Origin of the sequence: Gluconobacter aidae (assembly GCF_009547075.1) — a bacterium.
Classification (GTDB): Bacteria; Pseudomonadota; Alphaproteobacteria; order Acetobacterales; family Acetobacteraceae; genus Gluconobacter; species Gluconobacter aidae.
The window spans coordinates 57,672-115,342 of sequence record NZ_WIPH01000005.1 but is presented as its reverse complement, the minus strand read 5'-3'; the positions used below and the strand labels follow the sequence as shown (position 1 = coordinate 115,342).

Annotated in this window: 46 protein-coding genes, 1 tRNA gene and 1 other RNA gene (2 of these 48 cut by a window edge); 35 read left to right on the top strand and 13 right to left on the bottom strand. The window is 62.4% G+C overall.

Going from position 1 to position 57,671, the window contains the following annotated elements; genetic code table 11:
* The 7 genes from GFJ39_RS04160 to GFJ39_RS04130 form a co-directional block, all read left to right on the top strand.
* Positions 1 to 471, top strand: partial view of an ABC transporter ATP-binding protein gene (locus GFJ39_RS04160; protein WP_153430074.1) — the end only. It extends 483 nt beyond the left edge of the window; the window shows 471 of its 954 coding nt (coding positions 484-954); its start codon lies beyond the left edge, outside the window; it ends in the stop codon at positions 469 to 471.
* Entirely contained in the window at positions 468 to 1,400 is a 933-nt protein-coding gene (locus GFJ39_RS04155) for an ABC transporter ATP-binding protein (RefSeq protein WP_153430072.1), read from the top strand. Before GFJ39_RS04160 ends, GFJ39_RS04155 begins: the two co-directional genes overlap by 4 nt.
* A gap of 104 nt (positions 1,401 to 1,504) precedes the next feature.
* The gene (gene xdhA, locus GFJ39_RS04150; RefSeq protein WP_153430070.1) at positions 1,505 to 2,965 is read left to right on the top strand and encodes a xanthine dehydrogenase small subunit; all 1,461 of its coding nucleotides are present in this window, start codon (positions 1,505 to 1,507) and stop codon (positions 2,963 to 2,965) included.
* Complete coding sequence (xdhB, locus tag GFJ39_RS04145) at positions 2,958 to 5,285, top strand: xanthine dehydrogenase molybdopterin binding subunit (RefSeq protein ID WP_153430068.1); 2,328 nt, start codon at positions 2,958 to 2,960, stop codon at positions 5,283 to 5,285. The genes xdhA and xdhB overlap by 8 nt, the downstream gene beginning before the upstream one ends.
* Positions 5,286 to 5,287: 2 nt before the next feature.
* Complete coding sequence (gene xdhC / locus GFJ39_RS04140) at positions 5,288 to 6,103, top strand: xanthine dehydrogenase accessory protein XdhC (RefSeq protein ID WP_153430066.1); 816 nt, start codon at positions 5,288 to 5,290, stop codon at positions 6,101 to 6,103.
* 287 nt (positions 6,104 to 6,390) lie between these two features.
* Complete coding sequence (locus GFJ39_RS04135; RefSeq protein ID WP_407645859.1) at positions 6,391 to 7,854, top strand: glucoamylase family protein; 1,464 nt, start codon at positions 6,391 to 6,393, stop codon at positions 7,852 to 7,854.
* 97 nt (positions 7,855 to 7,951) lie between these two features.
* Entirely contained in the window at positions 7,952 to 8,137 is a 186-nt protein-coding gene (locus GFJ39_RS04130) for a YqaE/Pmp3 family membrane protein (RefSeq protein WP_153430062.1), read from the top strand.
* A gap of 68 nt (positions 8,138 to 8,205) precedes the next feature.
* On the opposite strand, the gene GFJ39_RS04125 is transcribed toward GFJ39_RS04130, so the two are convergent.
* Both GFJ39_RS04125 and GFJ39_RS04120 read right to left on the bottom strand, forming a co-directional pair.
* Positions 8,206 to 9,642 (bottom strand): sugar porter family MFS transporter, encoded by a 1,437-nt coding sequence (locus tag GFJ39_RS04125; protein WP_153430060.1) that lies wholly within the window; start codon positions 9,640 to 9,642, stop codon positions 8,206 to 8,208.
* Between the two features lie 628 nt (positions 9,643 to 10,270).
* Positions 10,271 to 11,065, bottom strand: a complete 795-nt coding sequence (locus tag GFJ39_RS04120; protein ID WP_153430058.1) for an SDR family NAD(P)-dependent oxidoreductase — start codon at positions 11,063 to 11,065, stop codon at positions 10,271 to 10,273.
* Between the two features lie 172 nt (positions 11,066 to 11,237).
* On the opposite strand from GFJ39_RS04120, the gene GFJ39_RS04115 reads away from it, so the two are divergent.
* The 5 genes from GFJ39_RS04115 (at position 11,238) to GFJ39_RS04095 (ending at position 20,232) form a co-directional block, all read left to right on the top strand.
* Positions 11,238 to 14,882, top strand: coding sequence for a PAS domain-containing protein (locus tag GFJ39_RS04115; RefSeq protein ID WP_153430056.1), 3,645 nt, complete (start codon positions 11,238 to 11,240; stop codon positions 14,880 to 14,882).
* 76 nt (positions 14,883 to 14,958) lie between these two features.
* Positions 14,959 to 15,798, top strand: a complete 840-nt coding sequence (locus GFJ39_RS04110) for an aldo/keto reductase (protein ID WP_153430054.1) — start codon at positions 14,959 to 14,961, stop codon at positions 15,796 to 15,798.
* 81 nt (positions 15,799 to 15,879) lie between these two features.
* Entirely contained in the window at positions 15,880 to 17,145 is a 1,266-nt protein-coding gene (locus tag GFJ39_RS04105) for an outer membrane beta-barrel protein (protein ID WP_153430052.1), read from the top strand.
* A 43-nt stretch (positions 17,146 to 17,188) separates the two neighbouring features.
* Positions 17,189 to 17,665 (top strand): flavin reductase family protein, encoded by a 477-nt coding sequence (locus GFJ39_RS04100; protein WP_041112625.1) that lies wholly within the window; start codon positions 17,189 to 17,191, stop codon positions 17,663 to 17,665.
* 212 nt (positions 17,666 to 17,877) lie between these two features.
* Positions 17,878 to 20,232 (top strand): TonB-dependent receptor, encoded by a 2,355-nt coding sequence (locus tag GFJ39_RS04095; protein WP_228391788.1) that lies wholly within the window; start codon positions 17,878 to 17,880, stop codon positions 20,230 to 20,232.
* On the opposite strand, the gene GFJ39_RS04090 is transcribed toward GFJ39_RS04095, so the two are convergent.
* Complete coding sequence (locus GFJ39_RS04090; protein WP_153430119.1) at positions 20,226 to 21,065, bottom strand: aminoglycoside N(3)-acetyltransferase; 840 nt, start codon at positions 21,063 to 21,065, stop codon at positions 20,226 to 20,228. The genes GFJ39_RS04095 and GFJ39_RS04090 overlap by 7 nt on opposite strands.
* 8 nt (positions 21,066 to 21,073) lie before the next feature.
* Positions 21,074 to 21,562: a preQ(1) synthase gene (gene queF / locus GFJ39_RS04085; protein ID WP_153430050.1), complete on the bottom strand. Its 489-nt coding sequence runs from the start codon at positions 21,560 to 21,562 to the stop codon at positions 21,074 to 21,076.
* A 169-nt stretch (positions 21,563 to 21,731) separates the two neighbouring features.
* Between queF and typA the strand changes: the two genes are divergently transcribed.
* Positions 21,732 to 23,552 carry a translational GTPase TypA gene (gene typA, locus GFJ39_RS04080; RefSeq protein ID WP_153430048.1) on the top strand — a complete coding sequence of 607 codons (1,821 nt, stop codon included), beginning with the start codon at positions 21,732 to 21,734 and terminating at the stop codon, positions 23,550 to 23,552.
* A gap of 250 nt (positions 23,553 to 23,802) precedes the next feature.
* The gene (locus GFJ39_RS04075) at positions 23,803 to 24,102 is read left to right on the top strand and encodes a hypothetical protein (RefSeq protein WP_228391787.1); all 300 of its coding nucleotides are present in this window, start codon (positions 23,803 to 23,805) and stop codon (positions 24,100 to 24,102) included.
* Between the two features lie 121 nt (positions 24,103 to 24,223).
* Here GFJ39_RS04075 and GFJ39_RS04070 read toward each other — a convergent pair whose 3' ends face one another.
* On the bottom strand, positions 24,224 to 25,474 hold the full coding sequence (locus GFJ39_RS04070; RefSeq protein WP_153430044.1) for a D-amino acid dehydrogenase: 1,251 nt from the start codon (positions 25,472 to 25,474) through the stop codon (positions 24,224 to 24,226).
* Positions 25,475 to 25,564: 90 nt separating this feature from the next.
* A complete protein-coding gene (locus tag GFJ39_RS04065) occupies positions 25,565 to 26,587 on the bottom strand; it encodes an NAD(P)/FAD-dependent oxidoreductase (protein ID WP_062508074.1) in 1,023 nt (340 codons plus the stop codon).
* 41 nt (positions 26,588 to 26,628) lie between these two features.
* Between GFJ39_RS04065 and GFJ39_RS04060 the strand changes: the two genes are divergently transcribed.
* The 7 genes from GFJ39_RS04060 to GFJ39_RS04030 all read left to right on the top strand — a co-directional run bounded on the left by GFJ39_RS04060 (position 26,629) and on the right by GFJ39_RS04030 (position 37,356).
* A complete protein-coding gene (locus GFJ39_RS04060) occupies positions 26,629 to 27,708 on the top strand; it encodes a glycosyltransferase family 4 protein (protein ID WP_153430042.1) in 1,080 nt (359 codons plus the stop codon).
* A gap of 63 nt (positions 27,709 to 27,771) precedes the next feature.
* Positions 27,772 to 28,221, top strand: a complete 450-nt coding sequence (gene tsaE, locus GFJ39_RS04055) for a tRNA (adenosine(37)-N6)-threonylcarbamoyltransferase complex ATPase subunit type 1 TsaE (protein ID WP_153430040.1) — start codon at positions 27,772 to 27,774, stop codon at positions 28,219 to 28,221.
* Entirely contained in the window at positions 28,218 to 31,268 is a 3,051-nt protein-coding gene (gene addB, locus GFJ39_RS04050; protein WP_153430038.1) for a double-strand break repair protein AddB, read from the top strand. Before tsaE ends, addB begins: the two co-directional genes overlap by 4 nt.
* Positions 31,265 to 34,852, top strand: coding sequence for a double-strand break repair helicase AddA (addA, locus tag GFJ39_RS04045; protein WP_153430036.1), 3,588 nt, complete (start codon positions 31,265 to 31,267; stop codon positions 34,850 to 34,852). Before addB ends, addA begins: the two co-directional genes overlap by 4 nt.
* An 84-nt stretch (positions 34,853 to 34,936) precedes the next feature.
* Positions 34,937 to 35,263: a thioredoxin TrxA gene (gene trxA, locus GFJ39_RS04040; protein WP_011252202.1), complete on the top strand. Its 327-nt coding sequence runs from the start codon at positions 34,937 to 34,939 to the stop codon at positions 35,261 to 35,263.
* Between the two features lie 77 nt (positions 35,264 to 35,340).
* Positions 35,341 to 36,531, top strand: a complete 1,191-nt coding sequence (gene rnd, locus GFJ39_RS04035) for a ribonuclease D (RefSeq protein ID WP_153430034.1) — start codon at positions 35,341 to 35,343, stop codon at positions 36,529 to 36,531.
* A 135-nt stretch (positions 36,532 to 36,666) separates the two neighbouring features.
* Complete coding sequence (locus GFJ39_RS04030) at positions 36,667 to 37,356, top strand: GcrA family cell cycle regulator (RefSeq protein WP_153430032.1); 690 nt, start codon at positions 36,667 to 36,669, stop codon at positions 37,354 to 37,356.
* A gap of 184 nt (positions 37,357 to 37,540) precedes the next feature.
* Here the strand turns inward: GFJ39_RS04030 and GFJ39_RS04025 are convergent.
* Together GFJ39_RS04025 and dksA are read right to left on the bottom strand one after the other, a co-directional pair.
* A tRNA-Thr gene (locus tag GFJ39_RS04025) sits at positions 37,541 to 37,615 on the bottom strand.
* Between the two features lie 52 nt (positions 37,616 to 37,667).
* Positions 37,668 to 38,081, bottom strand: a complete 414-nt coding sequence (gene dksA, locus GFJ39_RS04020) for an RNA polymerase-binding protein DksA (protein WP_041112617.1) — start codon at positions 38,079 to 38,081, stop codon at positions 37,668 to 37,670.
* Between the two features lie 234 nt (positions 38,082 to 38,315).
* On the opposite strand from dksA, the gene GFJ39_RS04015 reads away from it, so the two are divergent.
* The 3 genes from GFJ39_RS04015 to GFJ39_RS04005 are packed head-to-tail and all read left to right on the top strand — an operon-like array spanning position 38,316 to position 40,191.
* Positions 38,316 to 39,458: a flagellar basal body P-ring protein FlgI gene (locus GFJ39_RS04015; protein WP_153430030.1), complete on the top strand. Its 1,143-nt coding sequence runs from the start codon at positions 38,316 to 38,318 to the stop codon at positions 39,456 to 39,458.
* Positions 39,458 to 39,760 (top strand): rod-binding protein, encoded by a 303-nt coding sequence (locus GFJ39_RS04010; RefSeq protein ID WP_194263861.1) that lies wholly within the window; start codon positions 39,458 to 39,460, stop codon positions 39,758 to 39,760. Before GFJ39_RS04015 ends, GFJ39_RS04010 begins: the two co-directional genes overlap by 1 nt.
* Complete coding sequence (locus tag GFJ39_RS04005) at positions 39,757 to 40,191, top strand: flagellar protein FlgN (protein WP_153430028.1); 435 nt, start codon at positions 39,757 to 39,759, stop codon at positions 40,189 to 40,191. Before GFJ39_RS04010 ends, GFJ39_RS04005 begins: the two co-directional genes overlap by 4 nt.
* Before the next feature lie 9 nt (positions 40,192 to 40,200).
* Here the strand turns inward: GFJ39_RS04005 and GFJ39_RS04000 are convergent, their stop codons facing one another.
* Positions 40,201 to 41,493, bottom strand: coding sequence for a hemolysin family protein (locus GFJ39_RS04000; RefSeq protein WP_153430026.1), 1,293 nt, complete (start codon positions 41,491 to 41,493; stop codon positions 40,201 to 40,203).
* A gap of 154 nt (positions 41,494 to 41,647) precedes the next feature.
* Positions 41,648 to 42,841, bottom strand: coding sequence for an adenosyl-hopene transferase HpnH (gene hpnH, locus GFJ39_RS03995; protein WP_011252194.1), 1,194 nt, complete (start codon positions 42,839 to 42,841; stop codon positions 41,648 to 41,650).
* A 322-nt stretch (positions 42,842 to 43,163) separates the two neighbouring features.
* Here hpnH and GFJ39_RS03990 point away from each other — a divergent pair, with 322 nt between their 5' ends.
* The 4 genes from GFJ39_RS03990 to hpnK all read left to right on the top strand — a co-directional run bounded on the left by GFJ39_RS03990 (position 43,164) and on the right by hpnK (position 47,433).
* The gene (locus GFJ39_RS03990; protein WP_153430024.1) at positions 43,164 to 43,832 is read left to right on the top strand and encodes an ABC transporter substrate-binding protein; all 669 of its coding nucleotides are present in this window, start codon (positions 43,164 to 43,166) and stop codon (positions 43,830 to 43,832) included.
* Between the two features lie 58 nt (positions 43,833 to 43,890).
* On the top strand, positions 43,891 to 45,102 hold the full coding sequence (gene hpnI, locus GFJ39_RS03985) for a bacteriohopanetetrol glucosamine biosynthesis glycosyltransferase HpnI (protein ID WP_325062824.1): 1,212 nt from the start codon (positions 43,891 to 43,893) through the stop codon (positions 45,100 to 45,102).
* Positions 45,099 to 46,523 (top strand): hopanoid biosynthesis associated radical SAM protein HpnJ, encoded by a 1,425-nt coding sequence (gene hpnJ, locus GFJ39_RS03980; RefSeq protein WP_153430022.1) that lies wholly within the window; start codon positions 45,099 to 45,101, stop codon positions 46,521 to 46,523. The genes hpnI and hpnJ overlap by 4 nt, the downstream gene beginning before the upstream one ends.
* 73 nt (positions 46,524 to 46,596) lie before the next feature.
* On the top strand, positions 46,597 to 47,433 hold the full coding sequence (hpnK, locus tag GFJ39_RS03975) for a hopanoid biosynthesis-associated protein HpnK (RefSeq protein ID WP_153430020.1): 837 nt from the start codon (positions 46,597 to 46,599) through the stop codon (positions 47,431 to 47,433).
* A gap of 32 nt (positions 47,434 to 47,465) precedes the next feature.
* On the opposite strand, the gene GFJ39_RS03970 is transcribed toward hpnK, so the two are convergent.
* Complete coding sequence (locus tag GFJ39_RS03970; protein ID WP_153430018.1) at positions 47,466 to 48,446, bottom strand: adenosine kinase; 981 nt, start codon at positions 48,444 to 48,446, stop codon at positions 47,466 to 47,468.
* Positions 48,447 to 48,744: 298 nt separating this feature from the next.
* On the opposite strand from GFJ39_RS03970, the gene GFJ39_RS03960 reads away from it, so the two are divergent.
* Positions 48,745 to 49,437, top strand: coding sequence for a bactofilin family protein (locus tag GFJ39_RS03960; protein WP_228391786.1), 693 nt, complete (start codon positions 48,745 to 48,747; stop codon positions 49,435 to 49,437).
* A gap of 117 nt (positions 49,438 to 49,554) precedes the next feature.
* Positions 49,555 to 50,049: a DUF3465 domain-containing protein gene (locus GFJ39_RS03955; protein WP_153430014.1), complete on the top strand. Its 495-nt coding sequence runs from the start codon at positions 49,555 to 49,557 to the stop codon at positions 50,047 to 50,049.
* 57 nt (positions 50,050 to 50,106) lie between these two features.
* On the opposite strand, the gene clpA is transcribed toward GFJ39_RS03955, so the two are convergent.
* A complete protein-coding gene (gene clpA / locus GFJ39_RS03950) occupies positions 50,107 to 52,422 on the bottom strand; it encodes an ATP-dependent Clp protease ATP-binding subunit ClpA (RefSeq protein WP_153430012.1) in 2,316 nt (771 codons plus the stop codon).
* A 129-nt stretch (positions 52,423 to 52,551) separates the two neighbouring features.
* Positions 52,552 to 52,983, bottom strand: a complete 432-nt coding sequence (gene clpS, locus GFJ39_RS03945) for an ATP-dependent Clp protease adapter ClpS (RefSeq protein WP_407645857.1) — start codon at positions 52,981 to 52,983, stop codon at positions 52,552 to 52,554.
* A gap of 243 nt (positions 52,984 to 53,226) precedes the next feature.
* On the opposite strand from clpS, the gene GFJ39_RS03940 reads away from it, so the two are divergent.
* From GFJ39_RS03940 to GFJ39_RS03920, 5 genes are all read left to right on the top strand, one after another.
* The gene (locus GFJ39_RS03940) at positions 53,227 to 54,273 is read left to right on the top strand and encodes a D-alanyl-D-alanine carboxypeptidase family protein (RefSeq protein ID WP_153430008.1); all 1,047 of its coding nucleotides are present in this window, start codon (positions 53,227 to 53,229) and stop codon (positions 54,271 to 54,273) included.
* Positions 54,274 to 54,364: 91 nt separating this feature from the next.
* Positions 54,365 to 55,165 carry a type I methionyl aminopeptidase gene (gene map / locus GFJ39_RS03935; protein WP_153430006.1) on the top strand — a complete coding sequence of 267 codons (801 nt, stop codon included), beginning with the start codon at positions 54,365 to 54,367 and terminating at the stop codon, positions 55,163 to 55,165.
* A complete protein-coding gene (ggt, locus tag GFJ39_RS03930) occupies positions 55,162 to 56,961 on the top strand; it encodes a gamma-glutamyltransferase (RefSeq protein ID WP_153430004.1) in 1,800 nt (599 codons plus the stop codon). Before map ends, ggt begins: the two co-directional genes overlap by 4 nt.
* Positions 56,962 to 57,035: 74 nt before the next feature.
* Positions 57,036 to 57,132: signal recognition particle sRNA small type (gene ffs, locus GFJ39_RS03925), an RNA gene on the top strand.
* 88 nt (positions 57,133 to 57,220) lie between these two features.
* Positions 57,221 to 57,671 carry the 5' portion of a DNA polymerase III subunit gamma/tau gene (locus tag GFJ39_RS03920; protein WP_153430002.1) on the top strand. It continues 1,508 nt past the right edge of the window, so the window shows 451 of its 1,959 coding nt (coding positions 1-451); it begins with the start codon at positions 57,221 to 57,223; the stop codon falls past the right edge of the window.

Genomic DNA, 57,671 nt, shown 5'->3' with positions numbered 1-57,671 from the left:
ATCGCGATGGCGCTGTCCTGTGGTCCCGCGCTTCTGATCGCGGATGAGCCGACCACGGCGCTCGATGTCACGGTGCAGGCGCAGATTCTGACGTTGCTGTGCGAAATCCGCGATAGCGGGGCGGGTGTGATGCTGATTACGCACGATATGGGCGTCGTGGCGCAGACCTGCACGCATGTGGCGGTTGTCTATTCAGGGCTTGTGGTGGAGCAGGGGCCGGTTGCGGCGGTGATGGCGCGGCCGCTGCATCCCTATACGCAGGCTTTACTGGAGGCGATTCCGCCGCTGGATGGTCCGAGGCCGGATGCGCTGCCGTCCATTCCGGGACGGCCGCCGGCTCCGGATGCGCGGCCGGAAGGGTGTGTTTTCGCGCCCCGCTGCCGGTTTGTGCGGCCGGACTGTGCTGTCCGTCCTGCGTTGCGTGAACCGGAAGAAGGGCGGCGCGTGGCCTGCGTGCTGTACGACGCATGACCATCCTGCTTGAAGCGAAAAACCTCAGCAAACAATACCGCCTGTCGCACGGGCAGACCCTGCGCGCCGTGAGCGATGTGTCGCTGGTCGTGCATCGGGGAGAGGCTCTGGCGCTGGTCGGGGAGTCCGGCTGTGGCAAGTCCACACTGGGCCGGACGCTGATCGGACTAGGAGCGCCGAGTTCGGGTGACGTGTTCTTTGAAGGGGAGCGGATTTCCGGCCTGTCGGACCGGGCGCTGCGCCGCTGGCGGCCGCGGATGCAGATGGTGTTTCAGGATTCGTCCTCGACGTTCAATCCGCGCCGCACCATCGGTGAGACGCTGGCGGAACCGATGCGGATTCATGGGCGGACCGGCATTGCCGAACGGATCGCGGCGCTGCTGGAGCAGGTTGGTCTGTCGTCGTCCGTTCTGTCCCGCTATCCGCATGAGTTTTCGGGCGGGCAGCGGCAGCGTCTGAACATTGCGCGGGCCCTGATGCTGGGGCCGGATCTTCTGGTGGCGGATGAGCCGACATCGGCGCTCGATGTATCCGTGCAGGCGCAGATCGTGAATCTGCTGCGGGAATTGCGTAATTCGCTGGGCGTGGCGTGCGTGTTCATCTCCCATGACCTGGCGGTCGTGCGGCAGATGGCGGACCGGATTGCCGTCATGTATCTGGGGCGGATCGTGGAGGAAGGGGACGTGCTGGCGGTTCTGCAAGCCCCGGCCCATCCCTATACGCGGGCCCTGCTGAACGCTGTGCCCCGTCCGGACCGGCCCTTGCCGCCGCCGCTCAAAGGCGACGTGCCAAGCCCGATCCATCCGCCGCAGGGCTGTGCGTTTCATACGCGCTGTCCGCTGGCCCAGCCGCGATGCGCGCAGGAACGGCCGGAACCGCACAGGATCGTGGAAGGGCGGACGGTCGCCTGTCATTATCCACTGCTCTAGAAAAGGCAACGCTTCGTTCCGATCTTGGATATAGACGGCAACGCCTGCCGTGGGGCACAGAAGTCTGCACGCCCCCTCGTATTTTTTGCCTGAGATTCCGCCCGATGCGCCAGACTGTCCGTTTTTATCTGGGGGAAGACCTCTGCACACTCAGGGATCTGTCCCCGACGCTGACCCTGCTGGACTGGCTGCGCGACCGTGGTCGGACTGGCACGAAGGAAGGCTGCAATGAAGGCGACTGTGGGGCGTGTACGGTGCTGGTTGTCCGGCTTGAGGACGGGCGGCTGAACTGGCGGGCGGTCAATGCCTGCATTCAGTTCGTCAGTATGCTGGACGGCGCACAGGTCTTTACGATCGAAGACCTGGGAACGGCCGATGCGCCGCATCCCGTGCAGAGTGCCATGGTTGAGCAGCATGGTTCGCAATGCGGATTCTGCACGCCGGGTTTCATCATGTCGATGGCCGCTTATCGCAAGGCCGAAGGGGCCTCGACGGACGATCAGGCCATTGATGATGCACTGGCCGGCAATCTGTGCCGCTGCACCGGCTATGCGCCGATCGTGCGGGCCATGAAACAGGCAATGGCGGCCGGGCCGGACCGTTTCGATACGCAGGTGGCGGCGATTTCTGAACGTCTGACGGCGTTGCAGGACGGGGAAAGCGTCCGGCTTGAAGGGTCTGAAGGCACGCTCAGTATTCCGGCGTCTGCGGATGATCTGGCGGAGATCCTTCTGGCCGATCCGGAGGCGACCATTGTCGCGGGCGCCACTGATGTGGGGCTGTGGGTGACGAAGGGGATGCGTCGTCTGAAGCATGTCGTGCCCATCGGGCGCGTTCCGGAACTGCGCGCTCTGACCAGAACGGCTGACGGACTGCGGATTGGCGCTGCGGTGACGTATCAGGACGCGCGCCCGGCCATTGCGGAGCTGCTTCCGGATGCGGGGGAAATGATCCGTCGTCTGGGCTCTACGCAGGTGCGGAACAGCGCCACGGTCTGTGGAAATATCGCCAATGGCTCCCCGATCGGGGACGGCCCGCCGATGTTCATCGCGGCCAACGCGACGCTGCATCTGCGGCGCGGGACGGAGCGTCGGTCCATTGCGCTGGAAGACTATTTCATCGCTTACGGAAAGCAGGACCGGCAGCCCGGCGAGTTCGTGGAGGCGCTGACCATTCCGATACCGGCACAGAACGCGCAGTTCCGGGCCTATAAGATTTCCAAGCGCTTCGATCAGGATATTTCCGCTGTCCTCGGCGCTTTCATGATCGAAACGGACGATCAGGGCCGGATTACTGCGGTCCGGCTGGCCTATGGCGGCATGGCGGCCACGCCGAAGCGGGCATCTGGTGCGGAAGCTGCATTGCTCGGACAGGTCTGGGATGAAAACGCGCTTGAGGCAGCGCGGTCGGCGATTCTGGAAGATTTCTCGCCGCTGACCGACATGCGCGCGAGTGCATGGTACCGGCAGACCGTCGCTGCCAACCTACTGACGCGGTTTTTTGAGGAAACGACGGGGGGCGGTCAGGCGCGCCTCGCCCGGACGGGAGGGCTGGCGCATGTCTGATTTCGTTCCGGGCGCTGCTTCGACCAGCATGAAGCATGAGAGCGCATTACTGCATGTGACGGGGCAGGCAGCATATATTGATGACTTGCCCGAGCCGCGCGGGACGCTGCATCTCGTGCCGGGGCTGAGCACGAAGGCCCATGCGCGGATCGTGTCGATGGATCTGGATGCTGTGCGTGCCGCGCCAGGCGTCGTGTGTGTACTGACGGCGGATGATGTGCCGGGTGAGAACCAGATCAGCCCGGTTCATCGGGAAGACGAGCCGCTTCTGGCGACGGATCATGTCCATTTCTGGGGGCAGGTGATGTTCGCCGTGGTGGCCACCTCGCGTCAGGCGGCGCGTCAGGCCGTACGTCTGGCGAAGATCGATTATGAGGAAAAGCCTGCGATCCTGAACATCGCGCAGGCGCGGGAGAATGGCAGCCCGATGGTCTGGCGCTCCCTGATCATGCAGCGCGGGGATGTGGAACGGGGTCTGAAGGCCGCGCCGCGCCGTCTGTCGGGGCAGATCGAGATTGGCGGGCAGGAGCATTTCTATCTGGAAGGGCAGGCCGCGCTCGCCCAGCCCGGAGAGGCCGGGGAGATGCGCGTCTGGTCCTCCACGCAGCATCCGTCCGAGACGCAGCATCTGGTCGCGGCCGTGCTTGGGCGGCCGCATCATCTGGTCACGACGGAAGTCCGGCGTATGGGTGGCGCGTTCGGCGGCAAGGAGACGCAGGCCAATGCCTGGGCCTGTCTGGCCGCCATAGCCGCTGACCGGACGGGGCAGGCCGTCAAGGCACGTCTGGATCGCGATGATGACATGATGGCGACCGGGAAGCGGCATGATTTCCTGATCGACTATGATGTCGGCTTCACCGATGAGGGCGATATTCTGGCCGTGGACATGGTGCTGGCCGCGCGTTGTGGCTGGGCGGCGGATCTGTCCGGACCGGTGACGGACCGGGCGCTGTTTCACGCCGATAATGCCTATTTCTATCCCGATGTACGGCTGAAATCCGAGCCTTTGCGGACCAATACCCAGTCCAACACCGCCTATCGCGGTTTTGGTGGACCGCAGGGGATTGTGGCGGCGGAACGGGTAATCGAGGAAGTCGCGTTTGCGACCGGTCTTGATCCTGTGATGGTCCGACTGCGCAATGTTTATGGGACCGGGACACGCAATCTCACGCCGTATCACATGACGGTGGAGGACTCGATTACGGCCGAGATCCTCACGAAGCTGGTCGAGCGCTGTGACTATCAGGCGCGAAAAGCCGAAATCCGGGCGTTCAACCGCACCAGCCGGATCATCCGTCGCGGCATTGCGCTGACGCCGGTGAAGTTCGGCATTTCGTTTACGGCCACGCATTACAATCAGGCCGGCGCGCTGGTGCATGTCTATACGGACGGCTCGGTTCAGGTGAACCACGGCGGGACGGAAATGGGGCAGGGGCTGCACACCAAGATGGTGCAGATTGTCCTGCGCGAATTCGGCCTGACGGCGGATCGCGTCCGAATCACGGCCACCACGACCGGGAAAGTGCCGAACACGTCCGCCACGGCGGCATCTTCGGGGGCGGATCTGAACGGCATGGCGGTGCTGGATGCGGTGCGCAAAATCAAGGATCGGATGATCGTTTTTGCCGTTGAGAAGTGGGGCGTTGCGGCTGAAGACGTCCATTTCCGGCCCGATGGCGTGCATGTCGGCGGGGAGGTCATGACCTTTCAGCAGCTTGCCTGGCAGGTCTATTTCGCGCGGGTCTCGCTGTCTTCGAACGGGTTTTACAAAACGCCGAAAATCTCCTGGAATCCCGCGACCGGGCGGGGGCGGCCATTTTTCTATTTCGCCTATGGTGCGGCCTGTGCGGAAGTGTCGGTCGATCTGCTGACGGGCGAGCACAGCATCGACCGCGTGGATATCCTGCATGATGCCGGGCAGTCCCTGAATCCGGACATCGATATCGGGCAGATCGAAGGCGGCTTCGTACAGGGGGCGGGCTGGCTGACGACGGAGGAACTGGTCTGGGACGGGGCCGGACGTCTGCGGACCCATGCGCCCAGCACCTACAAGATCCCGGCCTGTTCGGATCGGCCGCGGATTTTCAATGTGGAGCTGCTGGAGAACGCGCCGAACCGGGAGGAGACGATCTTTCGCTCCAAGGCCGTGGGGGAGCCGCCTTTCGTACATGGGGTTGCGGTTCTTCAGGCTATTTCAGACGCGATTGCCAGTCTGGACGACTATCGTGCCTGTCCGAAACTGGATGCGCCAGCCACGCCGGAGCGGGTTCTGAAAACCCTGATGGCGTTGCAGGAGCGCGCCGTCATGAAAACAGGCTGACCATGCTGGCCGATGTTCTGCGCTGGCGGTCGGAAGGGCAGGAGATGGTGCGTCTGACCGTCATTCGCGCGAAAGGATCGACCCCCCGTGAGGAGGGCGCGTTCATGCTCCTCACCTGCACCGAACAGAGCGGCACGATCGGCGGCGGCCGTCTGGAATGGGACTGCATGGCGGAGGGGCGCGCGCTTCTGGCATCGGGGGGAGAGGCGGTCGAGCGCCATATTCCGCTCGGCCCGGCCATCAATCAGTGCTGCGGCGGGGCTGTCACGATCCGCATGGAGCGGGTGGATGATCCTGCCGCTCTTGAGGCCGAACTCCGCGCTGACCGGGAAAAGTTGCCGCAACTGCTGCTGTTCGGAGCCGGGCATGTGGGCCGTGCGCTCGCCCGGTCTCTGGCGCTTCTGCCGCTGCGGCTGGTCTGGGTCGATGCGCGGGAGGACGAGTTCGGGACCGTGCCGCCGGGCGTGGAGGCAGTGGTTACGGAACAGTGGGAGGCGCTTGTGCAGGGGGCTCCTGCCGGATCGGGCGTTCTGGTGCTGACGCAGAGTCATGCGCTGGATGCGCTCATTACGGGGGCTGCGCTGGAGCGGGGCGACCTGAGCTATGTCGGCATGATCGGGTCGCGGACCAAGCGCAGACGGTTCGAGAGCGCGTTCCGCCAGATCGACATTCCGCAGGAGCGGATTGACCGTCTGGTCTGTCCGATCGGGGATTTCGGCGTGCGGGACAAGCGCCCGGAGGTGATCGCCACATTCGTGACGGCTGAAGTCGCGGCCCGGATGCTGTGCGAAACAGATAGCGCGCTGGAGACGCGATAGAAGACGCGATTCCGGAACGCGGCGTTTCAGATACCAGCAATGTTACATTCGCCCCAATCCTGTCACGAATGCGAAGCTGACAAGGGGTGGAGTTCCCTTGCTTTCCGAATATCACATAAAGTTGATGTAACGGCGGGTGCGTCCGGCTTCATCCTTCTGCTTATCCTCTGGGCATGAGCATGCAGCACCGGATTCAGCAGACTGTCGCAGTCCCGCCTTCCTCACATGAGAAGTTGAAGCGACGGAGACCCAGACCCCGGCTATCCCGTGTCCGCGAGAAGGGCCTGATGCTGGGCGTTCTGGTTCCGGTTTTTCTGGCTCCGGCTCTTCTTGCCCTGAACATCGGCTCTGCGAACGCGGCATCGATGGACGGCGCCAGTGCCGCGCCAGCCCTTCAGCCTGAAGGTCTGCCGGCTGCTGATACCGCTTTTGTGGATGATCTGGAAAAACGGACTTTCAACTGGTTCTGGGAAACGGGTAATCCGAAGAACGGCCTTGTGCCGGACCGTGCGCCGCTCCCCAATGGAGCGGCAAGCATCGCAAGTGTCGGTTTCGGGCTGACGGCTTATGGCATTGGTGTGGAACGTCATTATATCACGCGCCAGCAGGCTGTTGACCGGACGCTGACCACGCTTCGCTTTCTGGCCTCCCTGCCGCAGAACGACCATGTCTCCGGGGCCGCCGGTTATCATGGCTTCTTCTATCATTTCCTTGATCCCAACACCGGCCTGCGTGTTGCGGACTGGTCCGAACTCTCCAGCATCGATACGGCCCTCCTGATGGGGGGGGTGCTCTTCTCACAGTCCTATTTCGATCATGACACGCCGCGGGAGAAGGAAATCCGCGATATCGCGGACAGACTGTATCGCCGGATCGACTGGACCTGGATGAAGGCGCATGGCCCGTGGCTCAGCATGGGGTGGATGCCGCCGCATACGTTCCTGCCGAGTGACTGGAAGGGCTATAACGAGGGCCTGATCATTTATCTTCAGGCGCTCGGTTCGCCGACACATCCGCTGCCGGCCACGACCTGGAAGGCGTGGACCGCGACCTATGAAAACCAGTGGGGTGACTTCCAGGGCCACAAACTGCTGAATTTCGCGCCGATGTTCGGCCATCAGTATAGTGAATCCTGGATTGATTTCCGGGGTGTGCAGGATGCGTGGGACCGGGCTCATAACGTCGATTATTTCCAGAACGGGCGTGAAGCCGCCTATGCCCAGCGGGCCTATGCGCAGGCCAATCCGGGCGACTGGAAGGGTTACGGGCCCAATATCTGGGGTCTGACCGCCTGTGATGGTCCGGGCGATGCGCAGCAGGTCTATGACGGCAAGAAGCGTCATTACCTGGCCTACAGCGCGCGCGGTGCGGGGCGCGATTACATTCTGGATGACGGCACGATTGCGCCGACGGCCGTGGGTGGGTCCATCGCCTTTGCGCCGGAAATTGCCCTGCCGGCGCTCAAGGAAATGCGCGCCCGTTACGGGGACCGGATTTACAACAAATATGGGTTCCTCGACGCTTTCAATCCGTCCTTTGCGGACCAGAAAAGCTACTGGGTCGATGGGCAGCAGCTTGGCATCGATCAGGGGCCGATCCTGCTGATGCTGGAAAACTGGCGCAGCGGCCTCGTGTGGAACACGATGAAGAAGAACGCCTATCTGCGGGCCGGGCTGGAGCGCGCGGGCTTCGAGGGCGGATGGATGCGGACCAAGACGGCGACATCCAGGCCGGTTGGCCAGTCTCTCTGACCAGTCTTTCTGAACTGTTCTCTCTGAACCGGAGTTGCATCCCGAGCGTTTCTCACCGATCACTGATGTCAGAGCATTTTTGTGAAAGGAGAGCATCATGCGTCTCATTCTTGCCCTGCTTCTGCCCTGGCTGCAGTTCTTCACCATCGGCCGTCCGTTTGCCGGTCTGGTGTGCCTGCTCCTTCAGGTCACGGTGATCGGCTGGATCCCGGCGGCCATCTGGTCGGTTTATGCGCTGAGCCAGTATAACACCGATCGCAAGATCGCCGCCGGTCGCGGCTGATGCTCCGGATGTGAAAAAGCCCCCGCTCCGCAGGGAAAGGGGGCTTTTTGGTGCCGTAAAGAACGGGATCAGCGGCCGATATTGCGCAGGGTGACGCCCTGATTGAGCTTGGTTTCGATGGATTCCAGGGACACGCCCTTGGTCTCCGGAACAAAGAACAGCACCATGAAAATGAAGAGCGCATTCAGCCCGGCATAGAGCCAGAAGGTATGCGAGGCCCCCAGCGTCGTGAGCAGGCCGAGGAACGTGGCGCCCACCACCATGTTCGTGACCCAGTTTGTGACGGTCGAGCAGGTGATGCCGAAATCGCGTCCTTGTAGCGGCATGATTTCCGAGCACAGTACCCAGACCAGCGGACCGGCAGAGAACGCGAAGCCCGCGATGAAGCACAGCAGGACCGAGATCGCGAGGTAATGCGACAGGTCCGTATTGCCGGCGGCGCCCGACATGATGGTCGCCAGAACCGCGAGGCCCGCCGACATGATGGCAAATCCCGTGATCAGCATCGGACGACGGCCCCAGTTGTCGGCGAAAGCAATGGCGATGAACGTGGCAAGCCAGTTGACCACGCCGACGATTGCCGTGCCCCATATCTGGCCGCTCGATCCGAAGCCGACTTCCTGGAAGATGCGCGGAGCGTAGTACATGACCACGTTGATGCCCGTGAGCTGCTGCATGACCTGGAGCGCGATGCCGAGGAGGACGGCGCGGCGGAAGTTCCGGTTTTCAAGGAACATCGCCAGACCGCGCTGACGGTCATGGATCTGCCCCTGAATGTCGCGGATTTCCTGATGGGCAAGCTCGGGGTTGTGACGCAGTTCCTTCATGATCGACAGGGCTTCGTCGTGACGGCCGCGCAGCATCAGCCAGCGCGGGCTGTCGGGCAGGAAGAACGAACCGATCAGGAAAAACGTGCCGGGAATGGCCATGATTCCCAGCATCCAGCGCCACGAGCCGCTGTAGGACAGGATGGCGTTGGACACGAAGGCCAGCAGGATGCCCAGCGTAATCATCAATTGGTACATCGACACCAGACTGCCGCGTCGCGAAATGTCCGAGACTTCGGAAATGTACAGCGGAGCCACGAAGCTTCCGATACCGATCGCCAGACCCAGCATCGCACGTCCGATGATCAGTTCGGACACAGAGGATGCCAGGGCGCAGACGAGTCCTCCTGCCACAAACAGGAATGCGCTGAAGATCAGGGAGCGGCGGCGTCCGAACGCATAGGACATGCGGCCTGCGCCCACGGCCCCCACGGCAGCGCCGAACATCATGGACGACACGATCCAGGACTGTTCAAAATCGGTGGCGTGGAACTCGTCGCGGATGAACCCGAGTGCGCCGGAAATGACCCCCACATCCAGCCCGAACATCAGACCTGCAATCGCAGCCAGAGCCACGGCGAACATCATGCGCCTGACCATGGGCGCTTTAACGGCTCCAGAGGGAGGGGCGGAGGACGGAGCAGAAGAGGGAGAGGGGTTGAGCACTGTGTCGCTCATGACGGGAAAACTCCGGCGACCCGCAGGGTAGACCTGTCAGGGGAAAAAGCAGAAAAAACCGGACAGGGCAGCCTGTGTCGGGGATCAGGGATGAGGGCTCTTCTGTGGCAGGCACAATGATTCGCCATCTTGAGCCCTAAAGTATAACGAATAATTGGGAAAATATTCAAAAATACATGTGATAATCGGCTGGATTTTCTGTTCTGATGCACGCAGGCCACAGAGCAGAGAGGCGGGGCAGAGAGGCGGGGTGCTGTTTCGGGCGGTCTGACGGAGGGCTACCGATGATTGCCACGGACGGATCAGGCCGACACACTTCCTACCCTTTCCGTGTTCATGGACAAGCCCTCGTGTTCCTGCGTCGGTTGACCTATCTCATCGCTCTCGACCAGTACCGGCATTTTCCCCGGTTCTCAATGGATTGCGCGCTGCGACCGGTATCATGGGGCGTGGTTTTTATGGGAAGTGACGGCCTGGCCGTCCGGGCCATCAAATCTCATGTGCTATGACGAAGTGTCGTTCCTCAATGGGGCCAGTGCCTTTCTGGGGCCAGTCATCTTCACGCACGTATCCATCCGCCAGCGGCTGGCGGGGGACGTGACCCCGTCTGCCCGATCAGTCTTCCAGATCAGATGGTGTCGACGGTGCCGCCATCCACGCGCAGGGCCGCGCCCGTCGTGGCGGACGCCAGGGGCGAGGCGGCATAGACGACGAGATTGGCCACTTCATCAACCGTGGCCATGCGGCGCAGGATATTGCTCGGGCGGTGCTTCTGCACGAACTCCGCCGCCAGTTCCGCGACCGGGCGGGTGCTGTCGGGGTTCTGGGCCTTGAGCATGTCCTCGACACCTTCGGACAGGGTGGGGCCGGGCAGGATCGAATTGACCGTCACGTTCGTGCCCGCCATCAGCTTGGCCAGCCCGCGGGCCAGACCCAGCATGGCGGTCTTGCTGACGCCGTAATCCACCATTTCGACCGGGATGTTCAGCGCGGATTCCGATGCGATGAACAGTACGCGGCCCCAGTTGCGCTCTTTCATGCCTGGCATATAGGCGCGTGACAGGCGCACGCCCGAGAACAGGTTGACCTCGAACAGGTGTTCCCAGCTTTCGTCCGTCGTCCGGAAAAAATCGTTGGGCGCGAAAATCCCGGCATTGTTGATGAGGACATCCACGCTGCTTTCGGCCTCGAAGAGCGCCTTGCAGCCCTCGGCCGTTCCGACATCGGCGACGACACTGCGAAATGCGCCGCCCGGGACGGTCTTGGCCAGTTTTTCAAGAGTGCCGTCGACGCTTTCCTGCTTGCGGCCGTTGATGATGACTGTCGCTCCTGCCTCGCCCAGCTTCCGGGCGATGGCCAGACCGATCCCGCCGGTGGAGCCGGTGACAAGGGCGGTGCGGCCGCTCAGATCGAGGTTCAGCATGGCAGACTCCTGAAAATGTGATCCTGTCCCGACAGGAACGTCAGGGATGAGGGAAAGTGGCACATTCTTTTGTAGAGGTTTCGTGACAGAATGCGAGACATACAGGATCTGCGACTGCTGTGACATACTTCCGAAACAGGATGTGTCAGGATACCGGCGCGGAGAGGGAGGAATGATGGATCTTGTGGAGGGCACCGAAGGGGCTTCCGGAGCGCTGATGCTGCCTCCGGCGCCTGCTGGCGGCCGTGCATCCATCCTGTGTGTCCATCTTCTGGCCCTGGCCGCTGCTGAAGGTGGGGGGGAGGCCGCGCTTCTGCTGCGCGACGCCGATGGCGTGCGTGTTCTGGGTGGTGCCCCGGGCGGTGAGGGAAGCGCGATCGCCGCGGAAGGCGCGGCCTGCCTCATGGATGGTCAGTCCCTCGATGCCTGCACCGTGCGGCTCCTGCCGGTGCGCTCCGGTGCGGTCGAGGTCTGGCTGTGCGTGCGGCGCAATGCGCCCGCGCTCGCGCATGTCCTGGCCCTGTGTGCCCTGCAGGTGGACGATCTGCTCCGTGAGCGTGCCGCGGCCCCGCAATCGGGGGAGCATGCGCTTGTGGAGCGCATGCGGCTGCGGATGCAGCGCATGGCGGACACGGCGGATGTCGCATTCTACCGCTGCGATTTCGCAAGCCGTGTGGTGACGGGGGACGCGCGTTTCGCGAGTCTCTGGGGTTTGCCGCCCGAGCGGCTGGCCGTGGGGGTGCCGATCGACGAACTGCTGATGTTCCTGCATCCCGATGACCGGCTGGTCTATGATGGCAGTCTTGAGGACGAACTGCGGGACGAGGGCTGCTACGAACTGCGGTTCCGGATTCTGGTCTCACCCCCGTCCCTCTCCGGTTCCGGACAGGCGCAGTCACGCTCTCCCCGCAGTTCCCGGCTGCGGCATGTTCTGTTGCGCGGGTGGCGGGAAGATGAAAGCCGGCCTGACAGCCGCCGCAGCGTCGGCCTCGCGATGGACGTATCTTCCGCCTCCATGACTGCGGAAGCCCTGCGGTCCAGCGAGGCATTCACGCGGCTGCTGCTGTCCAGTCTGCCGGACTGCATCCATATTCTCGACTGCGAAGGCTGCATCCGCTTCGTCAATGAAGGCGGCATCAGGTCCATGGAAATGGACAGTCCGATCATTATGCACGGTCTGCCCTGGGTCGATCTGTGGCGGGGGCAGCCGCGCCGCCGGGCCGCTCTGGCGGTGCAGACCGCTCTGGCCGGCGAGACGGCGCGGTTCCAGGGTTATGCCATGACCATGCGGGGGCAGCGCCGCTTCTGGGACGTGGCTGTGACGCCGGTTTTTGGCGAGGACGGCGATGTGCGGCGTCTGCTGGCGATCGGGCGCGACCTGACGGAGGCCAACCAGTCCGCCGAGCGGCTCCAGCTTGCCCTGGATGCAGGTGCGATCGCCGGGACCTGGATGTGGGATGACAGTGCGTCCCGGATGACGGGGGATGCCCGGCTGGCGCAGACGCTGGGGCTGGACCCGGCCCGTCTGCGCGAAGGCGTCATGCCGAATGTCATTTATGATTCGGTGGACCCGCGGGACCGGTTCGCCGTGGTGCAGGCCGTCACGTCGGCGACGCGGCGGGGCGGGAAATGCCGGTTCGAGTTCCGGGTGGACACGCCGGAGGGACAACGCTGGTTTGAGGGCAACGGACGCTGCGATCTGGGGGACGAAGGGCGTGTGGCGCGTTTCCCCGGCATCGTTTTCGATATCGACCGGAGCAAGCGGCAGGCCCTGCGTCAGGCCGCGCTGGTCGAGCTGGGAGACCAGCTTCGTGCGCTGGATGATACCAGCATGATGGAAGAAGTCGCTGCCCGCATCATCTGCCGCGAACTGGATGCCAGCGGCGCGGGTTACGGGATGGTCAATGATGACTGGACCGGCATGACCGTTGGCGGCGCGCCGGAGGTCACACGGCCGCTGGTGGGCGTACGGATGTTCGCGGATTACGGCGAGTTCAGGCCGATCCTCGCGCGAGGCGAGCCCGTGGCCATCGCCGATGTCCATACCGATGCCCTGACGGCGGGTTATGATGCCCGCTATGACGCCGAGGGTATCGTGGCGATCCTCTGCGTTCCGATCTTCAAGTTCGGGCGTTTCGTGGGGCTGATGTTCGTCTGCCACGATGCGCCCCATACCTGGACGGACGAGGAAATCGTCTTCACCCGCGCCGTGGCGGACCGCACCCATGCGTCCATGCGTCAGGCCCGCACGCAGCAGCAGATCCGTGATCTCAACGTCATGCTCGAAGAGCGGATCCTGCAACGGACCCGCGAGCGCGACCGGCTGTGGAACATTGCACGCGATCTGTTCATCATCATTGACCGGCGCGGCTATTACGTTGCGGTTAGCCCGAGCTGGGAAGAGACGCAGGGTTACAGGGCTGAGGAACTCGCCGGGCTGCGGCTGGATGCGCTCTGCCATCCCGATGACAGGCGTATGGTGCTGGACACGTTCAGGCGTCTTCTGACGGGGACGCCCTGGCCGACGGCGGGGCTGGATGTCCGGATGCGGCGGTCTGATGGCAACTGGCGGACTTATAACTGGAGCTGCAACGACGAGGGCGATGCGATCTATGCGGTCGGACGTGACCTGACCGAGCGTAACGAACTGGAAGAGCAACTCCGTCAGGCGCAGAAAATGGAGGCTGTCGGGCAGCTTACGGGCGGTCTGGCGCATGATTTCAACAATCTGCTCGCCGGGATCGGGGGCGGCTTGGAACTGATCGGCCTGCGTCTGGAGCAGGGGCGGACGGACGGGCTGGAGCGTTACATCGCGGCCTCGCAGGATGCGGTCCGCCGGGCTGCGTCGCTGACCCATCGTCTTCTGGCCTTCTCGCGGCGTCAGACCCTCGATCCCACGCCTACGGAGATGAATGCGCTCGTCCGTGGGCTTGAAAGTCTGCTTCGGGGGACGGTCGGGCCGGGCATGGAGCTTGTTTTCGATCTGCAGCCGGATCTCTGGCTGACGCGCGTGGATGCCAACCAGCTTGAGAACGCGATCCTGAACCTGTGCATCAATGCCCGTGATGCCATGCATGACTGCGGGACGATTCTGCGGCTTGAAAGTGCCAACAGGGTTCTGACGGCTGAGGGGGCCACTGACATGTCCATCCGGGCGGGCGATTATGTTGTCCTGTCGGTACAGGATGAAGGCTGCGGCATGCCTCCCGAGATCGTGCAGCGCGCCTTTGACCCCTTCTTCACGACCAAGCCGCTGGGGGAGGGAACGGGACTGGGACTGAGCATGATCTATGGCTTTACCCAGCAGTCGGGCGGACAGGTGGAGATCCATTCCGTGCCGGGGGAGGGGACCATCGTGTCACTCTGGCTGCCCCGCTATCAGGGACAGGACGCCATCCGCCCCGAGCCGCCTTCCCTGCCCGTCGCGTCCCGGCTGCGCCTTCTGGAGGGGCAGCGTGTCCTCGTCGTGGATGACGAGGAGGCCGTGCGGATGATCGTGTCGGACATGGTGACGGATCTGGGCGGGATCGTGCTGGCGGCGGCCGATGGGCCATCGGCTGAGGCGCTGGTCGCGGAGGGAGCGCCGCCCGTGGTTCTCGTCAGTGATATCGGGATGCCGGGTGACATGAATGGCCGGGAGCTGGGCGAGCAGATGCTGAAACGTTGGCCCGGGCTGAAGGTACTGCTCATCACGGGCTATGCCGAGCAGAGCGTTCTGGGCGATCAGGCCCTGGCGCCGGGTTGCGCGCTGCTGGTCAAGCCGTTCACGGTTGCGGCATTCAGCCGCAAACTGGCCGTTCTGCTAAAAGGGGACTGAACCCGGTCTTCGGCGCGGCCGTTGGTCAGTCAGCAGGCCTTGTGCCCGTAGTTTTCATCTTTGCAGGGAGACAGACATGTCGTCACAGGTTCCATCCGCCGAGGCCCAGACCGTGATTTCCTTTCACGATGGCCACATCATGCCCCAGATCGGCCTGGGTGTGTGGGAAACGCCGCCGGATGAGACGGCCGAGGTCGTGAAGGAAGCCGTGAAGCTCGGTTACCGGTCTGTCGATACGGCGCGTCTGTACAAGAACGAGGAAGGCGTCGGCAAAGGTCTGGAAGACCATCCGGACGTCTTCCTGACGACCAAGCTCTGGAATGACGAGCAGGGCTATGACAGCACCCTGCGGGCGTATGAAGAAAGCGCGCGCCTGCTGCGCCGTCCGGTGCTGGACCTCTATCTGATCCACTGGCCGATGCCGGCGCAGGGCCAGTATGTCGAGACCTGGAAGGCGCTGGTCGAGCTGAAGAAATCGGGCCGTGTGAAGTCTATCGGCGTGTCCAATTTCGAGCCGGAACATCTGAAGCGGATCATGGATGCGACCGGTGAGGTGCCGGTCGTCAACCAGATCGAACTGCATCCCGATTTCCAGCAGCGCGCCCTGCGTGAGTTCCATGAAAAGCACAATATCCGCACCGAATCCTGGCGTCCTCTGGGCAAGGGGCGTGTTTTGAGCGATGAGCGGATCGGAAAGATTGCCGAAAAGCACAGCCGCACTCCGGCTCAGGTTGTGATCCGCTGGCATATCCAGAGCGGACTGATCGTCATTCCGAAATCGGTCAATCCAAAGCGTCTGTCTGAAAATCTGGATGTGTTCGGTTTCGTGCTGGATGCGGATGACATGCAGGCCATCGAACAGATGGACCGTAAGGATGGCCGGATGGGTGCTGATCCGAATACGGCGAAATTCTGAGAAATATTCCCCTTTAGCAACATTAAGTAAAAAACCAGGTCTGTGCTATGGGCTGCCTCATGCAACCGGAAGGTGGATGGCATGAGGCAGCGTTTCAGTCGGGGTTTGGGGGCGATACTGGCGGTTCTTGCGGGGCTCGGCGGCTCCGCTGCCGGCGCCCGGACCGGGGGGGAGCAGACCGCGACCGGGCAGGGCAACGCCTGGACGGACCAGTGGTTTTCCGACGTTTCCTTTGGCGCCCAGATCGAAGGTGGTGTGATGGGGAGTTCCAGCCATCCCGCCAGCAATCTCAATTTCGGCCAGCTCCTTTCGCCTTACGCCGATCAGGCGACGCTGAACCAGCTCACCTTCACGCTCACCAAACCGGTCGATCCGATCGGCGGCGGGTATGGTCTGGGGATGAATCTGCGGATGCTCTATGGCTCCGACGCCCGCAGCTACACGATTGCCGGTGTTTCAGACCGCTGGATCAACGGCCGCTATCAGGCCATGCCGGTCTTTGCCAATGTCGCGATCCACATGCCCTGGTTCACGACCAAAGGGGTGGACGGGCAGATCGGCATCCTGACTTCCCCCATGGGGGTGGAGGCGCTCGATCCCTCGACCCGCGCTTTCTATACACTGGCCTATACGACGGAATATTCCACGCCGTTCGAGCATGTGGGCGGCATGTTCCAGCTCCATCTGGACGATCATTTCGATCTTCAGTTCGGGGCGGATACCGGCAACCAGACGTCTTTCGGGCGCGGCGACAACAATGGCCGTCCCGCCGGCTATATCGGCGTGACGGGCAACAATCTGGCGGACGGGCATCTGTCCTTCACCTATCTGCTGCGGGTCGGGCCGGAGAATGCCTTGCGCTCTCTTGGGGCGCGGGCGAATGGAGCCATGCGGTACTGGAACGACCTGAACGGGACCTGGACGTTCTCGAAAAAATGGAGCGTCACGGCGGAGCTGAACCAGCTTCATGACGAAGGCCTGCGTGCCGATACATACAGTGCGGTCGTGTGGGGCGGGTGGCACATTCGTCCGAATTGGAGCGTCAATGCGCGGGTCGAGCTGTACCGGGACAATACCGGGAGTTTTGTGGCGAGTTTCGCGGAGAATGAAGGCTATGCGCAGGCCATGCTCGGCAATCCGACGCGCTCGGAATCCGCGCCCGCCACGACTTACGGGGCCCTGACGCTCAATACCGTCTGGCGGCCGGATGTGGGGCATCATGTCAAGCTGCTCCAGTTCCGGCCGGAAGTGCGCTTTGACCGCTCGCTCAACAGCACGCGGCCGTTCGATGACCAGCACCACATGGGGCGCATCCTGTTCGGGGCGGACATGGCGCTGGGGTTCTGAAGGGGAGGTGCGCTTGCCGCCGGATTATGGCAAGGAGATTGTCATGACGACTCCGAACGAAACCGATTTCCGCAAAGCCATGTCCCATTTCGCCACGGGTGTTGCCGTGGTAACGGCGAAAGGCAGCGAAGGTGAGCAGGGCGCGACCATCAGCGCCCTGACGTCCGTGTCCCTTGATCCGCTTCTGCTGCTGATCTGTCTCAACCGTGCCAGCGCGACCTATCGTGCGATTGCGGAAGCCGGGGTATTCGGCCTCAGCATTCTGGGCAACGACCACAAGGACGTGGCGATGCTGTTCGCCAGCCGCACGGCCGACAAGTTCGGGTCGGACGTGATCGAGCGTGCGGCTGATGGCACGGCCTTCGTCCGCGACTCACTGGTCAAGATGCACTGCGAACTGGTCGAGACGTTCCAGGGCGGCACGCATGCCCTGTTCATGGCGCGTCCCGTTGCGCTGGAACTCGATGAGAACCGCCCGCCGCTGCTGTATTTCCAGGGGCAGCTCGGCATCACGCTCTGAAGCCTGCACAATTCTGAAGAGACCACACAGGCTCTCCACCCTCTGTGTCCGGGGTGGGGAGCCTGATGTGTTTTAGGGCGGTTTCTGGTCAGGCAAAGCGTTTTTCTGGAGAAAGGGAAGGCATTCCTTCAGAAAGTTGTTGCGAATGATTCTTATTTCTAATACTAGCCCCTGTAACACAAACAGATATCTTCGTAACCAAGAGGCCCTCGATGACCGGTTCGCTGCGTGCGCACATTACTTCGCTGTCAGTTGCGGGAACGCTGCTGATGTCTTCACATGGCTATGCGGCGGACCCCGTCAAAAAGGATGAAAAACCGGACCCCAAAGCGCCTTCTGCGGCAAAGTCCCTGAACAGGACGCAGAGCCTTGAAGGTGCCGATGCGGAATATCTGACGGTGCAGGGGCATGGATTCAACACCATGCATGACTCCATGGGGCTGTCGCGGATGCCGCAGGACGTGATGCACACGCCGCAGAACATCAACGTGGTGCCGCAGGCCCTGATGCAGCAGCAGAACGTCAAATCCCTCGACGAGGCGTTGCGGAATGTTCCGGGTGTGACGACGTCCATCGGCGAGGGCGCGGGTGGCATGAACGGCGATCAGTTCCTGATCCGTGGTTTTCAGGCCCAGAATGACATCTATGAAGATGGTTTACGGGATTTCGGCGTCTATTCGCGCGATTCATTCAATTTCGAGAGCGTCTCGGTCATCAAGGGGCCGTCTTCGGAAGTGTTCGGAAACGGAACGACTGGGGGCGCCATCAATATGGTCACCAAGACCCCGGGCCTCAAAAATCATTACAATGCCGAGTTTACCGGCGGATCGGGCAGCTATTATCGCGGGACGCTGGACGTCAATCAGAGGATCAACGATTCAACGGCTTTGCGCATTACTGGCATGGGCGACGAGCATAACGTCGTCGGGCGGGATTATCTGTTTTCCCATCGCTGGGGCATCGCGCCCTCGCTGGCCTTCGGTCTCGGCAAAAGGACGACGCTGGTTCTGCAATACATGCACCAGCAGGAAAATTCCATTCCGGATTTCGGCGTGCCGGTGGTCACGAAACCGGGAGCAAAATATGGCCAGCCCATCACGGAATACGGTATCCGCCGCACCAACTGGTACGGGACGGACAATGACCAGAACGCAACGAACGCCAATATGGAAACGGCCCGTTTCAGCTTCAGGCTGAACCGGCACATCACGTTCCATGACGATCTGCGGGGCGGGGAATATTACCGGACGTTCGCGGCATCCAAGGCGACCTGCGATACGACGTGCGTGAACAATTACTTCAGTGGTGATGCGTCAAAGGCCCTCGTAGCGCGCTCGGGTCCGGTGGGCGCAGGCGCGGGGACGGGGGCCGGGACGTATATGGCCCCGCTGCCGTATCAGCAGACGAGCTGGTCCGTGCAGAATGTCGGCTCCATGGTTGCGGATTTCCACACGGGGTTCCTGCGTCATCAGGTCGTCGCGGGTTTCGATGTCGAGCGCGTCAATGATGTCCGTTCGCAGTCGACCTATCTCAAGCCCAAGCCCTATGCGAGCCTCGTTAATCCGAACCCTCATGTGGGAAATCTGGATCTGGTGCCGGGCGACATGAATCCGAGTGGCCTCGTCACACTGGGGTCTCTCGGCGCGAAGTCGCACAGCAGCGGATACGGCTTTGATACCGGCCTGTTTCTGTTCGACCAGATCTGGTTTACGAAGTGGCTGTCCCTCAAGGGTGGGTTCCGCTGGGACCGCTGGCAGACGAGCTATAACCTGACGGGCGGGGATGTTGCGAAAAACCCGGACCAGCATTTCCATGATGTGAGCGGGGTGTTCAACCCGAATGCCAGCCTCGTTCTGACGCCGGATTCGCATCAGACCTATTATTTCACATGGGCCAATTCCACGACGCCGATGGGCATGTATGTGACCAATGGTTCCGTCCCGATCCGTCCCGGCACCAACTCGTTCGCCAGCCCGGAAAAAGCGCAGCTTTATGAACTCGGCGCCAAGTACAGCATCCTGCACGACCGTTTGGGTGTGACGGCGTCACTGTTCCGGCTGGACAAGGGCAATGCGCTGAATGCCGATCCGGTGACGGGCGAAATCACGGGATCGTCCGACCGGCAGCGCAATCAGGGGCTCGAACTGTCCGTTGGCGGCATTATTCTGCCGGGCTGGAACGTGTCCGCCACTTACGCCCTGTATGACAGCAGCACCACCTTTTCCGCCACGAAGGCCAATCGCGGAAAGAACGTGCAGTATGTGCCGCATAATCAGGCGACGCTATGGTCGGCCTATAACGCCTTCGCGGGCAAGCCTTACAACGTGACGTTCGGTGGTGGCCTGACCTGGTGCGAGCATGTCTGGCTGAATGCGGCCAACACGCTTCGCGCACCGGCCAATCTGGATTTCAGCGCCATGATCTCGCACCGTTTCAACCAGCACTGGAAGGTGTCGATGAACGGCTACAATCTTGCGAACCGTCTGAATTACCAGAGCCTGTTCTCGAACCGTGCCACGCCGTCGACGGGTCGCATGTTCCTCGGCGAACTCAGTGCAGCCTACTGATCGCTTTGCTGCGCGTTGTCTGGTTGCTGTTCCTGTCTGGTCCAGTGCTGCACGGCCATGCGGATGGCCGGGACCAGCGGGAACAGGCGTGAGGCCGCCGAGCCCACATGCCCGTGCCGGAGCAGGGCGTTTCCATCAAGTCTTGCGCCAAAAGACGCGAAACGCTCCGTCTGCGTCTCGGGGAGGCTGATGCTGATCCAGCGGCGCTCCCCGTCCGCCGTGATGCAGGTTCCGTCCTGAAATCTCGGCCCATCAGGATCGGCGAGGCGCTCGGCCAGATGGAGCGCCGTGCAGGTGTCCCAGCCGGTCCCGATCATCAGAACCTGTGCATTATGGCCCGACAAGGCCGCAAGCGGGGAGCCGGTGCCGAACGGATCTTCCATCGGCTGATCCACCAGAATATCCTTGGCCAGCGGTCCCAGAGCAGTAAATGAAACCTGCGGATGGGCGCTGCGCTGCACGCCGGGCCATGTCCGGAAAACTTCGGCGACCTGTCCCATGCCCCGCGTCGGCGTCAGATGCGGATCGTAGGGCGGCATGGTGGCGCGGATCGTCTCCCACCAGCTTTCCGGCACGGGAGGGTCGCACCAGCCTGACGGGTCGCTCAGTTCACAGGATTGCGCGGGCATGACGATGGTACCGTCCGGGCCGACCGCCTGAAGCAGGCTTTCGATAACCGTCCGCGCGCCGCCGCAGACCCAGCCGATCCGGCTCAGGGAGGTATGGACGAGCAACGTCATCCCCGGCGTGACGCCGAGGCGTTGCAGATCCACCACCAGTCGCGCCTGCGTCACAGGGCCGCTGGAGCGGGCGATGGCGGCGGCTTCGGTCATGGACGGGTTCAGCCGCGACCGCGATAGCCCGGCACGTCCTGTGCGGGAATCCACACGCCCTTCGGCGGCTCGCCCGTCTGCCAGAACACGTCGATCGGGATGCCGCCGCGCGGATACCAGTAGGCGCCGATCCGCAGCCATTGCGGGTCGAGCAGTGCCACCAGACGTTCGGCAATCGCGATGGAGCAGTCCTCATGGAAGGCTCCGTGATTGCGGAAGCTGCTCAGGAAGAGCTTGAGGGACTTGCTCTCCACGATCCATTTGCCGGGGATGTAGTCGATGACGATATGCGCGAAATCCGGCTGTCCGGTGACGGGGCAGAGCGAGGTGAACTCTGGCGCCGTGAAACGCACGACATACTGCCGCCCCTGATGCGGGGAGGGGACGCGTTCAAGGACGGCTTCCTCGGGACACTGTGGCGTCGTGGTGGCGCGGCCAAGCTGGCTGAGGGCGTCGGTGCCGGGGGCGGAGGGACCGGCGGGGGGACGGTCGGACATGATCGGAACTCCTCAAAAGGGCAGTGTTTTATGTGATGTGGCCCAGCTTTCCCGCAGGCTCAAGGCGTCTTCGGGACGAAAAGACGGTGACAGAGTTTGCATATTGGCGGGATTCGGTGCAGAAGACGGCGCAAATCCTCTCTTCGATGCCTCCCGTCTGGAAGACCACATGGAACTCCGTAATATCGCCATCATCGCGCACGTCGATCATGGCAAGACCACGCTGGTTGACGCGCTTCTTAAACAGTCCGGCTCTTTCCGCGACAATCAGCATGTTGCTGATCGTGCGATGGACAGCAACGACCTCGAACGCGAGCGTGGCATCACCATTCTCGCCAAGTGCACGTCCGTTGTGTGGAAAGAAACCCGCATCAACATCATCGATACCCCGGGCCACGCCGATTTCGGTGGTGAGGTCGAGCGTATCCTGAGCATGGTGGATGGCGCGATCATCCTCGTCGATGCCGCTGAAGGCGCGCTGCCGCAGACCAAGTTCGTGCTTGGCAAGGCGCTGGCCCGTGGCATCCGTCCGATCGTCGTCGTCAACAAGATCGACCGTTCCGACGCCCGTCCGGACGAAGTGCACGAAGAGATCTTCGACCTGTTCGCGTCCCTCGGCGCCGATGAGCACCAGCTTGACTTCCCGATGCTCTACGCTTCGGGCCGTCAGGGTTGGGCCGATCTGGAGCTGGACGGACCGAAGAAGGACCTCGCCCCGCTGTTCGACCTGGTGCTGCGCCATGTGCCGCAGCCGAACGTGGACAAGGACGCACCGTTCGGAATGGTCTCCACCATTCTCGAGAGCGACAACTTCCTGGGCCGCATCCTGACGGGTCGTATCGATCAGGGCCGTGCGAAGGTGAACATGCCGGTGCGCGTGCTGCGTCCGGATGGCACGATTGTTGAAACCGGTCGTCTGACGAAGCTGCTGTCCTTCCGTGGCCTTGATCGCGTGCCTGTGGAAGAAGCCGAAGCCGGTGACATCGTGGCCGTGGCCGGTCTGTCCGAAGCGACGATTCCCGACACGATCGCCGATCCGTCCATCGACGAGCCGCTGCCGTCCCGCCCGGTCGATCCGCCGACCCTGTCCATGACCTTCCGCATCAACGACGGCCCGCTGGGCGGTCGTGAAGGCAAGAAGGTGACATCGCGCCAGATCCGTGACCGTCTCTTCAAGGAAACTGAAGGCAACGTGGCCATCAAGGTGACGGAAAGCCCGGAAAGCGAAGCGTTCGAAGTCGCCGGTCGTGGCGAACTTCAGCTCGGCGTTCTGATCGAGACGATGCGTCGTGAAGGCTTCGAGCTGACGATCGGCCGTCCGCGCGTTCTTTTCCGTGAAAACGAAGAGACCGGCGAGCGCGAAGAGCCGTTCGAAGAAGTTCTGGTCGACGTGGACGAGCCTTATTCTGGCGTTGTCGTCGAGAAGATGTCGCTCCGTAAGGGCGTCATGCAGGACATGCGTCCGTCCGGTGGTGGAAAGGTCCGTCTGACGTTCCTGATCCCGTCGCGCGGCCTGATCGGCTATCACGGCGAGTTCCTGACCGATACGCGCGGCACGGGTCTCATGAATCGTCTGTTCCACGGCTATCTGCCGTATGTCGGATCGATCGAAGGCCGTCGCAACGGCTCGCTGATCTCCGCTGAAGACGGAACGACGACGCAGTATGCGCTGTTCTCCCTGCAGGATCGCGGCACGATGTTCGTTGATGCCGGTGAGAAGATCTACACGGGCATGATCCTCGGCGAGCATTCGCGCGAGAACGATCTGGACGTCAACGCGGTCCGCGAAAAGAAGCTGACCAACATGCGTGCTTCCGGCAAGGATGAAGCCCTGCTTCTGACGCCGCCGCGTCGCATGAGCCTCGAGCAGGCCATCGCCTATATCGAAGACGATGAGCTGGTCGAAGTCACGCCGTCCGCCATCCGGATCCGCAAGCGTTACCTTGATCCGCATGAGCGCAAGCGCGCTTCCAAGTCCCGCGAAGGCTGATCCGTCCTTTTAAGAGACAGGTTCAAGAAAAAGGCGTGTCCCGTTCGTTCGGGACACGCCTTTTTTCTATGGACGAAGAGGGACTTTGTCTGAATTGAGGCGTATTCGCACGCTGCACACTCGAGAGACTGAAATTTCATAAAGTTAATGCGCGACCGTATGAAGTGGGAATGATAATGTTAGGCGCAAGACCACTTCAGACCGTCTGAATGTGGTCGGTCTTTATTCTGTTATGGAGCTTCGTTTCCAGATGCGCTTTTTTAATCTGTCTCTGATCGCCGCCGTTTCTGCTCTGGCTCTGACGGCCGCGCCGGCATTCGCCGATCCGGCCACGACGGCAGCCCCTGCCGCCCCTGCCGCTGAAGCTCCTGCTGCCCCGGCCACCACGGAAGCGGCTCCGGCCACTCCTGCGGAAGCCGCTCCGGCTGCTGCAACCGAGACGTCCACGAAGAAGCACCACGGCAAGAAGCATCACCACAAGCACCGGCACCACAAGAAGACGTCCGCTCCCACGGATGCCACGACGTCTGACGCCGCGCCCTCAAACTGAGGGATCTCCGCCGGCTCTTCTGACGGGCCACGGAACTTAAAAAGGGGTCTGCTCATGGCAGCCCCCTTTTTTGTGCTCTGGTCTTCTCCCGCAAGCCACAAGGGCTTACGGAAGGACCGCATCAGTAGCGGTCGAGCGACAGGTCGAGGGACGGAATGGCTGTCTGGCGGCTGGAGATCTGGTCCGCGACGATCTGGCCGGAGCCTGCCGCCATCGTCCAGCCCAGCGTGCCGTGGCCGGTGTTGAGCCACAGATTGCCATAGCGCGGGGAGGGGCCGACGATCGGCGTGCCGTCCGGCGTGCAGGGACGCAGGCCCGTCCAGTATTTCGCGGACGAAAGATCGCCGCCGCCATACATTTCGCTGAAGGACAGTTCCAGCGTCTCGCGACGGTCCGGGCTGAGACGCAGGTTGAAGCCATTCAGCTCCGCCGTGCCGCCGATGCGGATGCGGTCGCCCAGGCGCGTGATGGCGACCTTGTATGTCTCGTCATTGACGGTCGAGACGGGGGCGCGGCTTTCATCCGTGATCGGCATGGTCAGGGAGTAGCCCTTGACCGGATAGATCGGCAGACGCAGTTCCAGCGGCTTGAGGAAGCGGGGGGAGTAGCTGCCGAGCGCGAGGACATAGCGGTCGGCGGTCATGCGGCCGGCGCTGGTGCGGATGCTCACGATGGCATCGCTGGCGGCTTCCAGAGCCTCGATCGTGACGCCGAGATGGAACTTCACGCCCTTGTCTTCAGCCATCCTGGCCAGACGACGGGTGAAGAGATGCGCATCGCCGGTCTGGTCGCCCGGCAGCAGCAGACCAGCCTTGAGCAGGTGTCGCGCATGGGCGAGTCCGGGCTCGCGGGCGAGGATTTCGTCCACGGTCAGCAGCTTGTGCTCGACGCCGCTTTCGGCCAGCAGACGCATGTCTTCGGCGGCGTATTCGACCTGGCTGTCCGTGCGGAAAAGCTGGATCAGGCCCTTCTGGGCGCCGTCATAGGTGATGCCGGTCTCGGCGCGCAGAGCGTCCAGACGGTCGCGGGCGTATTCCGCAATCCGCAGCATCCGGCCCTTGTTGATGTCATAGGCCTTTTCCGTACAGTTCATGAGCAGTTCGCCCATGAAGCGGAACATGGCCGTATCGAAGCGCGGCCGGATCACGAGTGGGCTGTGCTTCTCGAACATCCACTTCGCGGCCTTGAGCGGCAGACCCGGCATGGCCCAGGGGGTGGAATAGCCCGGAGAGACCTGACCCGCATTGGCAAAGGACGTTTCCAGGCCCACACCCGGCTGGCGGTCGATGACTTCGACTTCGTGGCCTTCCTGAGCGAGATACCAGGCCGTTGTCACGCCGATGACGCCGGCGCCCATAACGATGACTTTCATATCTGTCCTGCTGTGTTGTCGTTCGTGAAACCGCCCTGAAGCCATGAAAGTCAGCTCAGCGCTGCGAAAAAACTGTTCCGTCCTGCTTTGTCAGCCCGGCACACCCTTGCTGGTCGAATATTCGAAATGCAGGGCCGTGTCGGGATGGACGATCGCATGGATGGCATGGGCCGCCATGGCGCCTTCGGAGAAGCCCTGGAGGATCAGCTTCAGCTTGCCCGGATAGGTCGCCACGTCTCCGATCGCGAAAATGCCCGGCGTGCTGCTCTCCAGCGTAGCCGGGGTGACGGGGACGGTGTTGCGATGTGTGTCCAGTCCCCAGAGCGCGATTGGCCCCAGATCGGTGGACAGACCATAGAACGGCAGAAGCGCATCGGCTTCGATATGGCGGGATGTGCCTTCAAGCGTGGTGACTTCTACGGTCGAGAGCACACCGTCCGTGCCATGCAGGGCATGGAGCTGATAGGGCACGACCTTCTCGATCTTGCCAGCCGCAATCTGCTGTTCGATGCGCGAAAGCGTCTCGGGCGCGCCGCGGAAGCGGTCCCGGCGATGCAGAAGATAGACCTGCGCGGCCACTTCGGAGAGGGACAGAGCCCAGTCCAGCGCGGAATCGCCACCGCCTGCAACCACGACGCGCTTGTCTGCGAAGTCGGCGCGTTTTTTGACGTAATACTGCACGGCCCCCGTGCGCTCATAGGCTTCAAGCCCGTCGAGCGGCGGACGATTCGGCCCGAATGCACCAGCACCGGCGGCGATGATGACGGCCTTCGCGGTGATGACGTCGCCGCGTGCGGTCTTCAGCGTGAACGCCCCGCGCTGACCTTCCAGCGTCTCAACCCGCGAGCCCAGCAGGCGGGGTACGTCGAACGGTGCAATCTGCTGTTCGAGCGCCTCGATCAGTGCGCCGCCTTCGATGGCGGGATGAGCCGGGATATCGTAGATCGGTTTTTCCGGATAGAGCGCCGCACATTGTCCGCCTACGCTGTCGAGCGCGTCGATCAGGACGCAGGACAGCTTGAGCATGCCACATTCGAATGCGGCGAAGAGGGCGGTCGGACCGGCGCCGACAATCGCGACATCGGTGGTCAGGGTCTGAGGTGCAGTCGTCATGATCTGTTTCATAATCGGTTTGAAGAGGTTGGGGTAGGGCATTGAAGGCACGATATGCGTTTGTAATTCAGGACCTCAGAGGCCTCGGCGGCACTGAACGCTCGACCTGTGCCGTCATGAACGGGCTGGTCCGGCAGGGCTGTGAGGTGCGTCTGGTGGAACTCGTCGGGGCGGGGGCTCCGGCCTTTCCGCTGTCGCCCGAAATCGCCGTCTCGTGCCTGTTCGACCGGCCGGTGAAGATTTTCAATTCCTGGTTCCGCATTGTCTGGCGGCTGTCGCGTCTGCTGAAACGGGAGAAGATCGACACGTTGGTGGTCGTGGAGTCCACCCATGCACTTTATGGCGTGGCAGCGGCACGGCTTGCGGGTGTGCGCTGCGTAGTGTGGGAGCATTTCAACTTCAACGTGACGCTGAACCGTCGCAAGCGCGTCTGGGGCCGGCAGATCGCCGCGCGCTGGGCCGATGATGTGGTCGTCCTGACGCAGCGGGATACGGCTCTGTGGCGTGAGGGGACGACGGTGCGGGCGCGTCTGACCGCCATTCCGAACATGGCGCCGCGCGTGACGGACAGGCCCTATCCCGGAGCGTCCCGTCTGGTTCTGGCGGCGGGACGCCTGACCGAGCAGAAGGGCTACGACCTGCTGCTCCGGGCCTGGCGGATCGTCGAGCAGGACCCGCGGAGCGTGGGCTGGGAGCTTCTGATTCGCGGTGACGGGCCCGACTACGATGCCCTGCTTCAGCAGGCGCAGGGTCTGCATCATGTGACGATCGCGCCCGCAACCGGGGGCATTGATGCCGATTATGCCCGGGCCGCGCTTTTCGTGGCGTCTTCGCGATATGAGGGCCTGCCAATGGTGCTGCTCGAAGCCATGGCGGCGGGCGTGCCGGTCGTGGCGTTCGATTGTGAGACCGGGCCGGCTGAAATCGTGCGCGATTGTGAGACCGGTTTTCTGGTACCGCCCGAAGAGCCCGAGGCGTTGGCTGTTGCCCTGCTGGAACTGATGGGTGCCCCTGAACAGCGTCAGCGCATGTCCGCCAAAGCCCGTCAGCGGGCGGCGGAGTTTCAGGAAAGCCCTGTCATGGCGCGGTGGAAGACGCTTCTTCAGCACATATCCGGCTGAACGGGCTCAGATGTTCCCTAAACGTGCTTGCTGGCTCGGGGCAGTCGGGCCACATTGGGGCTCATGCAGATACGCCTCGATGACCAGCTTGCGACCGAAACTCTGGCGGCCCTGATTGCCGATCGCTGTGCGCCCGGAGACTGCCTTGCGCTCTCGGGGGGCTTGGGGGCGGGGAAAAGCACGTTCGCCCGGGCATTCCTGCGCCATCTGGCTCAGGACCGGCAGATGGAAGTTCCTAGTCCCAGCTTCGCGCTCGTTCAGCCTTACGAGACGCCGAAAGGGGCGGTGCATCACTATGACCTGTGGCGGCTGGACGGGCCGGATGCGCTGTATGAACTGGCCTGGGACGAGGCGTGCGAGGGCATCATGCTGGTCGAATGGCCGGAACGGGCCGGGGACCTGCTGCCCGAAGGCGCGCTGCATCTCACCTTCGCTCCCGGAGACGGCGAGGACTCCCGCGTCGTGGATCTGACAGGCTGGCCTGAAAAGCGCCTGACAGGACTGCACCCATGAGCGGCGTCGTCACCATCGCGGGCACGGAGCCGTTTCTGGATCGGGTCGCTCAGGAATGGCTTGAGCGGGACCCGGCGGCCGGAACGGATGGCCCCGGCCTGATCCTCGTTCCCAGCCGTCGCGCTGGCCGTGCGCTGATGGAAGCGTTCCTGCGGGTTCTGGACACGCAGGCCGCACTCCTGCCGCGCATCGTCGCGATTAATGACGTGGATGAGGATGCGCTGGCGTCCATCGGGATCGATGTCGTTCTGCCGCCCGCCGTGGAGCCGCAGCGGCGTCTGGCTGTGCTCTCGATGCTGATTCTCCAGACGCCGCTCGTGAGCGTCGGCGTGGATAGCACCAAGGGGATCGACCGCGCCTGGCCGCTCGCCAAGGCGCTGGCGGATCTGATGGACGAGGCCGAGCGCAGCGGCGTCGATCTGGCCGAACGCCTGCCGGATGCGGTGGAGGAGCGCTTTTCCGATCACTGGCAGCAGACGCTGAAATTTCTGGAAATCGTCACCGCCGTCTGGCCGAAATGGCTGGAGGAAGAGGGGCTGTGCAACCCGGTGGCCCGGCAGATCGCGCGGCTGAAAGCACAGGCGCGGGCCTGGGCGGAAAAACCGCCGTTCACCCCCGTCTGGGGGGTGGGTTTCGCGGATGGGTCGGCGGCAGTGTCGGACGTGCTGGCCGTGGTGGCGCGGCTTCCCGCCGGGCTCGTGATTCTGCCGGGTGTGGATCTGGGCATGGCGGACGAGATCTGGGCCGATCTGCCGCCGTCGCATCCGCAGGCGGGTCTTAAGGAAATCCTGACCGATCTGGGCCTGTCCCGCGAAGAACTGACGGATTGGGATGGTGGCCGGGATCGTGGGCGCGAACTGATGCTGCGCGAAGTCCTGCTGCCGGAACACGGGATCGGGCACTGGGGACAGGACAGCCGCCCCCGTGATATCGATGGCCTCTCCATCCTTCCCGCGCAGGACCAGCAGCAGGAGGCGCAGGCCATCGCCCTGATCCTGCGCGATGTCGTCTCCGAAGCCGGGAAAACCTGCGCGCTCGTCACGCCGGACCGGGCTCTGGCGCAGCGCGTGGGGACGGAGCTTCTGCGCTTTGGCATTCATGCCGATGACAGTGCGGGCGAGGCCCTGTCCCAGACGCCGGCCGCCGTATTCCTGCGTCTGATCGCGACTGCCGCCGAAGCGCGTCTGTCCCCGGTGGCGCTTTTGTCCGTGTTGAAACATCCGCTCGCCGCTCTGGGGCGCACGCCGGGCGACTGCCATGCCTCTGCCCGGCGTCTGGAACGGCTCCTGCTGCGTGGGCCTGCTCCCGCGCCGGGCATCGCGGGTCTGAAAGCCGCGCTGCACGAATACACAAAGAAGAGACATGCGCCCGATCACGGCGCCAGCGCGGACGCCCCCGACGAGCCGGAAGGCCCAGCCGCTTTCATCGCACGGATCGAGCAGGCTTTTGATCCGCTCCTGTCCATCGAGGGCGCTATCCCTCTGCCGGAACTACTCGAACGCCTGATCCACACGGCGGAAGCTCTGGCCGCCACGGCGGATGAACTGGACGCCCCTGAAGACGAACCGCGCCATCCGGGGGCGCGTCTGTGGCTTGGCGAGGACGGCGAGGCCCTCTCGAGGCATCTGGCGGCGCTGATCGTCAATACCGGCATCTTTCCGCCGCAGCGCCTGACGCATCTGGATTCGTTTCTCAACACGTCGATGGCCGGACAGATGCTGACGGGCTTGCGCGCGCATCGGGGCGGCGTGGAACTTTCGCATCCGCGCGTCTCGATCCTCGGTGTGCTGGAAGCGCGGCTTCTGGCGTTCGATGTCGTGGTTCTGGGCGGGCTGAACGAAGGCGTCTGGCCGCCTGCGACTGATCCGGGTCCTTGGCTGAGCCGTCCAATGCGGGTGCGGGTTGGTCTGCCCTCTCCGGAGCGACAGACGGGTGTGAGCGCGCATGATTTTGTCTCGACCATTCTGGCGTCAAAGGAAGTCGTGTTCGCCAGTTCGACCCGGCGGGAGGGTGCGCCCGGTGTTCCCGCGCGCTGGATGGTGCGGATGAATGCGTTTCTGGAAGGGCGGTGCCAGAAGCTGCCAGAGCATCCTGCGCTGTACTGGCAGCGCTGTCTGGATCAGCCGCTCGCCGGTGCTGAAGCCGTGGCACCCCCCGAACCGCGTCCCCCCGTCGCCCTGCGCCCGCGCGGCCTCAGTATCACCGAGATCGAGACCTGGATGTACGATCCGTATGCGATCTATGCCAAGCATGTTCTGAAACTCCGGGCGCTCAGGCCACTGGAGGAAGGGGCGGAACACGCGGATTTCGGCATGATCGTGCATGATGCGATGGAACGCATGCTGCGGGACTTCCCCGAGCGCTGGCCCGCCAATGCGAGCATTATTCTGCGCCGTGTGTTTGCCGAGGAACTGGACAAGGCGAACATGCGTCCGGCCCTCGTGAACTGGTGGGGGCCGCGTCTGGCCCGGATTGCGAACTGGGTGGCGGAAAAGGAAGCCGCCTACCGTCTGGACATGGAAGATAGTGGTCCGGCGAAGGGGCGGTTTGTGGAAGTGACGGCGTCTTTCCGCCTTGAAGCCGCTTTCGCGCCTTTCGAGCTTCGCGGTCGGGCGGACCGGATTGATATTGGCGCGGATGGTCTGGCGACGGTCTTCGATTACAAGACCGGCCAGCCGCCCAGCGGCAAGCATGTCGCGGAAGGCTGGTCAGTCCAGCTCGTGCTCGAAGGTGCGCTTCTGGCGAAAGGCGCGTTCAGGGACGTTCCGTCCGTGGAGACGAAGAAGCTGCTCTACTGGCACCTGACGGGCGGGGACGATCCGGGCAGGGAAAGCGAAGTGCCCGGTTCACGCTCCGGTACGGATGCGCCGACCCTGATTGCCGAGGCCATGGAAAAACTCCGGACCCTCGTGGACGAATACGACACTCCCGATCAGCCCTACCGCTCCCAGCCCTGGGCCGGGCATGTGCCGCGCTATACCGACTACGCGCAGCTTGCCCGCGTGGATGAATGGCGTGCGGCCTATGCGGAAGGAGAGGGCGAATGAACGACATGCCGCCTGTGACGCACTCCGGTACACGTCCCATTACCCGTGACGAGGTCATTGCCGCCGCCGATCGCACGCAGCGTCAGGCGTCCGATCCGCGCGCTTCGGTGTTCGTCTCGGCTTCCGCGGGTTCGGGCAAGACCAAGCTGCTGATCGACCGTCTGCTGCGGCTCATGCTGCCGCTTTACGTCCAGACCGAGGACGGGGACACCGTTCTGGCCGATGGCGCGCATCCCTCGCGTATCCTGTGCCTGACCTATACCAAGGCCGCCGCCGCCGAGATGGCTAACCGGCTTCAGCAGAAGCTCGGACTCTGGGTCTCGCTGCCGGATGCGGCGCTGGGGGCGGAGCTTGAAAGCCTCGACGCTCCCAACACGGACGAAACCCGCCGTCGTGCCCGCGCCCTGTTCCTGTGTGTGCTCGATCTGCCGGGCGGCCTGCGGATCGAGACGATTCACGCCTTCTGTCAGTCGCTGCTGCGGCGTTTTCCGCTGGAAGCCTCGGTCGATCCACATTTCACGCTGATGGAAGACACTGACACCACACTGGCATTGCGTGAAGCGATGGAAGACGGGCTGGCCCGTTCGCCTGAACTGGCGGCCGATGTGGCCGGAACGGTGGGGCTGGATCGTTTCTTCCAGCGCATTCGCGCGCTGAATATGGAGGAAAGCCGCGCCCGGCCATTGCTGGAACGCTGGGCCACCCTGCCGGACAGCGTGGTCAGTGCCTATCGCAAGGCGCTGAAAGCCGGGCAGCAGAGCCTTGAGGATCTTGAAAACCTTGCCTGCCAGCCGCCGAAGGAAGATGACCTGCGGACTGGACTGCGGGATGTGCTTGGACTCGTGACGACTGCCGCTCGCGGCAATGTCGAGCAGATGCTGGTCTGGCTTGGGACGGAACCGGCTGAACGTGTGCCGGTCGTCTGGGCGAAATGTCTGCTGACGGACAAGGGAACTGTGCGGCAGATGAACCGGATCGTCGCCAAGAAGGCGCAGGAAGCCGTTCCGGGCATTGTGCCTTTGCTGGAGGACGAAGCGCAACGTCTTCTGGATCTTCTGGCCAGCCTCAAGAGTGCGCGCCTTGTTCTGCTGAACCGTGCCCTGCTGGGTCTGGCCGCGCCGATGCTGACGGCGTTTCAGGACGGCAAATCCGCCCGTGGTCTGGTGGATTACAACGATCTCATTCAGGAAACCCGCAACCTCCTGCGTGATCCGGGCGCGGCCTGGGTACTGTACAAGCTCGATGGCGGCATCGACCACCTGCTGCTGGACGAAGTGCAGGACAATTCCGGCCTGCAATGGGAAATCGCCGGCGCGCTGACCTCCGAGTTCTTTGCGGGCGAGGGCGCATGGGAGATGGGGCCGCGTCCGCGCACGATCTTTGCGGTGGGTGATTACAAGCAGTCGATTTACGGGTTTCAGGGCGCCCAGCCGGAAGAGTTTCACCGCTGGCGTCACGAATTTTCCAGCCGGGTCCGCAATGCCGGTCTGCTGTGGCGCGATCCGGAACTGAACGTGTCTTTCCGTTCGGTTCCACCCGTCCTGTCTTTCGTGGACGCGGTGTTTTCCCAGCCACTGGCCGCGCATGGTCTGTTGCAGGAAGGCGAAAAGATGCTCCGTCCACATGTCTCGGCGCGTCCGGGGCAGGGAGGGCGTGTGGAACTCTGGCCGCTTGTCCCCGTCGTTCAGGGCGAAGATGATGACGAGGGTCTCACGCCATGGCGCGCGCCTTCCGCCAATACCGGACAGCGCAGCGCGCCGCAGCGTCTTGCTGAAGCCCTTGCGGAATGGATCGACCGGCAGATCGGGCGTCCACCCCAGCCAGGGCAGGCGCCTCTGACCGCAGGCGATGTGCTGATCCTCGTTCCCCGGCGCTCGCCATTCCTGCGTTCGCTGGTCCGGGCCCTGAAATCGCGCAATGTGCCAGTCGCGACGCTGGTCCGGGTCGGGCTGACGCAGCAGGTCGCGGTCCGTGATCTCATGACGCTCTGTGCGGCTCTGCTCCTGCCGCAGGATGACCTGACTCTGGCTTCCGTCCTTACATCGCCGCTCGGTGGGTTGACGGACGACTCGCTGATGGCGCTCGCCACCCGCGATGGCACGGCGCATGCCCTCGGCCCGAAAGGCCAGCCGCTCTGGACTGTTCTGCGCGAACGGCATCGGGAGCGCGAGGACTGGCGCGCGGCGTGGGACATGCTGTCCACGCTCTATGCACGCGTCGATTATGCCTCGCCCTATCGGCTTCTGGCCGAAACGCTGGGCCAGCATGGGGGGCGCACGCGACTGCTGCGTCGTCTGGGGCCGGAAGCTGCTGAACCGGTGGATGAACTGCTGACGGCGGCCCTACGCTATGAAGGGCTGCATCCGCCGTCGCTTCAGGGCTTTTTGCACTGGCTCGAAGCCAGCGAGATTACCAGCAAACGCGAGGCCGAGAGCGATCTGGGAGCCGTTCGCATCATGACGGTTCATGGCTCCAAGGGGCTTCAGGCGCGTCTGGTCGTCATGCCGGACACGACATCCAAGCCGCCGCCAGGCAGCGATTTCCTGTGGGAAGAGGCGGGGGCCTTCGAACTTCCGCTCTGGGTTCCGAAAAAGGACATGGGTACGGACGTTACGACCGCTCTGTCTGAACGTGACGCCGAAAAATCCCGCGCCGAGAGCAACCGCCTGCTTTACGTCGCCCTCACCCGCGCCAGTGACTGGCTGGTGATCTGCGGCGCTGCGGGCAAGCGCGAACCTGTCGAGACAAGCTGGTATCGGCAGTGTGAGGCCGGGTTCCGGCAACTGGCCAATGCCCGGTCTGAACCGATGGATCTGGGTTGGGAGGGCGAGCGGCTCGTGCTGGAAGAGGAGCGCACACTTGCTCCGGTTGCTTTCCAGCCCGGATCGGCCGAACCGCCCTGCGCAACGCTGCCAGACTGGATGGGGCGTGCGCCGGACTGGAAACCGTCCATTGCCCACCGTGAAGATGCCATGACCCGCCCGCTCGCGCCGAGCCGTCCGGATGGGGCGGAGTTCGGCGAACTTCCGGCCGCGCGGTCGCCTCTGGAGCTTCTGGCCGGTCGTCCAACGCCGGTCCGCGAACAGGCCATGCGGCGCGGCACCATGATTCATCGTCTGCTCCAACTCCTGCCCGAAACTCCGGCGGCGGAGCGTGAGGCCGTGGCCGTGCGCTGGCTGTCCCGCCGGGCACTTGGCCTGACGGAACCTGAAATTGATCGTCTGGCCAGGCAGGTCCTCGGTGTCCTGTCCCATCCCGACCTTGCGCCGCTTTTTGCGCCCGGAAGCCGCGCGGAGCAGCCGATTTCCGGTGTCAGCGACGGACGGGTCGTGCTTGGGCAGGTGGATCGTCTGCGGATCGGGGACGGGCGGATCTGGGTCTGTGACTACAAGACGAATCGCAATCCCCCTCTGCGGGCTGAGCGCACCCCCGTCGCTTATCTGCGGCAGATGGCGGCCTATCGTGCCGTGCTGGCGCAACTTCATCCCGGCTACGACATTCACTGTTCTCTGGTCTGGACGGAAGGACCGGCCGTTGTCACACTTCCGTCCTGGCTGCTGGATCAGGTCCACCCCGGAGCTTGATGCAGATCAAAAGTCCCTTGCAGTGAAGGGCAGGGCAGCCGATATCCGTTCTCAGAAACATCATTCGCCACAAGGAATACCCTCATGAGCGCAAATACCGTCGCCGTCAGCGACAGCAGCTTCGAAGCCGACGTCCTGAAGTCCGAAGGTCCGGTTCTGGTCGATTTCTGGGCGGAATGGTGCGGCCCGTGCAAGATGATCGCTCCGGCGCTTGAGGAAATCGGTGCCGAGTATCAGGGCCGTCTGAAGGTTGCGAAGGTCAATATCGACTCCAACCCGGAAGCCCCGACGAAGTATGGCGTCCGTAGCATCCCGACGCTGATCGTCTTCAAGGACGGCAAGCCGGTGGCCCAGCAGATGGGCGCGCTGCCGAAGAGCCAGCTCAAGGCCTGGATCGACCAGTCCCTCTGATTGACCCGGAATAACGGGTAAGGGAAGGACAGTCAGGGGGCGTGGTCACGGTCCTGCGCTTTGTGTAGGATCGTTTCATGCGCTCGAAAGCTCCGACCTTCCCGACCCCCGTTCTCCTGACCTCCAGTGAGGAGGTGGCCCGTATCTGCGAAAAACTGCAGAACGAGCCTTTCGTGACCATAGATACGGAGTTCGTCCGGGAACGGACCTACTGGCCCGAACTCTGCCTTGTCCAGCTTGCCGGAACCGAGGACGTTGTCCTGATCGACACGCTGGCTCCCGGCATCGACCTTGCCCCTCTTGGAGTGCTTCTGGCCAAGCCGGACTGCACCAAGGTCTTTCATGCCGCCCGGCAGGACCTTGAGATTTTCCTGCATATTTTTGATCGCCTTCCGGTCTCGGTTTTCGATACGCAGGTTGCTGCCATGGTGGCCGGTTTCGGCGATCAGGTTGGCTATGACAGTCTGGTTGGCGCAATCACCGGCCGCAGCATCGACAAGGCGCACCGTTTCAGTGACTGGTCGGCCCGTCCGCTCAGCGCGGCGCAGCTCGCCTATGCCGCTGCCGACGTCACCCATCTGCGGACGGTCTATGCTGCGCTGCGTAAGCAGCTTGCCGAGCAGGACCGTCTGCACTGGGCCGACTCCGAACAGGCCATTCTGACGGAAGAAAAAACATTCCGTCCAGATCCCCGTCGCCTGTGGGAAAAGCTCAAAGCCCGCACCAGCAATCGCCGGATGCTCGGGATCCTGCGCGAAGTCACCGCCTGGCGCGAACAGGAAGCGCAGAACGCTGACATTCCCCGCCAGCGCGTCATCCGTGATGAAAGCCTGCTGGAAATCGCAGCCGTCCATCCCGATACGGTCGAGGCTCTCTCCCGTATCCGGGGCGTGACCAGGGGGTTTGCTGAAGGCAGGATGGGCAAAGGTCTGCTCGAAGCGATCCGTATCGCCCAGGAGCTTCCGGAGTCCGAACTCCCCAAGGCTCCCTCCAAATCCGATCGTCCACGGCCGTCTGCGGCTCTTGTGGCCCTTCTGCGGGTTCTGCTGGCCGCCAAGTGCGAGGAGCACAAGGTGGCGCCCCGTCTGGTGGCCTCCTCGGATGATCTGGACCTGATCGCTCTTGGCGAAACCGATGTCGGTGCGTTGAAAGGCTGGCGTCGTGAGCTTTTCGGTCTGGATGCTCAGGCGCTGGTCCGTGGAGAAATCGCTCTGGCCGTTGTGAACGGTCTTGTGGAGCTTCAGCACGTCTCGGAAGCAGTCGTTTAAGAACCGCCTTCGACGTGACAGGGAGTTTCTGGTAAGAAACCTCCCGAAGATGTTCCGGGTCCGGTGGGCCGGGACTGCAAATCAACAGCATATCGGGCCAGCCCAGGCACCGAAGCGGGACAGGGAAACGAACATATGGAGTGGACGGACGAGACGATCGCCAGACTTCGCGATCTGTGGAGTCAGGGACTTTCGACCGCCGAAATCGGCCGCCAGCTCTCCATCACCAAGAACGCGGTCGTCGGCAAGGCGCATCGTCTGGGCCTGCCGCCCCGCCCGTCTCCCATCCGCAACCGCAAGGTCCAGGACGGTGAAGCAGGTACGACGGAAGCCATTCCCCGCCGTAAAAGCCCTTCTCGTGCCAAGGCCGCCGAGCCTGCGGCAGTGGATCTGCTCGTGGACAAGAATGCGGGCCCCTCCAGGGCGCCTGCGAATGTTGCGGAGAAGGCGGCAGAAAAGCCCGCTCCAGTGCGCAAAGCGCCTTCCCTCGTTCCGGAAGCCGCGCAGCCGGCGCCTCCGGTCACCTCCGTGTCACGCTCTCTGCCGCCTGCCGCCAAAGAACCTGTCGCAGCCCGTCGGGAGCCTGCTGTGGCCCCCAGGCCCGAACCTCGCGTTGCTCCCGCGCCGCGTCCGGCCATGCCGCCCCGCTTTTCCACCGCTGGTATCGACCGCCCGACCCGCCGTGGCCCGTCCTGTTGCTGGCCTATCGGCGATCCCGGTACGCCGGGTTTCCATTTCTGCGGTGCGACGCCGCTTCCTGGGAAGCCGTATTGTGCCGAACATGCGGCTATTGCCTATGTAAAGATCCGCGATCGACGCGACTGACAAGGCCCACGAGCCCGAAAAGGCCGCCCTCCCATCGGAGAGGTGGCTTTTTTTATGGCCGCAGACTGGAAAAGGCTTCACATCCTGTTCGCGAAAGCAAGCCATGACAACCATGCACCGCGATCTGCGATGGCAGGAGATCCGCGACGGATCAAAGTGTCAAGTCTTTGAAAACAGGGGAGAATGGTGCTGCTGGACAGGATTGAACTGTCGACCTCTCCCTTACCAAGGGAGTGCTCTACCACTGAGCTACAGCAGCGTACCGTTGCCTTGGCGCGCTTCGTAACGGGTCAGCGCGCCAAGCGCAAGCCTTAATCGTCCCGGTGGACCTTTTCCATGCGCTCGTGGCGTTCCTGAGCGTCGATGGACAGGGTCGCGATCGGGCGCGCTTCAAGGCGTTTCAGGCCGATCGGCTCTCCCGTCTCTTCGCAGAAACCGTAGCTTCCGTCATCGATACGTTCGAGGGCCATATTGATCTTGGTGATCAGCTTGCGCGCACGGTCACGGGTGCGGAGCTCGAAGGCCCGGTCCGTTTCGACGCTGGCACGGTCGGTGATGTCTGATTCATGAATTCCGCCTTCCGAGAGACTCGCAAGGGTTCCATCCGCCTCTTTCAGCAGATCCAGACGCCAGCGCAGAAGCTTCTGCCTGAAGTACTCGACCTGAAGCGGGTTCATGAACTCTTCATTGTCGGAGGGTCTATAATCCGGCGGCAGCGTAATCATGCGCATCCAATCCCTGGCTGATCTGCCAGCGTCCGCTTCCAACAGCCGCAGGCGATAACGCGCGGCTTATAGCTATCCCAGCCGCATCCGCCAACCCCGAGCATGCTTTGCCGGTTTGTCGGAAAGCGCGGAAATCCGCGTCTCTGTTAGCGGTTTCTTTACCCAGTGTGCCCATCCTCAATACCCGAGCCCCCCAGACCTGCCTTGCAGGCATCAGGATACCGCCCGTCGCCCATGCGCTTTTTCACGCAATTTCCGTTCTTTATTCAGACCCTGACGCAGCGACTAATCGCATTCGTCTGTGTCGGGTTGCTGCTCCTGCCAGGCTTTACCTTGGCTGCCAGCGTTCGCATCAAGGACATCACGGATATGGAAGGTGTCCGGAGCAACCAGTTGATCGGTTATGGTCTGGTGGTGGGCCTGAACGGAACGGGCGACCGGCTGACCAATACGATTTTCACGCGCGAAACCCTGATTTCCATGCTGAACCGTCTGGGTGTGAACATCCGCGATCAGGAAACCCAACTCCAGACGCATGACGTAGCCGCTGTCATGGTGACGGCCGATCTTCCGGCTTTCGTTCATGGGGGTAACCGCATCGATGTGACCGTCTCGGCTGCGGGTGACGCGTCTTCCCTGACAGGCGGAACGCTTCTGGTGACCCCGCTGATGGCCGCTGACGGTGAGGTCTATGCCGTTGCTCAGGGCTCTCTGGCGACCAATGCGTTCTCGGCTCGCGGCGCGGCTGCATCTATTACCCGCAACGTGCCGACCAGCGGACATATCGCCAATGGCGGGATCGTCGAACGGGAAGTGCCCTTCGACCTCAGCCATCGTGCGAACCTGCATCTGAGCCTGCGTAACCCCGATTTCACGACGGCGAGCCGGATCGCGGCCATCATCAACCGGACCTTTGGACCGATTGCAATCGTTCAGGATCCACGGACAGTCCTGCTGGATCTGAGCAATCATGATCCTGTTTCCACGCTCTCGCGAATCGGTGATCTGCTGGTAACGCCTGATACGCCGGCCAAGGTGGTCGTGGACGAAGCCAGTGGAACCATCATCATGGGGGCGGATGTCCGGATCAGCACCGTTGCCGTGGCGCAGGGCAACCTGACGGTTCAGGTGACGGAGACGCCCCAGGTCTCCCAGCCAGGGCCATTCTCCGGCGGTCAGACGGCTGTCGTGCCCCGTACGAACGTCAAGGTGGATACGGGCAAGACCCATCATCTTGCCGTCGTCCCGGGGGGGACCACACTCCGGGAGCTTGTTTCAGGGCTGAATGCGCTGGGAGTAGGACCAAGAGACATGATCAGCATTCTGCAGGCCGTCAAGGCCGATGGCGCCCTGCAGGCAGAACTGGAGATGCGTTGATGACAGTATCCTCGACCACCGCCACGGTATCGCAGGGATTGCCACTGCACGGGCAGAAGGCAGATCCGGCCAAGACCCTGAAGTCGGCTCAGAGTTTCGAGTCGATGGCCATCAACCAGATGCTTCAGCCCATGTTCGCCACGGCTGAAGAGAGCGACAGCATGTTCAGTGGGGGGGCAGGGGAAAAACAGTTCCGGCCCATGCTGGTGGAACAGATCGCCAAGCAGATGGAAAATAACGGTGGAATAGGCCTGACGGACGCGATTGACCGTCAGATGCTGGCCATGCAGGAGCAGAAATGAGCGCTTCCATTATTCCGGCCATGCAGCGGCTGATCGCTATTCTCGAAGCGGAAAATTCTGCACTGGAAGAGGCACGGATTCCGGATGCCTTGGCTCTGCTTCAGGAGAAACAGGATGCAGCTAGAAAACTGGGGCAGGAAGTTTCCGCGGCCAATGACCGCAGGGAGAATCTCTGCCCGTGCTGCCCGGAGGACGACGGGACTGTTGCGCGGGAAGACTCGCCAGCCTTTCCATATCGCGATCTGCTGGCACAGATGACGGAACTGGGCAATCGCAATGGCGAGCTTCTGCAAAGGGCCATTACAGCCCAGAAGCGCGTCATCGAACTGCTGGCATCCACGCCAATGACGGCTCAGCCGCAAAACTACGGCAACCAGGGAGGATATGCCCCCGTGACTGACAGGCCGGCCCTGTTTGTCAGTAAGGTCTGAGCTTCGGGGTCAGTCTTCGGCGAGTACCTGATGACTGACTTTGACCCGTCCCACGCGCCGGCGATCCATTTCCAGCACCTCGAACAGCCAGCCTCCGAATGCTACCTTGTCGCCCCGGGCGGGAACGCGCCGCAGAAGCGCCAGCATCACGCCGCCAAGGGTATGATACCCGCCGGCGCCCGGCAGTTCCGGCAGGTCGAGACGAGAGCGCAGTTCATCTGCCGGCATGAAGCCGTCGAAAATATATTCGTCTTCGCCTTCAGCCGCCTGAAGCTCTGAAGATGACGATTCGGTCTTTTCCTCACCGACGATGGCTTCGAAAACGTCCGAGGGGGTCACGATGCCTTCGAAGGAGCCGTATTCGTCCAGGACGAAGGTGATGCCGAGATTGACTCCCCGCATACGCTCGATCATGTCCTGGGCGGTGAGGCTGTCCGGAATGACCGGCGGCTCACGCAGGACCGCATCGACGGAAACCGGAAGCTTCAGAAGCAGCCGGTCCATCATGTCCTTGGCCAGAATCACACCGACGGGATGGTCGACGTCTCCCTCACAGACGACAATCCGGGCATAGGAAGACTGGCGTAATTTGCGGACCAGCGTTTCCTGATCCGCATGTCTGTCGATCCAGAAAAGCTCGTTGCGGGGGGTCATGATGGCGCGGACGGGGCGGTCTGCCAGGCGCAGAAGGCGCTCGATCATGGCCTGCTCGTCGGTTTCGAGAACGCCTGCGCGGGCGCCTTCGGCCAGAACGGCTTTCAGTTCTTCTTCTGTTACCGCTGCGCGTGTCAGGGGGCCGACACGGAGCAGGCGGAGCACCAGTGAGGACGTGCCGCTGAGCAGCCAGACAATCGGCTGGGCGATCCGGGCCACGCCGACCAGCAGCCATGCCAGTCGTGAGGCAATGGCTTCCGGCTGCTGCAATGCGATCTGTTTGGGAATGAGTTCACCGAAAACCAGCATGGCGAAGGTGATCATCGCCACGACCAGCACGATCGAGACTTCGCTCGCAATCGGACGAAGCGAGGGAATATTGGCGATCCATGCCGTGACGGTACTTTCCATCTGGCTGCCGCCAAACGTACCTTCAAGGATGGAAACCAGCGTCATGCCCACCTGAACGGTCGGCAGGAAGCTGTGCGGATCTTCTGCCAGCCGGATTGCGGTCGTGGCCCCCCGGACTCCCTGCCTGGCCAGTACGTCCAGCCGTGGCCGCTTTGCCGAGATGAGTGCCATTTCTCCCATGGCAAACACGGCATTGAGGAAAATGAGCAGACAGATAACGAGGATAGGGGTCAGCATGATCCGGCCAGAATAATGAAGACACAATCATAACAGGACGACTGACGGATGCCATGCCCTTGATTGTGCCGCCGCAGAGGAAAGACTTTCCCCATAAAAAAACCGGCTCACGAAGAGCCGGTTTTCTGTTTCGCCCCCAGGAGAAAACGGGTTCTCAGTCTGCTGCGTCAGCCACATCCGAAACCGTGTTGGCCGGACGGCCATTCACGCGGACGCGGGGACCGCGGGCCGGCTTGGCGCCCGTGGAGATCCGCTCCATCTGCTGCTGGACCTGCTCCTCATAGCCGTATTCGGCCGGGCGCTGGTTGGCGAGCGAGATTTCCGGGACCATCGGCTTTTCGGTTTCCGGTCCGAACAGGGCCACCTTGGCGATATGCCAGGGACGCGCGACGGCATCCATGACGGCGGTGGATTCGTAACCGGAATGCACCATGCAGTCAGCGCATTTCTCGTAAGCGCCGGTGCCGTACTGCTCCCAGGCCGTATCGTCCATCAGTTCCTTGAAGGTCTTGGCATAACCCTCGCCAAGCAGATAGCACGGACGCTGCCAGCCGAAGACCGTGCGAAGTGGCTTGCCCCACGGCGTGCAGTGATAGTTCTCGTTGCCGGCCAGGAAGTTCAGGAACAGTGGAGACTGCGTGAAGCGCCACTTCTTGCCCTTGCCGAGGCGGAAGATGTCGCGGAACAGCTGCTTCGTCTTCTGGCGGTTCAGGAAGTGTGCCTGATCCGGTGCGCGCTCATAGGCATAGCCCGGAGCGGTCATGATGCCGTCCACGCCCATCGCCATGACTTCGTCGAAGAAAGCTGCCACGCGCTCGGGGACCGCACCGTCGAACAGGGTGCAGTTGATGGACACACGGAAACCACGGGACTTTGCAAGACGGATTGCTGCGGTCGCACGCTCGAAAACGCCTTCCTGACAGACGGAGGCGTCATGCATGAGCTGGTCGCCATCCAGATGTACGTCCCAGGAGAAGAAGGGGGAAGGCTCGTAATCGTCGAGCTTCTTCTCCAGCAGCAGCCCATTCGTGCACAGGTAGACGTATTTTTTCCGCCCGATCAAACCTTTGACGATCTGGGGCATTTCCTTGTGCAGGAGAGGCTCGCCACCGGCGATGGCGATGACGGGGGCACCGGCTTCCGTGTCGGCATCCAGGCATTCCTGAAGGCTGAGACGCTGGTTCAGGATTTGCGCGGGATAGTCGATCTTGCCGCAGCCGGCGCATGCCAGGTTGCAGCGGAACAGCGGTTCGAGCATCAGGACCAGCGGATAACGCTTGCGGCCCGTGAGGTGCTGCTTGACAACGTACCGTCCGACTCGGACAGCCTGCATCAAAGGAACGGCCATTATAATCCTCTGGTTCTAGCCACCGGAAGGTGCGTCCATAGGGCGCCCGGGGCCTTGCACATCGTGGATGGCCCGTGGCTGTCTTCCCTGTCCCGGCTCCGGAAAGGCGGGAAACATGAAGGGCCATTGGGCATAAGATTGACTGCCTATAGACCCATTGTCGTGTTCGCCTCAATGTCAGGCTGCATAATTCGCATCAGGGCTGTGGCTAATCGAGCACAGATCGCTCTATGGATGCCAGAACTTGTTACAGGAGCTTGATACAGTGTGTCATGAACCTGATCTCTACGCACGGAACTGTCTACAGGACGAAAGCACGATCATGATTTGCCGTTTTTCCCCGAAAGTGACCCGGTCCCTTCTGTCCGCCTGCCTTCTGACGGGGCCTGTCGCCCTGACGGCGCTTGCCCCCGCCGCCCTGGCCCAGACGGCCGTCATGGCGGCGCCGGCTGATTCGACATCCGCGGTGGCGCCGATCTTGTCTCTGTATGACGCCCTGAAAGCGGCCCAGAAGACGGGAAAGACCGCCCGGCAGCGTGCGACGATGATCGCCCCGGCCGTAGATCGTGCCTTTGACCTCGAAGCGATTCTCCGCCGTTCGGTCGGTGTGCGCTACAACAACCTGAGCCCGTCCGACCGGACCCGTCTTCTGGGATCGTTCCGCCAGTTCACGATTGCCCGGTACGCCTCTTCGTTCAAACCTGAAGCCCAGGCGGCATTCACGGTGTCTTCGCAGACCCGGCCCAGTCCGACCGGAGGCCAGATCGTCGATACGACGATTGGCGGTATGGATGGCGGGGAGGTCACTCCGATCGACTACATCATGACGAATGGCGCGTCCGGCTGGCGGATTACCGATGTTCTGCTCAATGCCCATATCAGTCAGGTCGCTGCCCAGCGCGCCGATTTCGGCGGGGCTCTGAGCCAGGGTGGCGCCAATGGTCTGGCCGATCATCTGGACAGCAAGACTGCCCATTTCCTGCATGACTGAGTCCGCACCCGCGACCGCACCCTTTCCCAAAAATGTTCGGGAAGGCTAGAAGACCGTCGTGCCCTTACCTCTTACGATCGCGGCCGGTTTCTGCGCCCTTGTTTCCGCCGCCGGCAATCTGCAGGCGCTGGCGGGCGCAACCCTGCTCGCACGGTTCCGTCGGACGGAGCGCAGAGCGGATGACGCCCTGCGCCTGTCGGACCGGACCTGGCCTTCAGTCACGGTTCTCAAGCCGCTGCATGGCAATGAGCCGCTGCTGGAGGATGCGCTGGAAAGCGTGTTCACGCAGGACTACCCGGATTTCCAGATTGTCTTCGGCGTTCAGGACAGGGAAGATACCGCCCTAGCCGTCATTGAGCGCCTTCGGGCGCGTCATCCGCGGATTCCCGCCAGCGTGGTGGTTGATCCGCAGGAACACGGTCCGAACCGCAAGGTCGGAAATCTGATGAACATGTACGGCGAAGCCCGTCATGACATTATCGTGATTTCCGACTCCGATATTCACGCCAGTCCCAACTATCTGCGTCACGTGGTGACGAGTCTGGAAGAGCAGGGGACGGGTCTGGTCACGACATTGTATGCAGGGCGTCCGGCCACAGGCACGCTCGTGCAGCAGCTTGGCGCCTGCCAGATCAATCATAACTTCCTGCCCGGCGTCATGATGTCCCGTTTTCTGGGGCGTCAGGACTGTCTTGGGGCCACGATGGCCCTGCGGCGTCAGACCCTTGAGGAGATCGGCGGCCTTGAGGCGCTGGTCGATCATGTGGCTGACGATGCCGAACTGGGCCAGCTTATCCGGGCGCGGGGTGAGACCATTACCATCGCGCCGACCCTGACCCACACGACTGTGGGCGAACATTCACTCAGTGAACTGCTGGCCCATGAGCTGCGGTGGGGGCGGACCGTCAAAAATGTCGCTCCCGTCGGCTATGGACTGTCCGCCATCCAGCTTCCCCTGTTCTGGGCCGTGACGGCTGTCCTGTTCCGTCCGAACGCCTGGTGGACATGGTTCATGCTGCTTCTGACATGGCTGGTGCGCGCCATCGGAAGCCGCATCATGGATCGTGCCACGGAGTGCCCGCTCCCGGCCGCAATCCCGCTCCTGGTCGTCCGTGACTGGCTGTCCGCGGCCATTATGGTGGGCAGTGCGCGCGGATCACGCGTTGCATGGCGGGGCAGAACGGTCCATATCGCCCGAAGAAAACGTAATTCCGCGTCCTGCGCCCCCTCGCTCCAGGCCGGCGCCACCCACAGGAGTGTCCGATCATGATGAGAACCCTTTTTCTCCAGCCTCCTTCCTTCGACGGCTTCGATGGCGGCGCTGGCTCCCGCTACCAGGCGAAGCGTGAGATCAAGTCCTTCTGGTATCCGACATGGCTGGCTCAGCCTGCCGCGCTCGTTCCCGGATCGCGCCTGATCGATGCGCCGCCGGCCAAGATGGGCATGGATCCCATTCTCGAAGACGTGAAGAACCGTGATCTCGTCGTCATGCACACCTCCACGCCGTCCTTTGCATCCGACGTGCGCGTCGCCCAGATGCTCAAGGATGCGAATCCCAAGCTGATGATCGGCATGGTGGGCGCGAAGGTTGCCGTCCAGCCTACGGAGAGCATGGAGAAAGGCGGCCCGATCGATTTCGTGGCCCGCAACGAGTTCGACTTCACCATCAAGGAAATCGCCGAGGGCAAGCCGCTCGCTGAAGTGGACGGCATCACCTGGCGCAACGAGAAGGGTGAGATCATCGCGAACAAGGATCGCGCGATGATCGAGGACATGGACAGCCTGCCGTTCGTGACCGAGGTCTACAAGCGTGACCTGAACATCAACGACTACTTCATCGGCTATCTGAAGCACCCCTACATTTCGATCTATACGGGCCGTGGCTGCAAGTCGCGCTGCACGTTCTGCCTGTGGCCGCAGACGGTTGGCGGGCACCGCTACCGGACTCGCAGCCCCGAGCATGTGGCTGCCGAAGTGCGTCTGGCCAAGCAGTACTTCCCGGAAGTGCAGGAATTCATGTTCGATGATGACACCTTCACGGACGACCTGCCGCGCGCGGAAGCCATTGCCCGTGAAATGGGCAAGCTCGGTGTCACCTGGTCCTGCAACGCCAAGGCGAATGTTCCTTACGAGACCCTGAAGGTTCTCAAGGAGAACGGCCTGCGCCTGCTGCTGGTTGGCTATGAGAGCGGCAACCAGCAGATCCTGCACAACATCAAGAAGGGCATGCGCGTCGAGACCGCCAAGGAATTCACGCGCAACTGCCACAAGCTGGGCATCAAGATCCACGGGACCTTCATCGTCGGCCTGCCGGGTGAGACGAAGGAGACCATCCAGGAGACGATCGAGTTCGCCAAGGAAATCAACCCGCATACCCTACAGGTTTCCCTGGCCGCGCCGTATCCGGGCACGTTCCTGCACAAGCAGGCGACGGAAAACGGCTGGCTGAACGAGGCGGAAGCCGAACTGATCGATGAGAGCGGCGTGCAGATCGCTCCGCTGCACTACCCGCATCTGTCGCATACGGAAATCTTCGAGAGCGTCGAGGAATTCTATCGCAAGTTCTACTTCCGTGGCTCCAAGATCGCCTCGATCGTCAACGAGATGGTCCGCAGCCCGCAGATGATGAAGCGTCGTCTGCGCGAGGGCGTGGAGTTTTTCCAGTTCCTCAAGGACCGTCACGCCGCCTGAACAGTGCGCGTTTGACCGGATACTACCCAGGGGCCATGGCAGATGTCGTGGCCCCTTTTTCGTGAGACCTTCCATGACATCCAGCACCCTTCGCCGCGCCATCGTATCCGCAGACGATTTCGGCATGAGCCTTGAAGTCAACGAGGCCATCGAACAGGCCCATCGCAACGGCATCCTGTCCACGACCAGCCTGATGGTCGCGGGCGATGCCGCCGAAGATGCCATCCGGCGTGCGAAGACCATGCCGGATCTGAAGGTCGGACTGCATGTCGTGGCGATCGAGGGCAAGTCCGTGCTCGATCTGCCTGCCATCACGGATGAGCAGGGGTGGTTCGGGCGCAACCAGTTGCGTCTGGGTGTCGAGTATTTCTTCTGCCCGGCCGCGCGCAAGGCCCTGCGCCGCGAGATCGTCGCCCAGTTTCGGGCTTTCGCCGGGAGCGGGCTGACGCTCGATCATGCCAACGCCCACAAGCACATGCATCTGCATCCGACCGTGGGACGTTTCCTGATCGAGGCCGGGCTGGAGCATGGACTGCAGGCGGTGCGCTCGCCCTTTGAGCCGCCGGAGCCTGTTGAAGCCAACGACACGCTGGGAGATCGTGCCCTGCGTCACTGGATCGGCGTCCTGCGTCACCAGATCCGCAAAGCGGGTCTGAAGACCAATGACTGGTGTTTCGGTCTGCGCTGGTCCGGCCATATGACGCCGGATCATATTCGCGGCCTCATTCCGCGCCTGCCGGCTGGCACGAGCGAAATCTACTTTCACCCCGCCACAGCCCAGAACGCCATGATGAAGCGCTTCATGCCGGGCTATGAGCAGGAAGGCGAGCTGGCCGCCCTTCTGGACCCGGCTGTGCGGGCGTCATTCGACCGGTCTGGGGTCGCCCGCATCGGCTGGGCCGATCTGTAAGACCGGCCCTGACCGGCGGGGCAGGGTAAGCCTCAGGCCGTCAGCGTAAACGCCTCGGTCGGGCGCGCGCCATAGCGCGTGATGATCTCGCCGGCAGCCTGATTACCCAGCTTCGCGCAGGTCACGAGGTCATGCTTCCTGCTCAGACCGGCGAGGAAGCCCGCGGCGAATGCGTCACCGGCGCCCGTGGTGTCCACGACCTTCACTTCGGTCGTCGGCACGTCATGGCGCTCTCCGTCGCCGATCACGACCGCGCCCTTCTCGCCGCGCGTGATGACGGCCAGCTTCGTCTCGGCGGAGACCTGTGCGACGGCCTCTTCGAAATCGGTGACTTCATACAGGGCCAGAAGTTCGGCTTCGTTGGCGAACAGGATGTCCACATGACCGGCCACAAGTTCGTGGAAGGCAGCGCGATGGCGTTCCACACAGAACGTGTCGGACAGCGTCAGGGCGACCTGACGGTTGGCCTTGCGGGCCAGGCGGGCAGCGTGTTCGAATGCTTCCTGGGCCTGCGGCTTGTCGTACAGATAGCCTTCCAGATAGGTGATCGCCGCATCGGCCACGACGGATTCGTGCACGTCCTCGGGTGTGAACTCCGTGCAGGCACCGAGATAGGTGAACATCGTCCGCTGGCCTTCCGGCGTGACCAGAACGATGCAGCGTGCGGTCGGGGTGCCATCGGCGGCCGGCAGCGGCTCGGACGGGAAGGTGATGCCCTGCTCGCGGATGTCACGTGTGAAGTGGTCGCCGGCTTCGTCAGCCGTCACCTTGCCGAGATACGCAACCTTTGCGCCCATGCGGGCCGCCACGACGGCGGTGTTCGCGCCGGAACCGCCGCCGGTCACATTTTCGATATCGACACGGCTTTCGATGGCATGCGCCGTAGGAGCGTCAATCAGGGTCATGCTCCCGGCAGCGGCGCCAAGCCCGTCGATCAGATCCTGGCCCACAGGGGCGAGAACGTCGACGATGGCATTGCCGATACACAGAAGGTCATGCTGGGGTGCAGACATTGGAACTCCGGTCAGGTCGCTGAAAACTTCAGAAAAAAACATTTAACGGGCGGACTGCGCCATTAAATCAACACGATCATAGGTCCCCTGTGGGTTCACGCCAACTCCCGGTCCATCCGGCGCCGTTTTCCTGCGTGGCCATTCGGCACATTTATGGAAATGCGCGTCTTGTCCCGCCGGGTGGTGAGCGTGTAGCGTTGTCGAAAGGCCCGACCTGACTGTTCCGCCCTCGCGATGGAACATACGGGAGATGTCCTAGACAGAGAGTGTTCTTTTCCAGATCCGCAGCGGGGTTTCCTTGTTCAGAAGACGCAAACCGGAAGATGACTCCAAACCTGCAGAGAACAGCAAGCTCGCAGGACAGCCCATTTTCCCCAACCGGCCGGACGCTCCCAGCCAGACGGCTCCCGCGTCAGGATCCGGATCGCCTGCCAGTCCCCAGCAGCCCAACCAGCAGAAGGACCCCGCTCCCATGGGTCGTACCCCTTTTCCGACACCGCCGTCCCCCAACTCTCCGACGGGCGCGATGCCGGCAGGGGCTCCGCGCCCTGGTGCGGCCGCCGTTCCGGGCGCACCCCGCCAGACCGGTCCGGAGCGCCGCACGCTCGTCGTGGGCCGTGGCATCAGCGTCCAGGGTTCGGTGCAGGACGCCGAGCGCCTCGTGGTCGAAGGGACCGTCGAATCCAGCATGATCCAGGCCAGCGAGCTTCAGGTCACGCATGGCGGCGTCTTCCGCGGTGGTGTTGAAGTCGAGGACGCGGAACTGGCCGGCACGATTGACGGCACCCTGACCGTCAATGGCAGCCTGACGATCCGCTCCACCGGCCGTCTGATCGGCAAGGTGAAGTGCCGTCGCCTGCAGGTCGAGGACGGGGGGCAGATCACCGGTCAGCTCGAAATGATTACGGATGGTGCGCCCATACGCCCGGCTGCCAGCGACGCCGCCAAGGCCGGCCCGGCTGCTGGTGAAGGTGCCAGCGAAGCCCCCTGATCCGTTTTCCGGACCAGCAGAAAGCCCGTTCCCGTGTCGGGGCGGGCTTTTTTGTGTCCGGGTCCTTTCCGCTGGCGGCAGAACATCGCCCAGGGCCGCCCAGACAGGAGAAGCTCCATGACATTCCGTCTGCTCCCCGCAGTTGCCGCAGCCCTGCTGTGCGCCCCCTTCGCCGCGTCCGCGCAGGGTCTTTTCGGGCAGGCCCTGACACGCCAGGCCCCCCACGACATGCCTGCCACCTGCGATAATGCCCGTTTCCTTGCGGATCAGCAGGGGCTTGAGCAGTCCGGCCCCACCCGCATCGATCTTCCCGAGCATCTGTGCGGACAGGTCCTCGCCATTTCTCCAAAGGCCAGACGGACCCGCAGCGGCTGGCATGGCTATTTCTATGTGTCGGTCGGGCAGGGTGTTTCCATCCGGATCGTCTCCGACCTCGATGAGATGAACGCCCCCCAATGGCCCTGGGTCAACAAGGGCGATCAGGTCGAAGTGCAGGGGCGGTATTACTACGACAGCCTGCGTCGTCAGGGTGTGGACTGGACCCATCACGGCACGAGCCGCAAATGGCGCTGGCCCGGCTATGTGGTCGTGAACGGCACCCGGTACCAGTAACGAAAAAGGCCCGGCGAGACAGTGTCTCACCGGGCCTTTTTCTTGTTGGAAAGGGCTTCAGTTTGTCGCTTCGTCTTTCTTGGAAGCCCCATCCTCGCCCCTGGCGCTGTCCCGACCTTCGATGATGTCGAAGTCGAGCGCGCCGTTCTTCATGCCGATCTTCACGGCGCCACCCTGAGCAAGCCGCCCGAAGAGCAGCTCTTCCGCCAGCGGTTTCTTGATGTGCTCCTGAATGACGCGGCCCAGAGGACGTGCGCCATACAGGCGGTCATATCCGCGCTCGGCCAACCACTCTTTCGCGCTCGAGGAGATCTCGATCGTGACATGACGATCGGCAAGCTGCGCCTCAAGCTGCAACACGAACTTCTCGACCACGCGGCCCACCGTTTCCGGCGTCAGGTTGGCGAATGGAATGATCGCATCCAGACGGTTGCGGAATTCCGGCGTAAACAGCCGCTTGATTGCCTCTTCATCCTCACCGCTGCGCACGGTCCGGCCAAATCCGATCGTCTCCTTGGACAGATCCGCCGCGCCCGCGTTCGTGGTCATGATCAGGATCACGTTCCGGAAATCAACGACCTTGCCGTTGTGGTCCGTCAGGCGACCATGATCCATGACCTGAAGCAGGACATTGAACAGGTCCGGATGGGCCTTTTCGATTTCGTCCAGAAGCAGGACCGCATGAGGATGCTGGTCGATCGCATCCGTCAGCAGACCGCCCTGATCGAACCCGACATAACCCGGCGGCGCACCGATCAGGCGGGAGATCGAATGACGCTCCATGTATTCGGACATGTCGAAGCGGATCAGCTCGATTCCAAGCGAGTTGGAAAGCTGTTTCGCGACTTCCGTCTTGCCGACACCCGTGGGGCCGGAGAACAGGTAGTTGCCGATCGGCTTTTCCGCATCGCGCAGACCCGCACGGGACAGCTTGATCGCCGCCGCCAGTGCGTCGATCGCCTTGTCCTGCCCGAAGACCATGTTGCGGAGATCCCGCTCCAGGTGGCGCAGGGTCTCACGGTCATTAGCCGAGACGCTTTTGGGAGGGATGCGGGCGATCTTGGCGATCGCCTCTTCCACATCTTTCAGCGTCACCGTCTTGCGGCGCTTGTTCTCGGGCACCAGCATCCGCGCCGCGCCGACTTCGTCGATCACGTCGATCGCCTTGTCCGGCAGTTTACGGTCATGAACATACTTGGCCGCCAGTTCGACCGCGCCGCGCAGGGCCTCGTCGGTGTAACGGACCTTGTGATGCTTCTCGTAACTGCCTTTCAGGCCGCGCAGGATCTTGATTGCGTCTTCGACGGAAGGCTCAGGCACGTCGATTTTCTGGAAGCGGCGCACAAGTGCCCGGTCCTTCTCGAAATGCTGGCGAAACTCCTTGTAGGTCGTCGATCCGATGCATCGCAGCGTTCCCGCAGCCAGGGCTGGCTTGAGCAGGTTGGAGGCATCCATCGCACCGCCGGAAGTGGCCCCGGCGCCGATGACCGTATGGATTTCGTCGATGAACAGGATCGCGCCCGGCGTCTGGTCCATTTCCGTCACGACGGCCTTCAGCCGCTCTTCGAAATCGCCGCGATAGCGCGTGCCAGCCAGAAGCGATCCCATGTCGAGCGAGTAGATCGTGCTGTTCAGCAGCACTTCCGGCACGTCGCCTTCCACGATCCGCTTGGCCAGACCTTCGGCAATGGCCGTCTTGCCCACGCCCGGATCACCCACATAGAGCGGGTTGTTCTTGGTGCGGCGGCACAGGATCTGGATCGTGCGTTCGATTTCCTGATCGCGGCCGATGAGCGGATCGATCCGCCCTTCACGCGCCCGCTCGTTCAGATCGACGCAATAGGTCGCCAGCGCGCCTTCCTTGGTGCTTTCCTTGCGCTCCTCACGCTCGGACGTGTCCTTGGAAGCCGCGGCCGGACGCCGTCCCGCGCCACGGTCCGGAGCCTTGGCAATGCCGTGGGAGATGAAATTGACCGCGTCGAGTCGCGTCATGTCCTGCAACTGCAGGAAATAAACGGCATGGCTTTCGCGTTCGGCAAACAGGGCCACGAGGACATTCGCGCCCGTGACTTCGTCGCGACCCGTGCTCTGGACATGGATCGCCGCCCGCTGGATCACGCGCTGGAAGGCCGCGGTCGGCTTGGGTTCTGTCGGGCGTTCCGCCGCCAGTCCCGCCAGATCCTTGTCCAGAAAATCCTTCAGGTCGGAGCGCAGCTTGTCGAGGTCGATGCCGCATGCCCGGAAGACCGTCAGCGCATCGTCGTCCTCTGTCAGCGCGAGCAGAAGATGTTCGAGGGTTGCATATTCGTGACGCCGCTCACCTGCGAATGTCAGTGCGCGGTGGAGCGTCTGTTCGAGCGTACGGGACAGCATGGGATAGCGCTCCTCTCGACCTCTCGTAGGAAAGGTATCTTGTCGCGGAGTAACGTGTAACGCCAGTCAGAAACGCAGCAGGAAACAACAAATTATCCTGCATCCGTGCTTTTCTGTCTGTCGGACGGATCAGTCTTTCTCGATCGTGCACTGAAGGGGATGCTGGTTCTGGCGTGCCAGATCCATCACCTGTGTCACCTTGCTCTCGGCAACTTCATATGTGAACACACCGCAGATTCCAACACCACGCTGATGGACCTGAAGCATGATGGACGTCGCCTCATCGCGCGTCTTGGAAAAGAAACGCTCCAGGACATGCACCACGAACTCCATTGGCGTGTAGTCATCATTGAGCATCAGAACCTTGTACATGGAAGGCTTGCGTGTCCGGGTTCGGGGACGCACCACCACCCCGATTTCAAGGTCCTGATCCCCGTCCCCGTCTTCTGGTCCATGAGGTGGCATGGAGTCGGGAGACTCCGGTCCCATGCGGGATTCGAGCCGTGAGAACGCGGCGCGGAGAAGGCCATTCGGACAGGGAGGAAGATCATAAGAAGACATGACTGGTATGATATGGTGCGAATTTCGGTCTTGAGAAGGGCTGCGCGCCTCTGAAATGAGGTTTTTATGCGCCTTCCGCCATGATGCTGCCGCGTTTGCCGCCTGCTTACGAAAAATTAAGGAAAGTCCTTCAAAGCTGGTGGACGGGAAGTTTTTAATGCGCCTAAAGTATCAGCAATGCAGGTGGCTTTAGAGCCCGAAACCTTTCCCGCGACGATGTTCCGTTCAGAGGCTGTCAGACAAATGCGTTTCCCGTTCCAGAAAGCTTTTCTGTTGTGCGCCATGACAGCCATGGGTCTGGGATCTGCGAAAGCGCAGTATGCCGGGCATATGTCCACTTATGTGATGGATGCCCGCACGGGCGCGGTTCTCTCGGCAACGGATGCCGAGTTGCAGCGCTATCCGGCGTCCCTGACCAAGCTCATGACCCTGTATCTGACCTTCCGTGCTCTTGAGGCGCATCAGATCACGCTGAACGAGCAGGTTCCGGTCTCCATTCACGCATCCGTCCAGGCGCCTTCCAAGCTCGGGCTCGTGCCGGGGACGCGCCTGACGGTGGAGCAGGGTATTCTGGGACTCGTCACCAAATCCGCCAATGACGCCGCCTGCGCTCTGGGGGAGTTTCTCGGCGGGGGAGACGAAGTCCGCTTCGCGCAGCTCATGACGCAGCAGGCCCGTGCTCTTGGCATGACCAACACGACCTTCCGCAACGCGTCCGGCCTGCCGGATCCGGATCAGGTCACCACGGCCCATGATCTCGCCCTGCTGTCACAGCATCTGATTTCGGATTTTCCTCAGTATTACCACTATTTCAACGTGCCCTCCTTCTACTTCCATCGTCGTATGGTTCCGAACCATGATCCGATGCTGAAGATCTATGCGGGCGCGGATGGTCTCAAGACCGGCTATACCGATCTCGCGGGCCATAATCTCATCACCTCCGCGCAGCGGGGCAACGTCCGCCTGATCGGTGTGGTGATGGGGGCCCCGAACAACACCCGCCGTTCTATGGAGATGGTGGCGCTGCTTGACAAGGGTTTCGCGGATGAAGGCGTCGCGCCCCAGCCGCTTCTTCACTCGGTGGCGCCATCCGGCGTGCTGATGGCTTCGGCCCGTCGTCGCGGTCGTTTCCGTCATTCTGTTCTGCTCGCGGCGTCGCGCCCGATGGAAGTGGCCGATGCGCCGACTGCTTCGCGTCGTTATGGCCGGATTTCCCATCATGGTGCGGCCGTCCGGATGGTCAGCGCGCGTCATGTCGTCACCCACAAAAAGCGTTCCCGGCACAGCTGATACCGAAAATCTGACCTGCCGCCTTGCGATCCTGTCCGGACAGACGCATTTTGTCCGGGCTTTTTGAAGATTGAAGGATCGGGCAGCAGATATGGACAAAGCACGGGGTATCGTTCTCTACGATCAGAACGATTTCAAACATCTGCATCGCGTCGGTCGTCTGACGGCAGAGGCGCTGGACATGATTACTCCCCATGTTCAGCCTGGCGTCACCACGGAAGAGCTCAACCGGCTTATCCATGACTTCACGATCACTCATGGCGCCACGCCAGCCCCGTTGAACTATCGCGGCTATCCAAAATCCTGCTGCATCTCGATCAACCACGTCGTGTGCCATGGCATTCCGGGCTCCAGGAAGCTGTCCAATGGGGACATCGTCAATATCGACGTCACCTCCATTCTGGATGGCTGGTATGGCGACAGTTCGCGCATGTATATCGTAGGCAAGGCCCCCAGGAAGGCCGAGAAGCTGGTTGATGTGACCTATGACGCGATGATGCGCGGCATTGCCCAGGTTCGTCCCGGCAACACGCTTGGCGATATCGGTCATGCGATCCAGGAATATGCAGAGGCCAACCGCTTCTCCATCGTGCGGGATTTCTGTGGCCACGGCATTGGCCGCGACTTCCATTCCGAGCCTAACATCCTGCATTACGGCAGGCCGGGCGAAGGCGTGAAGCTCGTGGAAGGCATGGTCTTTACGATCGAGCCCATGCTGAATATCGGCCGCCCGGACGTGAAGATCCTTGATGATGGCTGGACAGCCGTCACTCGTGACCGCACCCTGTCCGCCCAGTTCGAACATCAGGTCGGCGTGACGGCCGATGGCTGCGAAATCTTCACCCTGTCCCCCAAAGGCTACACCAAGCCGCCCTATGGAGAGACTGCATGAGAGCGTTTCCGCTTTTCCTCGCCACGCTTCTGATCAGCAGCACGACGCTCGCCAATGCCGCGCCTCAGGCGCTCAGCTCCGCCCATGATCCGCTGGCCTTTGGTCCGGACCATGTGAATGCCGGCGTTCTGGCTTCAGGGCGGCACGGCATGGTGGTCTCGGCCCAGCACCTTGCATCTGATGCGGGGGCGCAAGTCCTGGCGCAGGGCGGTAACGCCGTCGATGCCGCCGTGGCCGTTGGATATGCGTTGGCTGTGGTTTATCCTGCCGCCGGCAATATTGGTGGTGGCGGGTTCATGACCCTGCGTCTGAAGACTGGCCAGACGGTCTTCATCGATTTCCGCGAGCATGCACCAGGTGCGGCAACGGCTACGATGTATCAGGATGCCTCGGGCAAGGTCATTCCGGGTCTGTCCACTGAGGGCTGGAAGGCGGTCGCGATTCCCGGCACGGTCGCAGGTCTGGACTCCATCCTTCAGAAATGGGGCAAACTGTCGCGCGCAAAGGCCATGGCGCCCGCCATCGCGCTTGCCCGTGACGGCTTCATTCTGAATCAGGGCGATGCGGATCTCCTGCACACGTCTACGCGCTATTTCCAGAAGGACCCGTATGCCCGGGCGTTCTATCTGCGCCCCGATGGCACGCCGCTTCAGGCCGGTGACCGGCTGGTGCAGAAGGATCTGGCCAACTCCCTGGAGCTGATTGCGAAGAAAGGTCCCAAAGCCTTCTATGACGGTCCGATCGCGAAAGAAATCGTGCGCGCCAGCACGGAAGGCGGCGGCCTGCTTCAGCCTGCCGACTTCACCTCCTATCATATCCGGCATCTCGAACCGATCCGCTGCACCTATCGTGGCTATACGATCGATACCGCGCCCCCGCCGAGCGGGGGTGGGGTTGCGCTGTGCGAGATCCTGAACATTCTGTCGGGCTATGACATGCATGCGCTTGGCCTGCACACGGCACCGTCCGTGCAGCGTGAAGTCGAGGCCATGCGTCACGCCTATTCAGACCGTCGTGACCTGGGCGATCCGGATTTCGTGCACAACCCCGTCGAGCACCTGATTGACCCGGCCTATGCCTATCAGATCCGTCAGGGCATTCCGACCGATCGTGCCCTTTCGTCCAGCACGCTCAGGGCAGGGGAGCCGCTTCCCGCTCCTGTGGCGCAGGCGGCACCCGACACGCAGGAAAAGCACGAGACGACGCAGTTCTCCGTTCTCGATCATGATGGCATGGCCGTTTCCGCGACCTACACCCTCAATGGATGGTTCGGTGCGGGCGTGATGGGCGGGCATACCGGTATCTGGATGAATGACGAGATGGACGATTTTTCGTCCAAACCGGGTGCGCCCAACATGTTCGGCATCGTCGGTTCGGAAGCGAATGCGATCGCGCCGGGCAAGACGCCCCTGTCGTCGATGTCTCCGTCCATTGTGTCGCGGGACGGGAAAACCGTCATGGTGATCGGCAGCCCGGGGGGATCGCGTATTCCGACCATTACGCTGTCCGTCATTCTCGGTGTGATCGATTACGGGCTGGATATCCGTCAGGCCGTGGATCTGCCGCGAATCCACGAACAGTGGGAGCCTTCGGCCGTCGAACTGGAGCCCGATGCGCTGTCTGACGAGACCATGCAGACCCTCAAGGCCGAAGGTTATGCCCTGTCGCCTCATCGTCCCTGGGGTGTGGCCGAGGGGATTCTTGCGGGCCGACCCAGCCTGTCCGCCGCCAAGACCGGTCTGATCTATGGCGCGGCCGATCCGCGTCATGCGGGTGGCGAGGCTGTCGGGGAGTAACGGGGCGTGGTGAGGGCGTTCTCTCATGATTGGGGGTTGTCAGGCACCCCCGTCTCTGTGTTAGGAGAGCGCCGGGAGGTCGGCTTTGGACGGATACCTTGCCAACCCGGTCAGGTCCGGAAGGAAGCAGCCGCAGTGAGTTTTATCCGGGTTGAATGTCCGGCCTCCTACCTCACCCAGTTACCGGATGCGCTTTTTGCGCAGCGTCCCGGCCGTTATCCTGCGGCTCCATCCTCCGCGCCGGGGGGGCGACATTTCCATGACTGATGAAAGCGATGATCTCCCCCTGCCACCTGAAAGCGGTGGTGGCTTCTTTGGAGATTCGCCAGCAGAGAAAAACGCCGCGATGCCCGTTGCCGAGGTCGCACCATATCGCGTTCTCGCCCGCAAATATCGTCCGCAGACTTTTGATGATCTGATCGGGCAGGACTCTCTGGTCCGGATTCTGCGTCGGGCTTTCGAGCTTGAACGTGTGGCGCATGCCTTCATGCTGACGGGCGTGCGTGGTGTCGGCAAGACGACGACCGCCCGCATCATCGCCCGTGCCCTGAACTGCATTGGTCCGGACGGCAAGGGTGGTCCAACGGCCGATCCGTGCGGCGTCTGCGCCAACTGCACGGCCATTCTGGCGGACCGTCATCCTGACGTCCTGGAAATGGATGCCGCCTCCCGCACTGGCGTGGATGACGTACGTGAAATCATCGAGGCCA

Bases quoted from the DNA above. Each gene is read 5' to 3' on its own strand.
- GFJ39_RS04105 (WP_153430052.1), top strand. From the start codon at position 15,880: ATGAGGCAGCGTTTCAGTCGGGGTTTGGGGGCGATACTGGCGGTTCTT.
- hpnH (WP_011252194.1), bottom strand. From the start codon at position 42,841: ATGGCCGTTCCTTTGATGCAGGCTGTCCGAGTCGGACGGTACGTTGTC.
- addB (WP_153430038.1), top strand. From the start codon at position 28,218: ATGAGCGGCGTCGTCACCATCGCGGGCACGGAGCCGTTTCTGGATCGG.
- clpA (WP_153430012.1), bottom strand. From the start codon at position 52,422: ATGCTGTCCCGTACGCTCGAACAGACGCTCCACCGCGCACTGACATTC.
- typA (WP_153430048.1), top strand. From the start codon at position 21,732: ATGGAACTCCGTAATATCGCCATCATCGCGCACGTCGATCATGGCAAG.
- xdhB (WP_153430068.1), top strand. From the start codon at position 2,958: ATGTCTGATTTCGTTCCGGGCGCTGCTTCGACCAGCATGAAGCATGAG.
- rnd (WP_153430034.1), top strand. From the start codon at position 35,341: ATGCGCTCGAAAGCTCCGACCTTCCCGACCCCCGTTCTCCTGACCTCC.
- GFJ39_RS04120 (WP_153430058.1), bottom strand. From the start codon at position 11,065: ATGCTGAACCTCGATCTGAGCGGCCGCACCGCCCTTGTCACCGGCTCC.
- map (WP_153430006.1), top strand. From the start codon at position 54,365: ATGGACAAAGCACGGGGTATCGTTCTCTACGATCAGAACGATTTCAAA.
- GFJ39_RS04010 (WP_194263861.1), top strand. From the start codon at position 39,458: ATGACAGTATCCTCGACCACCGCCACGGTATCGCAGGGATTGCCACTG.
- GFJ39_RS04070 (WP_153430044.1), bottom strand. From the start codon at position 25,474: ATGAAAGTCATCGTTATGGGCGCCGGCGTCATCGGCGTGACAACGGCC.
- ggt (WP_153430004.1), top strand. From the start codon at position 55,162: ATGAGAGCGTTTCCGCTTTTCCTCGCCACGCTTCTGATCAGCAGCACG.
- GFJ39_RS04155 (WP_153430072.1), top strand. From the start codon at position 468: ATGACCATCCTGCTTGAAGCGAAAAACCTCAGCAAACAATACCGCCTG.
- clpS (WP_407645857.1), bottom strand. From the start codon at position 52,983: ATGTCTTCTTATGATCTTCCTCCCTGTCCGAATGGCCTTCTCCGCGCC.
- queF (WP_153430050.1), bottom strand. From the start codon at position 21,562: ATGTCCGACCGTCCCCCCGCCGGTCCCTCCGCCCCCGGCACCGACGCC.
- addA (WP_153430036.1), top strand. From the start codon at position 31,265: ATGAACGACATGCCGCCTGTGACGCACTCCGGTACACGTCCCATTACC.
- xdhA (WP_153430070.1), top strand. From the start codon at position 1,505: ATGCGCCAGACTGTCCGTTTTTATCTGGGGGAAGACCTCTGCACACTC.
- hpnJ (WP_153430022.1), top strand. From the start codon at position 45,099: ATGATGAGAACCCTTTTTCTCCAGCCTCCTTCCTTCGACGGCTTCGAT.
- GFJ39_RS04115 (WP_153430056.1), top strand. From the start codon at position 11,238: ATGATGGATCTTGTGGAGGGCACCGAAGGGGCTTCCGGAGCGCTGATG.
- GFJ39_RS03955 (WP_153430014.1), top strand. From the start codon at position 49,555: ATGACATTCCGTCTGCTCCCCGCAGTTGCCGCAGCCCTGCTGTGCGCC.
- tsaE (WP_153430040.1), top strand. From the start codon at position 27,772: ATGCAGATACGCCTCGATGACCAGCTTGCGACCGAAACTCTGGCGGCC.
- GFJ39_RS03940 (WP_153430008.1), top strand. From the start codon at position 53,227: ATGCGTTTCCCGTTCCAGAAAGCTTTTCTGTTGTGCGCCATGACAGCC.
- GFJ39_RS04095 (WP_228391788.1), top strand. From the start codon at position 17,878: ATGACCGGTTCGCTGCGTGCGCACATTACTTCGCTGTCAGTTGCGGGA.
- GFJ39_RS04135 (WP_407645859.1), top strand. From the start codon at position 6,391: ATGCTGGGCGTTCTGGTTCCGGTTTTTCTGGCTCCGGCTCTTCTTGCC.
- GFJ39_RS04005 (WP_153430028.1), top strand. From the start codon at position 39,757: ATGAGCGCTTCCATTATTCCGGCCATGCAGCGGCTGATCGCTATTCTC.
- GFJ39_RS04125 (WP_153430060.1), bottom strand. From the start codon at position 9,642: ATGAGCGACACAGTGCTCAACCCCTCTCCCTCTTCTGCTCCGTCCTCC.
- GFJ39_RS04100 (WP_041112625.1), top strand. From the start codon at position 17,189: ATGACGACTCCGAACGAAACCGATTTCCGCAAAGCCATGTCCCATTTC.
- dksA (WP_041112617.1), bottom strand. From the start codon at position 38,081: ATGATTACGCTGCCGCCGGATTATAGACCCTCCGACAATGAAGAGTTC.
- GFJ39_RS04090 (WP_153430119.1), bottom strand. From the start codon at position 21,065: ATGACCGAAGCCGCCGCCATCGCCCGCTCCAGCGGCCCTGTGACGCAG.
- GFJ39_RS03990 (WP_153430024.1), top strand. From the start codon at position 43,164: ATGATTTGCCGTTTTTCCCCGAAAGTGACCCGGTCCCTTCTGTCCGCC.
- GFJ39_RS04030 (WP_153430032.1), top strand. From the start codon at position 36,667: ATGGAGTGGACGGACGAGACGATCGCCAGACTTCGCGATCTGTGGAGT.
- GFJ39_RS04075 (WP_228391787.1), top strand. From the start codon at position 23,803: ATGCGCTTTTTTAATCTGTCTCTGATCGCCGCCGTTTCTGCTCTGGCT.
- GFJ39_RS04065 (WP_062508074.1), bottom strand. From the start codon at position 26,587: ATGACGACTGCACCTCAGACCCTGACCACCGATGTCGCGATTGTCGGC.
- GFJ39_RS03970 (WP_153430018.1), bottom strand. From the start codon at position 48,446: ATGTCTGCACCCCAGCATGACCTTCTGTGTATCGGCAATGCCATCGTC.
- GFJ39_RS04110 (WP_153430054.1), top strand. From the start codon at position 14,959: ATGTCGTCACAGGTTCCATCCGCCGAGGCCCAGACCGTGATTTCCTTT.
- GFJ39_RS04000 (WP_153430026.1), bottom strand. From the start codon at position 41,493: ATGCTGACCCCTATCCTCGTTATCTGTCTGCTCATTTTCCTCAATGCC.
- trxA (WP_011252202.1), top strand. From the start codon at position 34,937: ATGAGCGCAAATACCGTCGCCGTCAGCGACAGCAGCTTCGAAGCCGAC.
- GFJ39_RS04130 (WP_153430062.1), top strand. From the start codon at position 7,952: ATGCGTCTCATTCTTGCCCTGCTTCTGCCCTGGCTGCAGTTCTTCACC.
- xdhC (WP_153430066.1), top strand. From the start codon at position 5,288: ATGCTGGCCGATGTTCTGCGCTGGCGGTCGGAAGGGCAGGAGATGGTG.
- GFJ39_RS04015 (WP_153430030.1), top strand. From the start codon at position 38,316: ATGCGCTTTTTCACGCAATTTCCGTTCTTTATTCAGACCCTGACGCAG.
- hpnK (WP_153430020.1), top strand. From the start codon at position 46,597: ATGACATCCAGCACCCTTCGCCGCGCCATCGTATCCGCAGACGATTTC.